Here is a 57,671-nt window from a genome sequence, read left to right as displayed (position 1 = left end):
TAAAATTAGAATCTTATACACCATTTTATGTCTATAATACAATGTTAAATTTGCGACTTACTAAAAATGATGAATGGATAGTAATATCATATATATCTGAAGATAATATAGTAAATAGTCAAAAAAGAAATTTAGCTAAAGCATTAGGAATTTTAACTGCAGTATCAATTGCTTTACTTGTTATTTTAAATAAGATAATAAAATTTATATTTTGCGATTTTAAAATTGTTAATAAGGCATAGCATAAAATGTGGAGGAATTTAATAAATGAAGAAAGTTATATATTTTATGTTGGGGATTATATTTGTATTATTAATAGAATTTTGTTTTGTTAATTGCAATTTTAAAAACAACTGTAAAAAAGTAAAAATATTATTATCTACATATGATGGTGAAGAAAGATTTCCTGCTTTAATAGTAGATGAAATTATTAAATATGCTAAGGAAAATAATATTGAAATTGACTATAAGGATGCTAAAAAATCTAGAAAGATTCAAATAAGTGATGTAGTGAATGCAAAGAAAGAAGGGTATGATGGGGTAATTTGTATGCCATTAGATGAGCTAGCTGTTTCAAAAATATCAAGTGAAATAGGTGATATACCCTTAGTCTTATTAAATAATAATCCAGGTAAGGAATATTTAAAATCTAATAAAATAATATATATAGGAAGTAATGAGGAAGAAGCTGCAAAAATTCAAGCTGAATATATTTGTTCTAAATATTACAACAAAGATTATTTAAATATTGTTATTTTAGAAGGTATAAAGGATCAGGATACTACAGAAAAAAGAACAAGGGCATTAAAAAATTATTTAAGAGATAGCAATATAAATGTTAAATATGTTTTTGAAGATAATGCAGATTGGAAAAGTGATAAAGCATATGAAAAATTTAATGTATTTTTAAAGACAAAACAGCCTTTTGATTGCATAGTATGTAACAATGATGCTATGGCCCTTGGAGTTTGTAAAAGTTATAAAGAAAACAATATAAATTTTAATGATCATCCTATAATTGGAATAGATGCTGCTGCTCAGGCAATAGAGTCTATAAAAAATAATGAAATTCAACTAACCGTATATCAGTCTGCTGCTTATGAAGGAAAATATTCTTTAGATTCCCTTTGCATGATGATAAATGGTGAAAGTATAGATAAATTATCTTATTCAGATGATGAATGTAAAAATATATGGATTCCTTTAATAAAGGTTACAAAAGAAAATGCAGATAATTTTAAATAAAGTTATCTGCTTTTTCTTTTCTACAAGACATTTTAAATTATATGTTGTATAATTATAAATATATTGCAAATAAGGTGGTATGGGAATGAAAACGAATAAATTAACTGAGGCTTCAATGCTTTCAGCTCTGTTTATTGTAATTAGTATTATAGCATTAGGTTCTGGAATTGGATATTCTATATATTTAGATGTTTTAGTACCTATAATTGCTGCTCTTATTTATTTTAAGTGTGATTTTAAATATTCAGTAATGTCTATTATTTCTTCTCTTGTAATAGTTTTTTTTGTTATAGGTGATGTGGCATCTGGAATTTTTATGATTCAGGGAATTGTAATTGGCATAGGCTGTGGCATTATTATAAATAGAGATGAATCTATTTATGATGATTTAGTTTTGTGTAGCATACTTGCATGTATTTTTATGATTTTTATTGATCTGTATTTTAGAGGTTTTACTGGAGTTAGTTTTCTTGAAGAATTTAAATCAATGGCAGAATCTATTAGTGATTTAGTAATAATACAAAATGTTATATATTATATGCTTACAATTGCTTTACCAATGGGTACTGTACTTTGTACAAATTTAGGGGCTATATTATTTGGGAAAAAATTAAATATTTTAAGTGAAAATGCTCAAAAAAAATTCTTGCTTATTTCAAATTTCAAAAAGTATGGAAGTTTTTTATGCTGTTCAAAGAAAGTAATATATATGGGAATCATTTATATATTTTTTGCAGAATTATTTAATTATTTTAATGTGTTTCCTAATTATTTATATTTAAATACTACAATTAACATATTAAAATATGTACTTCTTTATTTTATTTTAGAAGATTCGTATACATTTATGGCAAAATATATATATTCAACATTTCATTCAAGAATTATAGTAAATGTTACACAATTAGTTACTTTGGTTTTAATTGTTTTTAACTTTAAATTGGCATCAATACTTCTTATATCATTAAATATAGTAATAAATAAAAAATTTAACTTAAGAAATAAGCAATTTATTTACATAAGTAATAGCAAATTGGAAAGCAAAAATAAATATATCAAAGAAGCAGTATAAAATAATTTGCAGCCTTTAAACATTTTATTAATATAATGAAAACAAATTTGTAATTCGTTGATTATTATATTCAAATAAACGTATAATAAAATTAAGGTGGTGGTATATATGATGATAATAAAAAAAGATGGAAGATTACAAGATTTTGATGAAAACAAGATAAAAACAAGTATAGGAAATGCAGCTAAAAGTATTTCACAAGCCCCATTAAATGAAGCTGATATAAAAATTATTTCAGCTGATGTTGTTAATACAATAAGAAGTATAAGAAAAAATAATGATAATACATCAAGTTATGAAATTATAGGTGTTATTGTTGATACATTAAAAAAAGATGGTTTTAGAGAGGTTATTAAAGAATTTTTAAGTTTTGATTAATTAAACATTACTAAAAAAATAATTAAATTTAAAAAAATACTTTTTTCATACTATATTTATATTGTATAATGATTTTAATAATTCTACTTATAGTATAAAAAGTTGAGGTAATGTTTATGAATAAGAATAATCTTAAGGGACTAGTTATAACAATAGGCACTATTTTAGCTGTATTTTGTATATTAGGACTTTTCTTTTGGTTATTGCCATATATATTGTTAGGTGGAGTAATAATAGCAATTGTAGTATTGGTAATTAGAACAATAAAAAACATAAAAAACAATAGCAATTACAGTGAGTGTAATAATTATGGTGATGATTTACCTGAAGATGAATTTTATAGTGAAGATGATGTAAATTCTAATGAAGTAATTGACGTGGATTTTAAAGAAATAGATCCTAAATAATACATAAGGTAGTAAGGTTTTTATATCTTGCTATCTTTTTTTATACATGAGAAATTTAAAAAAGCAACAATGATAGTAAAATTATTGCTAACAAAGGCAATATATTGTATAATATTGCTAGAAAATTAATAAATGAGGGGGCTTATTTTTAATGAAAAAAATCAAAATGACAACACCACTTGTAGAAATGGATGGAGATGAAATGACTAGAATTCTTTGGAGTTCAATAAAGGAAGAATTATTAAATCCTTTTATAGAATTAAACACAGAATACTACGATTTAGGTTTAAAATATAGAGATGAAACAAGTGACCAAGTTACAATAGATGCTTCAAATGCTATAAAGAAGTACGGTGTTGGTGTTAAATGTGCTACAATTACTCCAAATGCTGCAAGAGTAAAAGAATATGATTTAAAAGAAATGTGGAAGAGTCCAAATGGTACCATAAGAGCTATACTTGATGGAACAGTTTTTAGAGCTCCAATTATTGTAGATTCAATAAAACCATATGTAGGTAATTGGAAGAAACCAATAACAATAGCAAGACATGCATATGGAGATATTTATAGAGATGTAGAAATGAAAATACCTGGAAAGGGTAAATGTGAACTTGTATTTACAGGTGAAGATGGAACTGTAATAAAAGAAACAGTTCATGAATTTGATGGACCAGGAGTTGCTCTTGGAATGCATAACTTAAGTAAATCTATTTCAAGTTTTGCAAGAAGCTGTTTTAATTATGCACTAGATAAGAAAGAAGATTTATGGTTTGCAACAAAAGATACTATATCTAAAAAGTATGACCATACATTTAAAGATATATTCCAAGAAATATATGATAATGAATATAAAGAAAAATTTGAAAATGCTGGTATAGAATATTTTTATACTTTAATTGATGACGTAGTGGCTAGAGTAGTTAAATCTGAAGGCGGAATGATTTGGGCTTGCAAAAACTATGATGGTGATGTAATGAGTGATATGATAGCTACAGCTTTTGGATCACTTGCAATGATGACATCTGTTTTAGTTTCTCCAGAAGGAAATTATGAATATGAAGCTGCACATGGAACTGTTCAAAGACATTATTATAAACATTTAAAAGGTGAAGAAACTTCAACTAATTCAATTGCAACAATATTTGCATGGAGTGGAGCTCTTAGAAAAAGAGGAGAATTAGATAATAATAAAGAATTAGTAGACTTTGCAAACAAGCTTGAAAAGGCATCAATGGATACAATTAATTCAGGGGTTATGACAAAGGATTTAGCTCTTCTAACATCTCTTAAAGATGTAAAAGTAGTTAACAGCTTTGATTTCATAAAGGCTATTAGAACTAATTTAGAAAAATTATTATAAGATAATTTAATATTTTAGACTGTTACATTACTGTGTAGCAGTCTTTTTTTTGTTATGATATAATGAAAATTAGATATTTTATAATTAGCTAAAAAGGATGATAACAATGGAAGATAATTATTTATTATTAATAGATGGATCAAGTTTGTTAAGTACTCAGTATTATGGAAACTTACCAAGGGAATTAATGTTTGCTAAAAGTCAGGAAGAAAGAGAAGCTTATTATGGAAAGATTATGCATACATCTACTGGAATTTATACAAATGCTATATATGGCTTTATGAGAACTCTTATAAAAATAATAAAAATGCAAAAGCCATCTCACATTGCAGTAGCATGGGATATATCTAGAAATACCTTTAGAAGAGAGATAGATAAGGATTATAAAGGAACAAGAAATGAAACTCCAGAACCACTTAAAGATCAATTTAAACTTTGTCAAGAAATTCTAAAAGAAATGAATATTATGCAATTTATGGATAGCAGATATGAAGCTGATGATTTTTGCGGTTCCCTTAGCACAAAATTTGAAAATGAAATACCAGTTAGAATACTTACAAAGGATAATGATTATCTTCAATTAGTAACTAAAAATACAAGATTATGGCTTATGTTTACAACAGAAGAAAAGGCTAATGGATTGTTTAAAAAGTATAAATTAAATAAAGATGATTATAATATTCCTGATAAGGCTTTTGAACTTACAGAAAAACTTGTAAAAGAAGAATTTGGAATAAAACCTTGTCAGGTACCTGATCTAAAAAGCTTAGTAGGAGATAAATCAGATAATATAAAAGGTGTAAGTGGAGTTGGAGAAGCTAGCGCCGTACCACTTATTTCATATTATGGATCTGTTGAAAAATTATATGAGGCTATAGAAAATTTAGATAAAGCAAAGGAAAAAGAAATAAAGGAACTTTGGAAAAGTGAACTTTCAATAAAAAGATCACCTCTTAACTACTTATTAAAAACTAGTGATACAGAAATAGTAGGAAAAGAATCTGCCTTTATAAGTAAAAAGCTTGCTATTATAAAGAAAGATATAGGTATATCTGAAACTTTAGATGATTTGAAAATTAATATAAATTTAGAGAAAGCTCAGGAAAATTTTGATAAATTAGAATTTAAGTCATTATCTATTTATGACATTACAAATGAACCTTTAAAAGAGTTAAATAGTAATTTACATGATGATATTTCTTGTATTTTAATTGATTCATTAGAAAAAATGAAAAATATCTTTAAGGATTTTAATAAAACTTCTGAAAATACAAATTATTATATAAATTATTCAACAGAAAATAATAATTTTTATACTAAAGCTTCTATAAAAAATCTGTATATTTTTGCCGATATAAATTGTCATGAGGAATTAAAAAAAGTATATAATGTAGACTTTCAAAAAATAAGTAATGAAGATAATGAAAAAGCTGTGTTAGAATTAAAAAACTTTTTTGAAGATGAAAATAAAATAAAAATTATCCATGATGGAAAATCATTACTCAATATATTACACAAAAATAACATTTTAATTAAGTCCTTTAATTATGATACTGCAATAGCTGCATATATATTAGACAGTTCTAAAAGTGAATATAACCTTGACCATATAATAAAAGAATATTTAAATGTAAATATTACTGAAGATTTACTTAATAAAACTGCTTATTTTATGAAACAAATATATGAAATAACAAAGTCTAAAATAAAAGAAGAAAAAATGGAAAAGTTATTTTATGAGGTGGAAATGCCACTAATATATGTTTTATCATCCATGGAGACTGAAGGATTTAGAGTAGATAGTGAAACATTAAAAGAACTTCAAAGTAAATTCACCATTGAAATACAAAAAACTCAAAATGAAATATATAGTATGGCAGAAGAAGAATTTAATATAAATTCGCCTAAACAGCTTGGAAAAATCCTTTTTGAAAAATTAGACCTTCCTGTAATTAAGAAAACAAAAACAGGATATTCAACAAATGCAGATGTTCTTGAAAAATTAAAAGGTAAGCATGAAATTATTGAAAAAATAATATATTATAGGCAAATAACAAAGCTTAATTCAACATATGTGGAAGGTTTGCAGTCAGTAATTGATGGTGATAACAAAATACATTCAACATTTAATCAGACAGTTACTACTACAGGAAGATTATCAAGTACTGATCCTAACCTTCAAAACATTCCTATAAAATATGAAATGGGAAGAGAAATAAGAAAAGTATTTATTCCAGAAGAAAAAGGTGATATGATATTATCTTGTGATTACTCTCAAATTGAACTTAGAGTTCTTGCTCATATTGCAAATGATAAAAATATGATAGATTCATTTAAACATCATAGTGATATTCATACAAAAACAGCTTCTGAAGTATTTAATGTAGATATAGATTCTGTTACAAAATTAATGAGAAGCAGAGCTAAGGCCGTAAATTTTGGAATTGTATATGGCATGGGTGCGTTTTCTTTGTCACAGGATTTAAAAATAACCAAAAAAGAAGCTGAAATGTATATAAATATTTATTTACAAAGATATCCAGAAATAAAAAAATATTTAGATGATGTTGTTAAATTTGCAGAACAAAATGGATATGTGGAAACAATTTTAAATAGAAGAAGGTTTATCCCAGAAATAAAATCATCAAATAAAATAGTTAAGGCTCTTGGAGAACGACTTGCAAAGAATGCTCCAATACAAGGTAGTGCTGCAGATATAATAAAAATAGCTATGATAAATGTTTATAATAGATTAAATAAAGAAAAATTAAAATCAAAGCTTATTTTGCAAGTTCATGATGAACTTATATTAAATGTAAAAAAAGATGAGATAGATAAAGTTAAAAATATAGTAGAAGAAGAAATGATGGATGCAGCAAAGCTTAAGGTAAAATTAGAAGTTGATATGAATATGGGTAGCACTTGGTATGAGGTGAAATAAAATGATAAAAATAGGACTTACAGGTGGTATTGGCAGTGGAAAAAGCACTGTGTCTAGTATACTTATTAGTAATGGATTTAAAGTTATTGATGCTGATTTAGTAGCAAAGCAAGTTTTAATAATATATCCTGAAATTCTTGAAAAGATAAAGGATGAATTTGGGCAAGGGTATTTTGATTGGAGAGGAGAATTTAAAAGAAAAGAATTTGGAAACCATATTTTTAGATTTCCTAAACTTAGGATAAAATATGAACAAATAATAATGCCATACATTATTAAGGAAATTGAAGAAGCATTTAAAAGATATGAAGAAAATGGAGAAAAATTAGTAGTTTTAGATGCACCTACACTTATTGAAAATAATATACATAAGAAAATGGATTATGTAGTACTTGTTACAGCTAAAAACAGTATTGTAATAAGCAGAGTAAGAGCAAGAGATAAACTTTCAAATAATGATATAATAAGTAGAATAAATGCTCAAATGCCTATGGAAGAAAAAAAGGAATTTGCAGATATTATTATTGACAATAATAGTGATTTGGAAAATGTAAAAAATCAAGTACAGGATATGATTAAATTTTTTAAAGCTATATAAAAGAAAGGATATATGATGAAGGTATTTAAATACTTGGCAGGTATTTTAGCAATAATTATAGTTATTGTTGCAGTAAATAGTAAATATATATTGAAGCAGTATGTGTTTCCATATAAACATGAAGCAATAATAGAAGAATATTCCAAGGAATATGATATTGATCCAAAATTTGTGTTATCTATAATTAAGGCTGAAAGTAAGTTTAATACATCAGCTAAATCTCATAAGGATGCTTATGGATTAATGCAGATTACAGATGAAACTGGAAAGTGGATTGCAAAACAAATGAATATTACAGATTACTCAAAAGAAAAATTGTATGACGAAGAATATAATATAAAAATGGGTTGTTGGTATATTAATGATTTACAAAAAGAATTTAATAATATTGATTTAGTTATAGTGGCTTACAATGCAGGAAGAGGCAATGTAAATGAATGGCTTTCAAATAAAGAATATTCTAGCGATGGAAAGAGTTTGCAGTATATTCCATACAAAGAAACTAGTGAATATTTAAATAGAGTTAATACTTATTACAAAATATACTGTAAGCTATATAATTAATTTGTTGAAAAAATTCCTTATATAAATAATTTAATTTGTAATTGTTTATTATAAGGAGTTTTTTTGGTAAAATTATAATATGTTTATTTTATGCAATTATGTAGTATGTTAGTAGTAACGTATAGGGGGACATATGGAAAAAGAAAGTAGCAAGCAAAATATAATGTATGTTAATGAAAAAATATACAAAATTGTAATTTTAATAAGTGTAATAAGTTTTATTTGTGCAACAATATTTTTTAGAGGGAACTATGGTTTTTCTTCTATATTTATAAGAACTATATTTATAATTGGAAGTTTTTCTATTTTGTTAATAACTAAATCCATATATACTGAAAATGGTGGAGAATTCTTTAAGTATATTATTATTATGTATACGTTTATAGCAGCAGAAAACATAAGAAGTATGATGTTTGCAGATAGAAATGTTTCAATACATAATATATTAAATTATAACAGAATTATAGGTGATAGTATTGTTAACTATGTATCAGCAATAGAATATTGTTCTTTAGCTAAATATTTTTCAGGTAGAAAAACTCATTTTAATATTGCTGTTATGCTAGGAATTGTGGCCTTTATTTTTGGAATTACAATAACTAGTTTTAATTATGACTATGAAGGAGCTGCGCTTATTGCACTTTCAACTATAATATTATGTATATATGGTTTTTATTTGTTTGACAAATTCCAAATAATAAAAAAAAGCAAAAATAGTAAGAATGAAATTAATTTTTTTAAGGCAGGTTTATTTAATATTTTTATTATTGCAGTTGATACAATAATATATTGTTTTAACCACAACAGCTCTTATAAAATTATTTTTATTTTTATTATTGGAATCTTCTTTTTTTCTAACTTTGTAATAAACTGCTATTGTATTTTACGTAAGGTTTTAAACAATCCTTATATGTTTATGTTTAATGAAATATATGAAAACACAAAGCTATTAACAAATTTAAATAAAAAAGTAGAAGAAAAAAATAATCAACTTGAGCAAAAGCAACTAATAATAAAAGAAAAGAATTCTTCATTTAAAAATCTTTTTATGTATATTCCAGTACCTGTTGCAATTTTAAATGGTAGTAATGGAAGAATACTATATTCTAACAAACATTTTAATTCTATGATAAATAAAAGTACAAAAGATATAGTTAATAAAAAAATAAGCAATTTAATTGATTTTGAAAATGATGAAGATCTTAGTATAAATGATCAAATAAAAAGAGGAATATTTTTTGTAGGAAAAGATAAAAAGTATGTTGATATTGAAATGATTACCAATATATATGATGAAACCATAATGCTCATTTTTACAGATGTTACATCTAAAGTTATTTCGGATAATTTACAGGAGAATCTTGACAATATGATTTTTGAAGAAAAAATGAAAAGTGATTTTTTATCTAATATTTCTCATGATTTAAAAACTCCTATTAATGTGATTTATTCTGCAATGCAACTTATAAATAGTGATGTAGCAAATAGTAATTTTCAAAGAATAAAAAAATATAATGATATATCAAAACATAATTGTGAAGTGCTTAATAATTTTACAAATGTATTAATTAATGATGGAAAATCAAATATAAAGTATTGTGATTTTGAAAAATCTTATGAAAATATAGCGAATATAATAAAAGATGTAGTATTTTCTTTAGAAGATTATGCAAGAATAAAAAATATAAATTTGAAATTTGCATGCACAAAAGATGAGGTTGAATATTATTGTAATAAAGAATCTATGCAAAGAATAGTTATGAATCTTATATCTAATTCAATAAAATATTGTAAGGTTCAGGGAAATATAGAAGTTGTTTTAAATGATTATGAAAATGAAATAGTAATTCTTGTAAAAGATGATGGAATAGGAATGGATCAAAAATTTTTGCAAAAAGCTTTTGAAAGATATTCTATGAAAGAAAATAATAAAAATAAACTAATTACCAGAAGTTCTGGTATAGGATTGTTTCTTGTTAAAAAGATGGTAGAAGAACAAAATGGTAGTATTAATATTTCTAGTAAGTTAAATGAAGGTACATGTATTGAGATTATTTTAAAAAGGGGTAAAGATTGTGATAAACATAAGTAATGCGAAGGATAAAGTATTAAAATATATTATAAATGAGAGTACATGGTTTGCACTAATTCTTGTAGTATCCATAAATTATATTATGTATGTGTTTTTTAATGATGGAAGTATTTATTGGAGCGTTACAGGTACTATATGTGCAGCTGTAACAGGAGGACTTTCAATAGTATCAATAATGAAAAATAATATTATTAATAAAAGCATAATAAGATTTATTGGACTAGGATGTATATTTATAGCATTAATGACCTTCTTTAGAATTGTATTAGTTGAACTTTTTAAGTTTAATGGAAGTAATGAAGTTGTAAAAAGTTTAAGATTTACAATGATATTTTATGATTATATTGTAGTATTTTATTCTTTTTATGGACAAAGAAATAATATAAATAAAAGAAAAGCATTTGTTGATTTATTTTTATTATTTATTATAGATATATTACTATCTTTATTTATTATAAAAGATGAAAGGGTTAAAATAATTTTTACTATTGTTATTTTAATTATTAGTTGGATTAGATTAAAGTATTGTGATACAAGTGAAATTATATCAGAGGAAGAAAAAGACAGATTTATTTTTTCTTTTATAATGGGTACATTATTTCATCTTTTTTTTATTGCTTCAGAAATTACAGGAGCAGATCTTGTTGTTGTTTATGGCACACTTCGTTGTATAGCATATGTTAATATTTATGTAATGGTAGAAAACATAGTTTTAAATAAATCATATAATAAGGTTAAGCGTGAATTAACAGATCTTGAAAAATCACAAGTTAATCTAAATAAAGTTCTTATGGAAAGAAATAAATCTCTTACAGAAGCAGAACTTTTAATAAAGAAAAGTGAAGATAGGTATAAGAATTTAATTAATTCTATAAAAGATGGTATTGTAATAATTAAAAATGGTAAAATTACCTTTACAAATGATTTTATTATTAAAATGTTAAGTGATAAATCAGTAAAAGAAAATATAGCTAATAAAATAACAAAGAAAATAAGAAAAATAAGGAAAAATCAATGTGAAAGTGGCTATATGGTAAATATAGGAAGAGAAAATGTAAATAATATTGTTGCTGAAGTATATTATGTAAAAATGAATGATAATGAAGAAGTTATTTATATAAAGGATGTTACTGAAATAAACATTGTGTATGATGTTAGAAAAAGATACTATGAATATGTAAAAATGGAAGAAAGTAAAAATGAATTTTATTCAAATATATCTCATGAACTTAGAACTCCTATAACGCTTATTTATTCAGCACTTCAATTAAATGATATATATATAAAAAATAAGAATATACAGGGAATAAAGAAAAACAATAAGGCTATAAGACAAAATTGTCTTAGGCTTATTAGAACTATAACTAATTTTATTGATGCTAACAAGGTAACAGAGGGATATTTAAAACTTAATTTAAAAGTTCATAATATAGTTTCTTTGGTGGAAAATATTGCTACTGCTTGTAATGAATATATTAGATTAATTAATGATAATTTAGTATTTGATTCAGAAGAAGAGGAGATTTATGTAAAGTGCGATAAGGATATTATGGAAAGAGTTATAATGAACATAATATCTAATATAGTTAAGTATGGGGAACCCAATGGGAATATATACATAAACGTTGAAATTGAAAATAAAAATGTTATTATAATTGTTAGAGTAGATAATTATACAATAAAAGAAGAATATAAAAAATATATGTTTGATAAATTTAGTAAATTAAATAAAGAATTTACTAGAACTAAGGAAGGTAGTGGGCTTGGCTTATTTTTAGTAAAAGAGTTTTTAGAACTTAATGGTGGAAGCATTAATGTTGAAACTAATAAAGATTTAGGAACAAGTTTTATTATTACAATGCCTATATTTTATGGTGATGAAATACCAGAAAATGAAGAAGAATTTGAAATAAAATCATTAAAGGATAAGGTAGATACTGAATTTTCAGATATATACCTTTAAAGAAAGGAAACTCACATTATGAAAAAAGTAATTATTGCAGAGAAACCTTCAGTAGCTAAAAATATTGCTGATGCATTCAAAATAAAAAAAAGAAATGATGGATATTTTGAAGGAGAAGATTATTTAGTTACATGGGCTTTTGGACATCTTTTTCAGTTATACGATGCAAAGGATTATGATGAAAATATGAAGGGATGGAGAATGGAAAAATTCCCATTTATCCCAAATGAGTTTAAATATAAAATAAAATGTGACAATATAAATAAAAATGAGCCAGATAAAGGTGTCTTAAAACAAATAAATATTATAAAAAATTTAATTGCAAGAAATGATGTAGAAGCTGTAATATCAGCTACAGACCAAGATAGAGAAGGAGAACTTATATCTCTTGAGGTATTTATGTATCTTAATCAGCCTAAGCCTATATTTAGATTACTTTTAAATGAATGGACTCCAGATGAAGTTAGAAAAGGAATGAATAATTTAAAAGAAAATATTCAAATGAAATGTCTGCAAGATGCAGGAATAAGCAGACAATGGGCAGATTGGATAATTGGTATTAACTTAACATCTGTAGCAACTCTTAGATATAACCCTGGTGATAAAAAAATTATTAATATAGGTAGGGTTTTATTACCTACATTAAAAATAATATATGATAGAGATAAAGAAATAGAAAATTTTAAAGCATCTACTTATTATAAGATTGTTTCAACTTTTAAAACAAGTAAAAATGAAGAATTTGAGGGGACATATTATATAAATGGAAATGAAAAATTCGAAGATAAGGAAAAGGCAAATGAAATTAAAAAGCTTCTAAAAGAAAAAAATGCAAAAATAGTAACAAAAAATATTGAAAAGAAAAAAGAATATGCTCCCCTTTTGTTTAATTTATCTAATTTACAAGGTTATGTAACAAGTAAGAATAAAGGTTTTACATCAGATAAGGTTCTTAAAGTTGCTCAGAGTCTTTATGAAAAGAAGTTTACTACATATCCAAGAACTGGAAGCGTTGCTTTAGATGAAAGCTTAAAGAATAAAGTTAGAAAGGTACTTGAATCTGTAAAAAAAGGGTTACCCTATGAAGATGAAGTTAAATTTAAAGATAATAAAAGGATTTTTGATAATTCTAAGGTTGAAAGTCATAGTGCCATTATTCCAACATATATTAAACCTTCAAATCTTTCAAAAGATGAACAAATTGTTTATGATGCCATAAGAAATAGGTTTATTATGCAATTTATGCCTATTGCAGAATTTGAGGAAACAAAGCTTACATTAAAGGTAAATGATTCTACATTAAAGGGAGATTTTATTGCTAAAGGAAAAGTTCAAATAGTAGAAGGCTGGAGAAAGGTTGAAAAGATAGAAAGTAAGGATACTATTTTGCCTTTTGTATCAGAAAATGAAATTGTAGATATAGTAGATAGTAAAGTGAATTCTGTAACTAAAAAACCACCTAAGCTTCACACAGAAAAAACTCTTTTAAGAGTTATGGAAACTTGTGGTAAAAGCTATAAAGATGAAGAAGATTCTGAAGAAATGATGAAGTCAATTTTAAGTGGCTTTAGTATAGGAACTCCTGCTACAAGGGCAGAAACTATAAAAAAACTTAAGGATACAGGATATATAAAGGCTAAGGGAAAGAGCCTTACATGTACAGAATTAGGAAGAGCTCTTGTGGAAGTATTTCCAGTTAGAGATCTTTTTAATCTTGATTATACAGGAAGACTTGAAAAGACTTTGTCAGATATAGAAAAAGGAAAATTTAAAAAAGATGATTTCTTAAAAATGATAAAATCTTTTACAGTTAATGCTGTAGATAGCATAAAAAAAGATGTTTCTATGCTTAAAAGTTTTAAGGTAGAACTTCCACAAGGTACTGAATCATTAGGAAAATGTCCTATATGTGGAAATGATGTTATAGAAACTGAAAGAGCTTTTGGATGCACAAATTGGAAAAATGGATGTAAATATACTATTTGGAAAGATGATAAATTTATAAATGCTATAGGAAAAAAGGTATCAAAAGAAATGGTACAATTGCTTCTTAAAAATGGGAAAGTAGGTTTTAGAAATATTAAAAGTAAAAAAGGAACTCTTTATTCTGCATATTTTAGATATGAATATGATAAGAAAAATGGACGTTACGTATGGAAAACAGAATTTATTAATTAAACTTTGTAATTAATATACATAATTTTTATGTTTTTTCAGAATACTATTTAGGTAATAAAAAACATGAAAAGAGGAATTAATTATGAAAAAAATGGCTACAATGGATGGAAATACGGCTGCAGCTACTATTTCTTATATGTTTACAGAAGTTGCAACAATTTATCCTATAACTCCCTCTTCACCAATGGCAGAAGTTGTTGATATATGGGTATCTCAAGGAAAAAAGAACATTTTTAATGAGCCAGTAAAGGTTGTTGAAATGCAGTCAGAGGCAGGGGCTGCAGGAGCAATGCATGGTTCACTTCAGGCAGGGGCATTAACAAGTACATACACAGCATCTCAAGGACTTCTTTTAATGATTCCTAATATGTATAAAATGGCTGGTGAAATGCTTCCTGGTGTAATACATGTGGCAGCAAGGGCACTAGCTACATCATCATTAAATATTTTTGGCGATCATCAGGATGTTATGGCAGCAAGACAAACGGGATTTTGCATTCTTATGGAAGGTTCAGTGCAGGAAGTAATGGACTTGTCAGCTGTAAGTCATTTGTCAGCTATAAAGGCTCATATGCCTTTTATGAATGTATTTGATGGCTTTAGAACTTCTCATGAAATTCAAAAAATTGAAGTTTTAGATAAGGAAGATTTAAAAAAATTAATTGATATGAATGCACTTGAAGCTTTTAAAAATAAAGCACTTAATCCTAATCATCCTGTAACAAGAGGAACTGCACAAAATTCAGATATTTATTTCCAAACAAGAGAAGCAGTAAATAAGTATTATGAAGATATTCCAAAGATAGTAGAAGATTATATGAATGAAATAAAAAATCTTACAGGAAGAGAATATCATGCTTTTGATTATTATGGAGCTAAAGATGCTGAAAAAATAATTATAGCTATGGGTTCTGTAATAGAAGTAATAGAGGAAACTGTAGATTACCTATTATCAAAGGGCGACAAGGTAGGTCTTGTAAAGGTTAGATTATATAGACCATTTAGAACTGACTATTTACTTAAGGTTATTCCCAAAACAGTTAAAAAAATAGCAGTACTTGATAGAACAAAGGAACCAGGTTCAGCTGGGGAACCATTATATTTAGATGTACTTAAAAGTTTTTATGATACTAATCTTAAACCTGTTATAGTTGGCGGTAGATTTGGACTTGGTTCAAAAGATCCTACTCCTTCAAATATTTTATCTGTGTATAAAAATTTAGATAGTGATAAACCTATAAATAGTTTTACTATTGGTATTAATGATGATGTTACTAATACATCATTAAAGGAAATAAAAAATGAGTATAAACCTAAATATGAATCAAAACAATGTAAATTTTGGGGCCTTGGATCAGATGGAACAGTTGGAGCTAACAAAAGTGCTATAAAAATAATAGGGGATAAGACTAATATGTTTGCTCAAGGATATTTTTATTATGATTCTAAAAAATCTGGAGGGCTTACTGTATCACATTTAAGATTTGGTAATGAACCTATAAAATCTCCATATCTTATTGAAAATTCAGACTTTATAGCTTGCCACAATATGTCATATGTTTATAATTATAATCTGTTAGAAGGATTGAAAAAAGGAGGCTCCTTTCTTTTAAATACTATTTGGAGTGAAGAAGAGTTAGATGAAAAGCTACCTATGTCAATGAAAAAATACATATATGATAACAATATAAATTTTTATACTATAAATGCTGTAAAAATAGCACAAGATATAGGACTTGGTGGCAGAATAAATATGATTATGCAATCAGCTTTCTTTAAAATTGCTAATATTATACCTATAGATGATGCTGTTAAATATTTAAAAGAAGCAGTTGTAAAAAGCTATAGTAAAAAAGGTGAAAAGGTTGTAAAAATGAATAATGATGCCATTGATATAGGTATAAAATCTATAACAAAGGTTAAAGTTTTAGAATCATGGAAAAATGTAAAAGAAGAAAGCACAATAGAAGATGCTTCTTTACCAGGATTCATTAAAGATATTGTATTGCCTATAAACAAAGAGCAGGGTAATTCAATACCAGTTTCAACTTTTATAAAATATGGAGTACAAGATGGTTCTTTTATGAGTGGTACAGCAGCTTATGAAAAAAGAGGTATTGCCTCCTTTGTACCAACATGGCTTGAAGAAAAATGTATTCAGTGTAATCAATGTTCTTATGTGTGTCCCCATGCTGTTATTAGGCCATTTTTATTAAATGAACAAGAAAAAAACAATGTACCAGAGGCTACTAAAATATTAGAAGGAAAGGCTCTAAAATCTCATGAAAAATTATATTACTCTATAGGAATAAGTCCTCTTGATTGTACAGGATGTAGCAATTGTGTTCAAGTATGTCCTGCACCTGGTAAAGCTCTTTTGATGAAACCTTTACATGAAGAACAGGATCAAAATAATGTGTGGAGTTATTTAACTAATAATGTGTCTAAAAAGAATAATCCAATGAACAAATATACAGTAAAGGGAAGTCAATTTGAAAGACCACTTCATGAATTTTCAGGTGCATGTGCAGGATGTGGTGAAACAGCTTATGCAAAACTTATTACTCAATTATTTGGCGATAGAATGATGATTGCAAATGCAACAGGATGCACATCAATATGGGGAGCTTCAGCACCATCAATGCCTTATACAAAAAATGAAAAAGGTTTTGGACCTGCTTTTGCTAATTCGTTATTTGAAGATAATGCTGAATTTGGATTTGGAATGTATATAGGCTCAAGAACTATAAGAGAAAAAATAAAAAATGACTTAATTAAGCTTACAAATATTACCGGCGACGAAAAATTTAAAGAAATTGCAAATGAGTGGATTGAAAATATGAATATTGGAGAAGGCACAAGAGAAAGAGCCTACAATTTAGAAAATGCACTTAAGTGTCTTAAAGAAAATGATTTATTAAAAGAACAAATATTAAAAAGTAAAGATTTCTTTGTGAAGCCATCACAATGGATTTTTGGAGGAGATGGATGGGCTTATGATATTGGTTATGGAGGATTAGATCATGTATTAGCCCTTAATGAAGATGTAAATATTTTTGTATTTGACACAGAAGTATATTCTAATACTGGTGGCCAATCTTCTAAATCTACACAAACAGGTGCCGTAGCAAAGTTTGCTGCGTCTGGTAAAAAAACTAAAAAGAAAGATCTTGGTATGATGGCTATGAGCTATGGAAATGTATACGTGGCACAAATTTCTATGGGAGCTGATAAGAATCAAACTATAAAGGCTATTAAAGAAGCAGAAAGTTACAATGGTCCGTCTATTATTATTGCTTATTCACCATGTATAAATCATGGAATAAAAAAAGGAATGGCATTTACTCAAGAGGTAGAAAAAAATGCTGTTGAATGTGGATATTGGAGCCTTTATAGATATAATCCGGAAATTAAAGAAAAACCATTCATGTTAGATTCAAAAGAACCTAGTGGTAAAATAGAAGACTTCTTAATGAATGAAGTAAGGTATAATTCTCTTGCAAAGATAATGCCAGAACATGCAAAGGAATTATTTGAAAAAAACAAAAATGAAGCTCTTGCAAGATACAATAGATATAAAAAAATGTCAGAAAACAATTTTTAAAATTCTTGCCTTTTCTTAAATAAGCAAATGTGATAAGATTATATTTATTAAGTTTAGACTTTTTGTAAAATTTCAATATTAGGTGGGAGGATATTTATGGAAGTCAAAATGAGTATGGGTATACTTGTTGCAGTATTTTTAGTATATATGGTAATTACTGCATTGGTAATATTTTTATCACTATTTAGAAAAGGTAAATTAATAAGTAATCCAATATTATTTGCATTAACTCAAAGTTATACTGTTATTCATACAGTTCTTAGATTTACAACAACAGGTATTCATGTAAATGAAATAATAGGAAAAGGTTTTGCTGTAATATTAGCTATAGGAGCATTTGTATGTGCATATTTAAACATTAAGAAAAATCCTTGGGCTGGTAGGATTTCTACTATATTAATTGTTTTATCTGTTATAAATGTTTGGATTTTATAAAAAAGCGTCACATTTTTGTGACGTTTTTTTATGCCTTATGGTAATTGTTTTTAATTGTTAATATTATGATTTCCTTTATTTTCAAATATATAAAAGAAACTACAATAGTTAAAATTACTACTTTAAATTCTGAAATTATTATATTTAAAGTACTATCATATTTTAAAAGTGAGAACTTTAATAATAATCTTGTAATTCCAGAATGAGACAAATAAAGTATTAATGAATTTTTTCCTAAGTAGGATAAGGGAGTTTTTTTATTAGTAGTAACAGCAAGTAAAGTTGAGCCAATAATAAATGCACTAAAATAATGAAATATTCTAAGAAACAACGAAATATTAGGATTATCATAATAAAATTCATAGTAAGTGTATTCAAAAAATGTTTCTACAAATAATAGGTTTCTATAGTGAAAAACTATTATTAAAATAATAAATAAACATGGAATTAAGTATTTTAGATATTTTTTTATAGTTTTTATATATTTTTCTTTAAAGGTCATTCCCAAAATAAAAATTGGAAGAAAGAAAAATGTTCTTGATAAGCTAATATGTGTACCTACACTAGTATCATATCCAATAATAAGTGCTATAACAAAAGATGAAATAAGCCATATTTTCTTATTGGAAATAAATGAACATATTACATATAAGCATGATAATGTAAGCAAATACCATAGTGTCCATTGAGGATAAAATAATTCTATGTCAATGCCTGGACTTTTAAATAGAAACTTTTCAAAAAAATAATAAAAAATTTGAAAGAATATATAAAGAAAAATTATTTTACTTATCATTTCTTTTATACTTCTACTGCTATGTTCATAAAAATAACCTGAAATAAATGCAAAAAGTGGCATATGAAATAAATATAAGATGAGTATGAGATAGTGCAGATTAATACTATGAGGTTCTGTATACTCAAGAGAATTACCAACAATAACACATAATATTAAGAAACCTTTTAGGTTGTCAAAAATTAAATTGCGATTTTTATTAATGTCTTTAATGTTTATCAGCCTTTCTTTAATAAATTTATATATATATATAACTTACAAATTGATTGTATCACATATAAATATAAATATTAATACACAATATGTGGAAAAGCTAAATGAGACTGCTCATTATAAGTTTTTAATGGCAGTCTTAAAATTTTACTATCTAAATCCATTTTGGTTTTGCATAAACATGTTTATTAGTTGTGATATATTAGGATTCATATTGTTTTGTCCATTAAATCCACCTAACATCATATTAAGTAGAGAATTTATATTTGGATTATTATAATTTAAATTGTTATAATTTGCATTGTTATCAAAGGAATTTTGACTATTAAAGCTTTCATTTTTATTATTATTTTTAGATGAGTTTTTATTCATTTGGTTTACCATGTTTGAAAAGTTATTTTGATTCATCATATTCATAAATGGATTATTCATAAAATTATTTTGTCCCATCATGTTATTCATAAATGGAAAAGAATTAAACATATTCATTAAAGGATTTCCCATAGAATTTTGCATTCCCATATTCATAGGATTTCTTCCCATTCCCATCATGCTACTAAGAAGCATATTTAATAAAGGATTCATAGTTTTACCTCTAATAGTGTTTTATATATAATATTTGTTTATAATGCAAAATGATACAATTTATAATTGTAAAATATATTCTTGCTTTTTTTATTCCATTTCATATGTTAAGATTTTACTATAATATTTAATTATAGAAAGAGGGAGGTAATTGTAGTGATTTTTTCAACTCTTAAGATCAATAATAATAAACCTATATATATTCAAATATATGAACATATTATGAGTTCTCTTAAAAAGGGAGTTTTAAAAAAGGATGATAAGTTACCTTCAACAAGAGAAGCAAGTAAAATTTTAAATATAAGCAGAAATTCTGTAATAGTAGCTTATGAAGAACTTGAAAGCAGAGGAGTTATAAAAACTTTAAGAGGAAAAGGCACATTTATAGCAATAGATAATAAAGATTGCAAAGATAATAAAGTAAAATTAAATATTAATTGGAAGGATAAATTTAATGAATATTCAAAAATTCTTAGAAAAGAAGATATAGTAAAAAGTGAGCCTATTTATAAAAAAGGAATGATATCCTTTAAGTCAATTTCTCCAGATGATAAGCTTTTTAATGTAGACGAATTTAAGAAGGCCCTTTGGGATGCTTGGAGCATGGAAGAAAGAAATTTATTGAATTATGGATATGCAAAAGGATATAGGAATCTTATTGAATACTTTATGGATTATATGAAAAGCAAAGGAGTATATACTTTTAATAAAGATATACTTATAACAAATGGATTTACTGAAGCTTTTGATATTATATTAAGTTCTATAACAGTAAAAGGTGATATTATTTTTACAGAGAAGCCTACTCACAATACTGCAATAAAAATAATGAAGGCTCATGGAATAAAAATTGTACAAATTCCTATGGATAAAGATGGAATAATAATTTCAGAACTTGAAAAGGAACTAGAAAAAAATATACCTAAAGCAGCATATTTAATTCCATCTTATAATAATCCTACAGGCATTGTAACAAAAGTTGAAAGGAGAAAGGAGATACTTTTGTTATTTGCAAAATACAAAGTGCCAGTTATAGAAGATGGTTTTAGTGAAGAATTATTTTATTCTAGCTCTCCTATTCAACCTATGGCAGCTCTTGAGGGGGATGGAAATGGAGTATTATATTTAGGAAGCTTATCAAAGGTACTTTTTCCAGGACTTAGAATAGGTTGGATTTTTGCAGACAAAAAAATTATAGACATTCTTGAAAGTGTAAAAAGAGGTAGAAATATTCATGTTTCCTTTTTAGATCAAAGCGCTTTTTATAATTATTTAAAAAATGGTGCCTTTGAAAGATATATAAAAAATATTAGAAAATATTATAAGGATAAATACAACATTGTAGTTAAAAATATAAAAAAATATTTAAAGTGTGAATATATTACTGGTGAAGGAGGTCTTCATGTATTTGTTAAATTAAAAGATAACATAGACACTAGGAAGCTTTTATATATGTGTTATGAAAAAGGTGTACTTTTTATGCCTGGTGATATTTTTTATGCAGATAGTAAGTATTATGAGGGAAAAAATAAAATTTGTAATTCCTTTAGAATAGGTTTTGGAAGAGTAAATGATGAGGATATAGAAAAAGGAATTAAAATTATAAGTGAATGTATAGAACAATTAAAAAAGGAAGATAATGATAAAAATGAATAAAATATATTATGAAAATCAATACATAAGAGAATTTAATACAGATATTATAAATATACAAAAAAGAGATGATAAATATTTAGTAGAACTTAAGGATACTGCTTTTTTTGAAGGTGGTGGTGGCCAAAGGAGAGATTTTGGTACAATTGATGGAATAAAGTTAGAAGATATATTAGCTGAAAATGAAAAAATATTATATGTTTTACCAGAGAAACCTCAAAATATAATTAATGTAAAGTGTGTAGTAGATTGGGATAATAGATTTGATTTTATGCAAAAACATTCTGCTCAACATGTGTTATCAGGATGTTTTTATAAATTATTTAATGCAAATACTGCTGGCATTCATTTAGGTAATGATATAAGTTATGTAGATATAGTTGGTATTATTACAAAAGAGCAAATCAAAAAAGCTGAAGAATATGCAAATAACATTATACATGAAGGAAGAAAATTTAAATTTACTATTACAACTAGAGAAAAAGCAGAAAATATGGGACTTAGAAGAAAACTTCAAACAGAAGATAATAATATTAGAGTAGTTGAAATAGAAGGTCTTGATATTAATGCTTGTTGTGGTGTTCATTGTCAAAATACAAGGGAGCTTCAGCTTATAAAAATAATTAATTTTGAAAAGCATAAGGGAAATACAAGAATATACTATAAGGCTGGAAAAGGAGCAGTAGATTATGTTCTTAATAGTAGCATGATTTTTGATGAAATATGTAATAAATTAAGTACTGGCATAAAAGACATTAGGGCAACAATTAACAATTTATTAATAGAGAATAGTAGGTTAAAAGATGAAAATTCAAAAATGCAGTTAGAAGCTATACAAAGTGAAACTGAGAAATTGATAAAAAATAGTGAAAAAATAAATGAAGTATCACTAGTATTTAAAATTTACAAAAATAAAGATAAAAAATTTCTTAATAAAATAGTAAATAAAATAATAAACGAAAATACAAGTATTATAATATTTTTTAATATTTTAGATAATAAGGTATCTGTTATATGTGCTTGTTCTAAAGATATAAAAATAAACATGAATGATATTTTAAATGAAATATTACTTATTATTGATGGAAAAGGCGGGGGAAGTAATATAATGGCACAGGGATCTGGCAGTGGAGTTGAAGATGTTAAAAAAGCTCTTAATATATCTTACCAAAAAGTAAAGAAGGAACTTTTAAAATAGTGTTTTTTCTTTAGAAAGTAAAAATATATATAAAATAATTTTTATAACTATAAGACTTTGACTTACTTTGACTTTAAGTGTATAATTATATTAATGTTTAAAAACATTTAATTAATTTTACGTAATTTAGGAGGAGATATTTAATGAGTAGTGAAAAAGGAAATATTTCAATTAATACTGAAAATATTTTTCCAATTATAAAAAAATGGTTATATTCTGATAAGGACATTTTTGTAAGAGAACTTATTAGTAATGGCTGTGATGCTGTAAGTAAATATAAAAGACTTATTTCTATGGGTGAAGTTGATGATAGAGAAGATCAACAATTTAAAATTCTTGTAACTGTAAATAAAGAAAAGAAGACCATGACATTTAGTGATAATGGAATAGGAATGACAGAAGATGAAGTTAAAAAATATATAAATGAAATAGCTTTTTCAGGAGCTGAAGATTTTGTAAATAAATATAAGGATAAAATTGGAGAAGGAAATGATATTATAGGTCATTTTGGACTTGGATTTTATTCTGCATTTATGGCAGCTTCTAAAGTTTCAATAGATACACTTTCATATAAAGAAGGAGCAGAAGCTGTAAAATGGGTATCAGATGGTGGTACTGAATTTGAAATTTCAAAATCAGATATTAGAACTACTCGTGGTACAACAATAACATTATTTATAAATGAGGAAAGTGAAGAATTCTTAGAAGAATATAAATTAAGAAATATAATATCTAAGTATTGTGCATTTATGCCAACTGAAATATATTTAGAAGATGAATGTGTAGAAAAGAAAGAGGATGACAAATCAGTAGTTAGTCCTATAAATGATACAAAACCATTATGGATAAAAAAACCTAGTGAATGTACAGATGAAGAATATAAAGAATTTTATAAAAAAACATTTAGAGAATTTGAAGAACCATTATTTTGGATACATTTAAATGTGGATTATCCATTTAATTTAAAGGGAATTTTATATTTTCCTAAATTAAAAAATGAATTTGAACTTGTAAAAGGAGAAGTAAAATTATATAACAATCAAGTTTTTGTAGCTGATAATATAAAAGAAGTTATTCCAGAATTTTTACTTTTATTAAAGGGTGCAATTGATTGCCCAGATTTACCACTTAATGTATCAAGAAGTTTCCTTCAAAATGATAAGGATGTTTCAAGAATTTCAAAACATATAATTAAAAAAGTAGCTGATAAACTTAATTATATATTTAAAAATGAAAGGGAAAAATATAATGAATTTTGGGAAAACATCCAAATATTTATTAAATATGGCTGCTTAAGGGAAGAAAGCTTCTATGAAAAAATTAAAGATTCATTAATTTTTAAGGATATAAATGATAAATATATTACTTTAAATGAATATCTTGAAAATGCAAAAGAAAAGCATGAAAATAAGGTGTTTTATGTAAGTGATACAGAAAAACAAGCACAATATATAAAATTATTTAAAGAATATGATTTAAATGCAGTTGTACTTAATACAACTATAGATAACAATTTTATTTCATTCCTTGAATATAAAGACTCAAAAGTTAAATTTGCAAGAGTTGATTCTGATCTTTCAGATGTTTTAAAGGACAAAGAAAGTGAAGAAAATAAAGAAGCAAATGATAAGCTTATTGAAATATTTAAATCTGTAATTGGTGATAAAGTTAAAGAGTATAAGATTCAAGGACTTAAAAAAGAAGAAACACCAGCTATGGTATTAACATCAGAGGATTCAAGAAGAATGAAAGAAATGCAGGCACAATTTGGTGGTGTTGGTATGCCAAATCTTAACTTTAATGAAGAAAAAACTTTAGTAATTAATAATAACAATGAATTAGTTAAGAAAGTAGTTGAATTAAATAATGATGAAGCTAATAAAGATAAAGTAGATATTTTATGTAAACAAATTTTTGATCTTGCTTTAATTAGCAATCAGGAATTAGACGCAGAAAGTATTAGTGAATTTATAAATAGAACAAACAAAATAATGATGATGGCTTTATAAATTAGAAAAAAATCTAGAACATATAATGTGCTCTAGATTTTTTCTTTTAAAAAAAACTTTTAAGATATGATATAACATATTTATCTAGATCTTCTTTTATATCTTTATTATTTCGTATAAGGTCTTTTTGTCTTGTTGTTATTCTTATGGAATAAACTTCCTTCCTTTTTTCTAAATTATCAGTAGAATTTTCTTTTTTTGTTACTATTTTGTTATCCATTATATGCACCTCCTAATATATGTATACTTAAGTAAATTAGAGATATGCATATAAATTTATATATTTCTTTATAGATTAAGAAAAATCTTTATGCTATAATAATTAATTATTGAAAGATAGGTGAAAAAGTTGAAAAAGATAAAAAAAATAATATCAATGTGTATTGCATTGGCTACTACTATTTGCATATTGCAAGGATGCACAGATAATAAAAAGAAAGAAACTTATTCAGAAGATACATTAAATATTTGGGCAAATATGATAAATGATGATTCAAAAACATATAATGAAATAGCTGAAAAGTGGTCTGAAAATCATAATGGAATGAAGGTTAATTTTATAGATAGTGATGTTTCTGCAACTGATTATATTGAAAATGAATTAAAACCAGATATTGTCCTTGGAATGGATACAAGAGAAGCTGAAAAGGTAGTTCTTGCAAAATGCGCAGATGAAATTCCAGGAGAATTATTTTCTGATGATGAATTTACATCAAAGGATTTAATTGATGTTATAACTATAAATGGGAAAAAATATGGAGTTCCATTTACTCAAGATACACCTATTTTATTTTATCGTAAGGACAAAGTAAATAATGTACCTGAAACTATGGAAGATTTAATTAAGGATGCTGAAGATGTTGGATTTACTACAACAATTGATGATAAATTTATTAATTATGGTTTTATGTCCGCTTATGGTGGATATTATTATAAGTATAATGAAGATGGAACTTTTGATGACCACAATATAGGTTGTGATACCAAAGAAGCCATTGAAGGATATGAATTTATTTATGATTTAGTAAATAAATATAAATTTTGTTTAGCTGGTACTACTGATATGATGGCAACTAATGGATTTGAATCTGGAAAATGTGGCTACTATATAGGTGAATATGGACGAGTAAGAACTTTTAATAATCATAATATAGATTTTGGAGTGTCAAAAATACCAACATTAAATGGTAATGAAGTAAAACCATTTAAAATAGTTACAATGTCTGTAGTAAATCCAAACAGTTCTAAAAAAGATCTTGCATGGGATTTTTTAAGATATTTTATGGATGAAGCTTCAGAATATGTTATGACAAGTAATCCTAAAGCACCAGTCCTTAAAAAAAGTCTAGATACAGATTCTTATAAAAATTCAGAATATTTAAGTGAATTTTACAAACAGTCACTTTCTGCTGAACCATATCCCAATATTATATCTGCTTCTATATATGGAAGTGCAATAGATAATAATATATCGGCTATGACATTAAAACAAATGACACCAGAAGAATGTGCTTCTCAAATAAAAAGTGACCTTATAGAGTCTAGAGAGCAAACAATAACAGGTTCTTCAGAAAAATAATAATATTTTATTTGGTGTTCTAAAATATTATTAAGGTCATACAATAGTTATATATTTATTTGACAATAAATACTGTTTTTGCTATTATAAAATAAATAATTTAAATGTAGTGATAGGGAGTGCCTTAAGCTTTTGGCTTAGGGCTTTTTTGTGTAGGAGGGGAAAAGATGCATATAAAAGGAACAGAACTTTTTGTTAAGTCATTAAAAGAAGAAGGAGTAGACACACTATTTGGATATCCAGGCGGTAAAGCAATTCATATATTTGATGCTTTGTATGATGAAGATAGTATAAATATAATATTACCAAGACATGAGCAGGCACTTATACATGAAGCAGAAGGTTATGCAAGGGCAACTGGAAAAGTTGGAGTATGCCTTGTTACTAGTGGACCTGGGGCAACTAATCTTGTTACAGGAATAGCAGATGCAAATTATGATAGTATACCACTTGTATGTTTTACTGCACAGGTACCAAGGAACCTTATTGGTAATGATTCATTTCAAGAAGTAGATATAGTAGGAGTTACAAGGAGTATATCAAAGTATAGTGTAACTGTTAGAAATAGAAAAGATCTTGGAAGAATAATAAAAGAAGCTTTTTATATAGCAAGGACAGGAAAGCCAGGTCCTGTTGTTGTGGATTTACCTGAAGATGTAATGCTTGAAATAGGCGATGATGTATATAAAGAAGACATAAATATAAGAGGATATAAGCCTAATACTGAAGTTCATGTGGGACAAGTAAAAAGAGCAGCAGAACTTTTACAAAAATCTAAAAAACCACTGTTTTTAATTGGTGGTGGTGTCAATATAGCAGGCTGCAAAGATGAATTTACAAAGCTTGTAGAAAAAACTAAAATACCAGTTGTAACTACTGTTATGGGAAAAGGAGCCATAGATACAGATAATAAATTTTATATAGGTAATATTGGTATGCATGGTTCCTTTGCAGGAAATAAGGCTATAAGTAATTGTGATGTATTATTTTCCATTGGAACAAGGTTTAATGATAGAATTACTGGTAAAATCGAAGAATTTGCAAAAAATGCAAAGATAATTCATGTGGATATAGATTCTGCTTCTATATCAAGAAATATAAAAGTAGATATACCAATAGTTGCAGATGCTAAAAAGTTTATGCCTGTTATGCTTCAATATGTGAAGAATTACAAAACTGAAGAATGGATAAAAGAAATAGAAGCTTGGGATAGTGAACATCCATTAAGTTTAAGTGCACCAGAGGGAATATCTCCAAGAAAGGTTATAGATACTGTAAATAAAGTTTATAATAATGAAATTGTTGTAACAGATGTAGGACAGCATCAAATGTGGACTTGCCAATTTATAGATCTTAAAGATAAAGCACAGCTTATTACCTCAGGGGGTCTTGGAACTATGGGGTTTGGACTTCCAGCGGCAATAGGAGCTAAAATAGGGGATAAAACAAGGGATGTAATATGTATATCAGGAGATGCAGGCATGCAGATGAATATACAGGAACTTGTAACAGCAGCATCAAATGAACTTCCTATTACAATATGTATTCTTAATAATAGTTATTTAGGAATGGTTAGACAATGGCAAAAACTTTTCTTTCATAAGAGATATTCAAGTACATGTACAAGAAGAATAAAAGAATGTGATAAAAGATGTAAGGGACCAAGTGATAAATGTCCACCATATTCTCCTGATTTTATAAAAATAGCAGATGCATATGGCATTAAAGGAATAAGAGTAACAGATGAAAATAATCTTTTAGAAGCCTTCAAAGAAGCAAAGGAAAACAAAAAAGGTCCAACACTAATTGAAATAATAATTGATGCTGAAGATATTGTACTTCCAATGGTTCAAGGTGGCAAAGCATTAGATAATATGATTCTTGAGTAAATAGGAGGAAATAATATGAAAAAGAGATGGATTTCATTATATGTAGAAAATGATGTTGGAGTTCTTGCAAAGATTTCAAGTTTATTTTCTGCAAAATCATACAATTTAGATAGTTTAACTGTAGGAACAACTGAAGATGAAAGTGTATCAAGAATGACTATAAGTGTTATAAGTGATGATGCAACTTTTGAACAAATAAAAAAGCAGCTTAATAGATGTGTAGAAGTAATAAAGGTTGTAGATTTTACCAATACGCCTATTCAACTTAAGGAAATATTGTTTATAAAAATTAAAAATTGCACTAAAAGTGATAAAGTAGAAATATTTCAAATTGCAAAAGTTTTTAATTTAGAAATAAAAGACTATGGAGTAGATAGTGTTTTATTAGAATCAGTAAAAACAGAAGAAAAAAATAATGATATTATAAAACTTATTAAAAAACAATTTAAATCTATTGAAGTAGTAAGAGGCGGTAGTGTTGCAATAGAATCCATAAGTACTGCAGATAAATAAATTTTATGTTTGGAGATATATTAATGAATAAGGATGAATTTCTTCAAAGAATGAGATTTAATTTAAAAGGTATGCCAAGTGAAAAGTTAGATAGCATAATTAATTATTACAATGGATATTTTAAGGATAAAGATATTAATAATAATGTAGATGTTATAAATTTATTAGGACATCCTGACAAATTATCAAGACAAATAATTGAGGATTACTCAAAAAGCGAAAATTCTGAAAATAACATTGTGCAGAATAATTCTACAAATAATATAAATAATCAGAATTATGAATTTTTTTATAATTCTGATTATAATAATTTTAATAAACCTTTAGTTAAGAAAAAAAATAATAAACTAAAAACTATTTTGATTGTTTTAGCAATTTTATTTTCTCCAGTTATACTTGGCATTTCTATTGGAATTTTTGGAGTTTTAGTAGGACTTTTTGCTGCTTTTATTTCAATAATAGTATCAACAGCAGCTGTTTCTTTAGTTGGAATTTTTGTGTCTGTAGTATCATTTTTCCTTATACCTGAAAGTTTGGCTTCATTTGCTTTTTATTTAGGATTAGGTCTTATATTATTTTCCATAGGAAGCACTTTACTATATTTGGAAATGATTTCAATAAAGAAGATAGTGGGTTTTATATTAAATAAAAAGAAGAAGGGAGCTTTAGATTATGAGTAAATTTATAAAAATTATGATGTTAATTCTTCTTTTAGGTTTAATATTAATTGTAACAGGCTATATAGAAGGTGGATTTAGAACATTTGAAATTTCAGACTTTAAAATAGCATTTAGTGATGATAAAACAATTATAAAAGAATCATATACTATTGATGATGTAAAGCAAATAAAAATAAATGTTGAAAGTGTAGAAGAAATAGATATTCATGTGGCTGATGAATTTAAACTAGAAATGGAAGCATGTGATTTAGGAAATGGTAAAAAATCAATATCCTATGATATAAATGATGGAATTTTAAATGTAAATCAAGAAAGTGATGATAGAAAAATTACTTTTGGATTTCTTAATAATTCTAAGGAAAAGATAAAAATAACAATACCTAAGGATTTTTCTTTAGAAAATTTTGAATTAGAAAGTGATTATTCTAACATTAACATATCTGATGTTTCTTTAAAAAAAGCATTAATTCAAAGTGATTATGGAAATATTAATTCTAACAATATTAGTATTAATGATGATTTATCAATAAAAGCAGACTATGGAGATATAAATATAGATAATATTTATTGCAATAATTTAAATGTAACTTGTGATTATGGAGATGTAAATATACAAACAGCAGAAAAGGAGAACTTGTTTGATTATACACTTGAAACTACATATGGTGACATAAAATTAAATGGTAATTCTTTTGAAGATAATTATTCTAGAAATAATAATGCTACAAAAAGAATGAATGTAATATGTAATTATGGAGATATAGAAATTGATACATTGAAAAATTAATAGCTATTGCATTATAAAAGGTGGGCATAAGCCTAAGCCCACCATAAAGTTTTATTTAAATTAAGTTTCCATTTTTTAAGGAAGCTTTTTTTATTTTTATGTTAAATATTTTTTCATACTTTTTAACATAAGTAATTTCTCTTGAAGTTACAATAGAAATACATTTGCCAAAAGCTTTTCCTCTTGCAGTTCTACCTGCTCTATGAAGGTATTCTTCACTATTTGAAGGAAAATCTAAATTTATTATGTGAGTAACATCATTTATATCAAGACCTCTTGCTGAAAGGTCTGAAGATACTAAAATGTTTATTTTACCTTTTCTAAAGCTTTCAAGAGCATTTTGTCTAGATTCTTTACTTACATTTTTAGAAAGAGTAAAGGTAGTTTTGTTATGAAAATTCAATTTTTCTGAAGTATTTTTAAGATCATAGGCGTTGTTTACAAAAACTATAGCTTTTGTAGGGTTTTCTGCTGCTATAAGTTTTCTTAAAGTTTCAAATTTGTCTCTCTTATCTACTTCAATAAAAAAATGATTAATATTTGGATTTATGGAAAGCTTTTTGGATGATTTATGTATTTTAGGATTTTTTAAAATATCCATGGCTGTTTTTAAGGCATTTTCATTTATACTAGCTGAAAACATTAAAATTTGTGTATCTCTCATAGATTTTTTTATTATGTCTTTTACCATATTTTTGCTTGTGTTATCTAAAAGATTATCAGCTTCATCAATTACTATTGTTTTTAAAGTATGGGCAGTTATTTTTTTCTTTTTTATAAGATCCATTACTCTTCCAGCTGTACCTACAATTATATGAGGTTTTGTATCTTTTATTTTTTTTATTTGCCTATCAATATTTACATCCCCCATAATTGGAAGTGAAGTTACATTTATACAGCTATTTTTACTTAAAAGCTTTATTTGATTTTCTGTCTGGATAACAAGCTCATGTGTAGGTGCAAGAATAAGGCATTGCATTTCTTTCTTTGATGTATCTATTTTTTGCAATATAGGAGCTACAAAAGCTAAGGTTTTTCCACTACCTGTAAAGGATTCTGCAAGAACATCAAATCCATTTAAAATATCTTCTATTACTAAATTTTGAATTTCAGTTGGAGTTTTTATGTTTTGCTTATTTAAGCCTTCTATTATTTCCTTATTTAAATTTAATTCTTTGAAAGTTTTCAAATTTGATCCTCCTAAATGTTTAAAAAATATAAATTAATTATATACTTTTTTCATAATGGTGTCATTAATGATAATAAGTTTTAATGCATTTTTTCTTTTTAGATAGTATAATATATATGAAAAGAAAGGGTGAGTATTATGGAAATAGGAAGAGTTAGAAGTTCTACAATTACAAAGACAGGAGAAGAAAAAAAAATAGTTTCAGGCAGAAAAAGTTTTTCAAGAAGCTTTGATCAAGCAAAGGAAAGGAAATCTCAAGAGCAGCTTGATAAAATGGCTGAAGATATTAAGAAAAAAGGAAATAGACTTGTAATTACAAAAACTTATGCAGATGTGAAAATCTATAAAAAATTAATTAAAGAATATTTACAATCAGTTCTTGATTATATGTATAATACAAAGAAAGACATAAGCTTCTGGCAAACTCAATATTTTATTACTGTAGATACAGTAGATGAAAAATTAGAAGAGCTTACTAAGGCTATAGTAGAAGACCAAATGGAAAATATAAACATAGCTTCTACCATTGATGAAATTCAAGGATTAATTGTAGATATATATAGGTAATAATATTTATATTTTTGTATATACTATTACCATTATATTATTTACATAATAGGAGGCATTGTATAATGAAAAAGAAAATATCCTTTTGCTTAAGCATTATAATGTTTGTATTTTGTTTTGTAGCTTGTGGCAATTCAAAATCTACTACATCTAATAATGAAACATCTAAAAATAGTGATCCAGTACAGGTAAAAATGATAATACCAGATGGCATTACAGCTATTGCTTGTGCAAAACTTGTAAAAGAAAATACAACAATTGATTCTAATTATAATATGGAATATTCCATAGAAAAATCTTCAGAAAATGTGGTGTCTGCTGTACTTAAAGGAGATGCTGATTTAGCTGTTGTTCCATCAAATGTTAGTGCTACACAATATAATAAAACTGGAAATTACAAAATTGCAGGAACAATTGGCTGGGGATCATTTTATTTAGTTTCTACTGGTGATGAAAGTACTATTGATGATTTAAAGGGTAAAGAAATATATAACATAGGTAAGAATTTAACTCCGGATATTGTCATGAAGTCAATTTTAAAAGATAAGGGATATAATCCAGATGCAGATTTTAATTTTTCTTATGTTAATGGTGTAACTGAGCTTGCACCTATGGTTATTTCAGGAAAAACTAAATACAGTGTTTTACCAGAACCAGCTTTATCACAAGTATCATCTAAAAATCAAAATGCAAAAGTTATTTTAAATTTAAATGATGAATGGAAAAAACTTAATAATAGTGAATATGGATATCCTCAATCAACACTTATAATTAGCAAGAATTTTTATGAAAATAACAAAGATTTTGCAAATAAGCTAATAAGTGAAGTTAAAGAAAGCTGCATATTTGCCAGTGAAAAAAATAGTGATTTACCTACATATTGTGAAGAAATAGGAGTATCAACAGATAAAAACATAGTAATTAAGGCAATGGACAAAGCCAATATTTCTTATACAGATATAAAAGATTGTTATAAGGAATATAAAACTTACTTTGAAAAATTAAGCAGTTTTGATGCAAGTACAATAGGAGGAAAGGTACCTGATGATGAAATTTTCCTTGAAAAATAGTTTATTAAAATCTAAAGTTTATGTGATTTTAGGATTAGTTTTTTTAATTATTTTATGGGAAATTTCGGCTATAATTATAAATAATAATATTTATCTTCCAAGAATTGAAGAAGTTTTTTCTTCAATTCTTTTAATAATTAAAGAAAAAAGCTTTGTTAAGGATTCTTTATCAAGCTTTTTAAGAAGTATAATAAGTTTTGTTAGTGCATTATTTATAGCAGTAATACTTGGAGTTATTTCAACTGTAAAAAAGCCTTTTAGGGAATTTTTAAAACCAATTAATGCTATTACAAAGACTATTCCTACTATGGTTTTAGTTGTTTTATCACTTGTTTGGTTTGATAAGGATAAGACTCCTTATTTAGTTGGTATACTTATAGTTTTTCCTATATTTTATGAAGGTATAATTGGTAATTTGCTTAATGTAGATTATAAAATTATTCAAATGTGTAAAATATATAATATAAAAATAAAAGAAATGATAAAGAAAATATATATACCAGTAATAATAAATTTTATAGAAAATAATTTTGTATCTTCTTTTTCTTTAGCATTTAAAGTGGTAATTGCAGGAGAAGTACATGGACAACCTAAATATGGAATTGGTTCATCAATTCAAAATGCAAAGGCAAATTTTGATGTTTCAAAAATATTTGGCTGGATAATAATAATAGCTTTTATTTCAATAATTTTTGATGCTATTAATATGTTAATACGAAGGAAAGCTAATAAATGGAGAATTAAAAATGAAAATTGAGCTTAAGGGTATAAATAAATCATTTGGAGATAAAACTATATACAAGGATTTTAATATATGTTTTACTAATAATATAAACTGTATATTAGGAAAGTCAGGGGGAGGAAAAAGTACACTGCTTAATATAATTTCAGGACTTGAAAAAGCTGATTCAGGAAATATTTCAGGTATAAATTTAAATGATATAAGCTATGTTTTTCAAGAACATAGGCTTATTCCCTGGCTTACTGTGAAAGAAAATATTGAACTTTTTATATATAATTATTATTCTAAAGAGGAAGCAGGAAAAAAATTTGAATTCTATTTAAATTTACTTGAATTAAGTAAATGTAAAGAAAATTATATTGAATCCTTAAGTGGTGGCATGAAACAGCGAATTAATATTTTAAGGGCACTTTTAAAGCCCTCTAAGGTGATTTTAATGGATGAGCCATTTAAGTCATTAGATTATAAGGTTAAATATAATATAATGAAAAAATTAAAAAGTATCTTAAAAGAAGAAAATAGAAGTTTAATATTTGTTACTCATGATGTGGATGAAGCTATATATATGGAAGGTGAAATATTTATTTTAGGAGGTGTACCTTTTAAAATAAAAGGTACATATTCTAATAATTTATATTCATACAAAGATGAAATACTTAATCTTATTTAATTTTAGGTGTAATAATAATGAATTTTTGAATAATATATATTATATAAATTATGTGTTGAAATAATTATATATTGTTATATAATATTAATAACAATTATCAATTAAAATTAAGCTTTTTAGCTATTTAGGAGGTTTTATATATGGCAAAACAAATAAATGATAATAATTTTGAGAGTGAAGTACTACAAAATGAAGGAGTAGTAGTTGTAGATTTTTATGCAGATTGGTGTATGCCATGCAAAATGCTTGCTCCAGTAATAGAAGAAATAGAAGGAGAATTAAAAGAAGCGAAGTTTGTAAAAATAAATGTAGATGATTCACCTGTAACAGCTAACACTTATAGAGTAGCAAGTATACCTACTATAAAAATCTTTAAAAATGGTGAACTTAAGGATAGTAAGGTAGGATTTAATCCTAAAGAAGTTATAAAAGAGGCTATTGAAGAGGTGCTATAAAAAATGAAAAGGTATGATATAGCCATTATAGGTACTGGTCCTGCAGGCATTTCAGCTGCTATTAATGCAAAGATACGTAATAAATCTTTTATACTTTTTGGAACTAATAATTTAAGTGCAAAACTTCAAAGGGCAACTGAAATAAATAATTATTTAGGTTTTCCTAAAATTTCAGGAAGTGACTTAAAAAAAACATTTCACAATCATTTAAAAGAATTAGAAATAGAAATAACAGAAAAAAGAATAAATAATATATATTCTATGGGCAATTATTTCGCATTAGCAGTTAACACAGAAATTTATGAAGCTAAATCTGTTATTATTGCAACAGGAGTAGAATTTACAAAGGCTATTGAAGGAGAAGAGGAGTTTTTAGGCAGGGGAGTAAGTTATTGCGCCACCTGTGATGCAATGCTTTATAAAAATAAAGAAGTAGCGGTAATATCTTCTACATTAGAAGGTGAAAAGGAAGCTGAATTTTTAAATGAAGTAGCATCAAAGGTTTATTATATTCCTTTATATAAAGGAGAATATAATTTAAATAAAGAAATTGTAGTTATACAGGATAAGCCAATAAAAATATCAAATAAAGATAAAGAAGGAATCATAAAAGAACTAAAACTCAAAAATTCCACAATAGAATGTAGTGGAGTATTTGTATTAAAAGATGCCATATCTCCAGCACAATTAGTGCCAGGATTAAATACAAAAGATGGGCATATTGAAGTTACAAGACAAATGGAAACTAATATAAAAGGTTGTTTTGCAGCAGGTGATTGTACTGGAAAACCATATCAGTATATTAAAGCTGCTGGAGAAGGAAATGTTGCAGCTTTAAGTGCTGTAAGGTATTTAGATAATATAAATGAAAAATAATATTCATTTAACAAAAGCAAATATAATTAGTTTCTTAAAGAAAGAATGTGTGTTAATAATTGCATCATTACTTGCAATTATTACATCATTTTTTTCTCCTTTTAAATTGTCTTATATTAATTTTAAAGTTCTTATTTTACTTTTTAATCTTATGATAGTTATAGGTGCATTTAGAAAGCTAAGGATACTAGATTCTTTAGCTCTATTTTTGCTTAAAAAATGTAAAAGTATGCGATCTGTAAACTTTGCATTAGTTTTTATTACATTTTTTGTTTCTATGATTGTAACAAATGATGTTTCCTTATTAACTTTTGTGCCTTTAACAATTATATTAGCAGATAAATCAAATGTAAATATGATGAATACAATAATACTTGAAACAATTGCTGCAAATATAGGAAGTAGTCTTACACCTGTAGGAAATCCCCAAAATCTTTATATTTACACAAAATACAATATAAATACTGTAGAATTTATTAATATTACAGGAAGGTTTGTTTTTCTTGGAGGTATTATTCTTATATTGCTTATATTATTTCAAAAAAATAAAAAAATAAATGTATCAATAAAAAGTATAGAAATATGCGGAAGATTTAAACCTGTGTTATATTTATTTTTACTTATGGCAGTTATTGGCTCTGTGTTTAATATTATAGATTATAAATTAGTTTTTGCACTAATAATCATTATAGTAATAATTTTGGATAGAGATTTATTTTTGCAAGTTGATTATTCTTTGATATTTACATTTATAACTTTTTTTATATTTGTTGGTAATATATCTAATATGGAATTTATAAAAGATTTTATGAAAAATATTTTAAGTACATCAAAATCTACATATATAGCTAGTATTTTTAGTAGTCAGATTATAAGTAATGTTCCAGCTACAATGCTTGTAACAGGTTTTAGTAATAAGTATAAAGAAATACTTTTGGGAGTAAATATAGGAGGGCTTGGAACAATAATTGCATCTCTTGCAAGTTTAATATCATATAAGTTTTATTGCAGCAGTAATATGGCAAGTAATTTTTCTAAAAGCAAAGATAAAAAGTCTTCTAAAGAATATTTAATAAAGTTTTCTATATATAATTTTATATTATTATTAATATTTACTGTGTTTTTTGTAACAATTATGTAACTTGCTTATTATTATTCATAATTTGGTTGACCTTGTAAATAATTTTATATATTATTATTATAAATATAATTTTGGGAGAATGATAAATGGATATAAAAAAAGAGACTAAAGACATAGCAAAGCATATAATTTCTTTGAGAAAACACTTTCATAAGCATCCAGAACTTGGACTTCAGGAATTTGAAACTTCAAAAAAGATAAAAGAGGAACTTGATAAATTAAGTATTGAATATATTGAAGTGGCTGAAACTGGAATTATTGCATCAATTGGAAAAGGTGAAGGCAGAACTATTGCACTTAGAGCTGATATGGATGCCCTTAAGATTACTGAAAAAACTGGAGTTTCTTATGCATCACAAAATCCAGGAATTATGCATGCTTGTGGTCATGATGCACATACAGCTTCTCTTATTGGAGCTGCAATGATTTTAAAAAAGCATGAAAATGAAATACCTGGTAAAGTTCTACTTATATTTCAACCATCTGAAGAAAATTGTAAGGGAGCAAAACTTATTATAGAAGAGGGATACTTGCAAAATGAAGATGTAGATGAAATTTTTGGACTTCATGTGTTTACTGATATTGAATGTGGCAAAATATCAATAGAAGAAGGGCCTAGAATGGCAGAATCAGATATATTTAAAATAAATATTGCTGGAAGATCTGGTCATGCTGGAAAACCACATTTATGTATAGATGCTGGTCTTGTTGCTTCTGCAATTGTGCTTAATTTGCAGTCAATTATAAGTAGGCGTGTTAATCCTATTGATTCAGCAGTTGTTACAGTAGGGCATATAGAGGCTGGGGCACAGCATAATATAATTCCTGGTAATGCATATATTGAAGGAACAGTAAGAACTTTTTCAATAAATACTGCAAAATTTATAGAAAATGAAATAAAAAGAGTGGTATATAATACAGCAGCTTCTTATGGAGCAACAGTAGATATAGATTATAACTTAGCAGCTCATCCTATTGTTTTTAATGATAAGGAAGCAACTGAAACAGCTCTTGAAGGTGCAAAAAAGATATTTAATGATGAAAATCTTGTGTCTATTCCTAAAATAATGCTTGGAGAAGATTTTTCAATGTATCAAAAAAATATTCCTGGAGTCTTTGCTTTTGTAGGTGCTGGTAATGAAGAAATGGGAAGGGCATATCCTAATCACCATGAAAAATTTAACATAGACGAAAAATCAGTACTTATATGTACTCAGCTTTATGTAGCATATGCAATGGAAGCGGTAGTTAAGGAAGCAAGAAAACATAGAGAATAGGAGATGGTATAATATGTTTGAAGATTTTTATTCATATATATCTGAAATTAATTCCTTTTCTATTGCATTAAGATTATTAATTGCTAGTATATGTGGTGGTGTAATAGGACTTGAAAGAGGTAGAAGAGGTCAAGCAGCAGGATGTAGAACTCATATGCTTGTATGTTTAGGTTCTGCTGCTGTTATGATGACTAATATATTCGTTTATAATAATTTTGGACAGGTGAGTGATCCTACTAGAATTGGAGCACAGGTAGTAAGTGGTATTGGTTTTTTAGGTGCTGGAACTATTCTTGTAACAAGTAAAAATCAAGTTAAAGGTTTAACTACAGCAGCAGGTCTTTGGGCATCAGCATGTATGGGACTTGCTATTGGAATAGGTTTTTATGAACTTGCTATTATTGGAACAATATTTATTTTACTTATTATAGGAATTTTAAATAAACTTGATAACAAAATATATGGAAAATCAAGAATAATGGAAGTATATGTAGAACTTAATGGTTCTCATGTATTAAAAAGCATAATAGAATATGCAAGGAAAAATTCATTTGAAGTTAAACATATTCAAGTTCTTAAAAATAAGGAAATTGATAAAGGGATAACAGGTACAGTATGTACCATAAAATCTAAAAATAAATATGACCATGCTCAAATAATAGCAGATATAAGTGCTATAGATGGAGTATCATACATAGAGGAATTATAAAAAGTTAGGGGATGAGAAGATGAAAAGGTTTAAGTTGAAAGGTAAAATAGTTTTTATTATGACAATAATGTTATCTTTTGAAAGTTCTTTTTATGCAGTATCATATGCTTCTGAAGGCAGCGACGAATTAAAAGTTCAAGATGTTAATTACAGTAAGGAATTTGAGGAATATTGTAATGATTTAAAAGATGGAGATGTATCAAAATATAATGGTTTGATACCTAATATATATGATGTTGAGCTTACAAAGTCTGGGGCTTTAGAAAGTTTTGATTCTAAATATGATCCTCGAGAATTAAACTTAACAACTTCTGTTAAAAATCAAGGTATAAATGAGGTATGTTGGGCATTTGCAGGTATGGGAACTTTAGAAGCATATTTTAAGCTTAAGGGACTTGGGACTTTTGATTTTTCAGAAGAACATGCAAGATGGTATAATACGTTAGATGAAAATGGATATGGATGGAATAGGACTGTTAGTGAGGGAGGCCCTACTCAAATTGTGCCTGGATATTTTACTTCAGGTGCAGGACCAAAGCTTGAAAAAGATATACCATATTCTTATTCTAATACAAATAGACCTTCTAATATGGATAGTGTAAAAACAGTAGTTGATGTTACGGATATTGAATACGTTGCAAATGATACTAATTCTGTAAAAAGAGCAATTAAAGAGAATGGTGCTGTTGAATCTTGTTATTATGATAATTCATCATACTATAGTGGAAATTCTTATTATTATAATGGAAGTTCAGATACAACAGTAAATCATGCAATAACTATTGTAGGTTGGGATGATAATTACTCAAAGGAAAATTTTAAAAATGCTTATAAACCTGAAAATAATGGAGCTTGGCTTATAAAAAACAGCTGGGGTCAGAATAAATATGATGGTGGTTATATGTGGATATCTTATGAAGATAAGATTCTCTTAAATGGCAAGAATGGAAATCTAAATTATTCCATTAAAAGTGCTCAGTTAGCTGATGATAATGATAAAAAGAAATATGAATGGGATAAATATGGAGCAATAACAAAGTGTGGCTTTACACTTAATAATAAAAAAGTTGATGAAGCTTATTATATGAATATTTTTGATTTTACAAATGATTATGATATATTAGATTCTGTAATGTTTATGTCCGAAAGCATAGGTGCAACTTATAGCGTTTATTATGATATTTTAGATGAACAAGGTATTCCTAATACAGATGTAAATAAAATGAAACTATTAGCAACTGGAACAATAGATTATTCTGGTTATAAGACTGTAAAAGTTAACAATTATCCATTAAAGAGTGGTAAAGGTGCTATAGTAGTTAAGGTAAGTGATCCAGGGAATGCTAATGGTATAAGTATTGGATGTGAAACTAAAGTTACATATGTTAATAATAATAAAGTTGCTTATTACCCAGAAGCTAATGAGGGGGAAAGCTTTATTATGGTAAATAATGATAAAAGTAATAATATTATCATTGAGGACATGAATGGTAATAATATGAAAAGTGCTTCCAATTATACACCTAAAAATTTTTCTATAAAGGCTATTACAGTAAAAGGAAACCATGATTATGCTACTCTCCAATTGCCACAGGATTATGAAAAATATGTTTCTTATTTGGAAGATTTAGAGAAAAACGGAAGTAGTGAATATGAGGAAAAGCTTGCATTTATGCTTAAGAAGTATAATAGTCTTGATTATGAAGATATTACAGAAATTTCACAAGATATTAGAAATAAAATAGAAACTTTAAGTGTAAAATTAGCAGATAAAAATCATAAATCTGGTGATATTGTATCATATAATTTACCTTGGAATATAAAAATTCAATCAGAAATTATTGATGCACAATCTAATGAGTGGAAGACTTTTGAAGATAAAATTACGAATAAAAAAATATTACAGGTATATAAAATTAATGCATATGATATACTAGATAAAAAAGCATATATAGAGAATATAGATATTGGCATAAATAATACATATAATAAAAAGCTTTATACATTTGTGTTAAAAAATAATGATCTAATAGAAAAAGAATCTTCAATAGAAGGTTCAAATATAAATTTAAATATAAGTGATGATTCCTATATAGCTCTAGCAGAGGATGCATCTACAACTCCAGGTTCAAGTACTGTAACCTTTGACAAAAATCAAGTGATTTTTACAATGATGTTGTTTATATTGTCAATCTTTACAATTTATTCATTAACTAAAAATAAAAAAGTGATATAATATTTATGAATTATATAACTATTGTTAAAAAGGAGAAAAGAAATGAGATTAGTTTACAAAAATCCAAAGGAATTAGGAACAGCAGTAAAGGATCTTGTAGATGAATATCAAGATGATTTAATTACTTATGAAAAATTCCAGGAAAAATTAAAAAAGGTATCCGAAACAAATAAGGAAAGATTATTTAAAAATGGAAAGGTTGAAAGCAAAATAGCTGTTATTCTTGGTGATGAAAGAATTGAACTTTTAAATAAAGCTTTAGCTTAGTAAATTTTAAATTAGTTGATATTTAGCTGTTGCATTATATGTAACAGCTATTTTTTAAAAATTAAATTGTAAGAATAAAAAGCAATTGAAATGATATATTATATTTATAAAGTATAATTTATGGAGGGATTTTTTGGGTAAAATAATTATAGTAGTAGTATTAGTAATAATAGTATTAGTTTTTTTTACATTATATTTTATGAATAAAGAAGCTTTTAAACAGACAGAATTTAAAAAGCGTAAGGATAAAAACATGGCATTTGTTGCTCTTGAAAAGATTAATATGCTTGATAAAAAAATATATAATTACGAAAAGATAGAAGAAGTTACTGTAAAATCAAAAGACAATTATAATTTAAAGGGATATTTTATTGAAAAATATAAACAATCAAATAAATATGTTATTTTGATTCATGGATACAGCTGCAATCACTATTCATCAATGGCTTTTGCTAGAATGTTTTTAAATAAGGGGTTTAATGTTTTAGCAGTTGATTCAAGAAGTCATGGAGAAAGTGAAGGAATTTATGCTACTTATGGTTATTATGAAAAGGATGATATAAATTTATGGATAGAAGAGATTAAAAAAAGAATTAATAAAGATGAGCTTTTTTTAGGACTTCATGGACAATCTATGGGGGCTTCTACTTCATTGATAGTTGGAGGAAATAATAAAGATGTTAAATTTGTAATAGATGATTGTGGATTTTCTAGAGCTAAGGATTGTATCAAATTCACAATAGGAAATCATAAATATGTTCCAATTAATATTATTTATAAATGTCTTAATAAAAAACTCATAAGGCTTGCTAAATTTAATTTAGAAGAATCTAACCCTATTGATGAAATAGTAAAAAGAAAAGATTTGCCTGTGCTTTTTGTCCATGGAATGAAGGATGAAAAAGTTCCATATAAAATGGCTGAGGAAATGTATAATAAAAAACAAGGGAAAAATGACATTTTATTCTTAGTTAAAGATGCAGTTCATATGAATTGTTATGGTGTAGCTAAAAAAGAGTATGAAGAAAAAGTATATAAAATTATAGAACTAGCAGAAGAAATTTATAAAAAAAGGGTTAGCATTTAAAAAAAATACTAACCCGGTGGCTATCAACCTTTCGTAATTGAAAGGCTATTTATATTATATCCATGATTTTAGAATTTTATTCAATAATATAATTGCAATGAAACAAGTAATTATTAATATTCTTTTAATTTTTTTGCTTGACCTTTCATTTCCTTTATGATATAGTAATAACTGTTCTTGGTCCATTGGTCAAGTGGTTAAGACGTCACCCTCTCACGGTGAAATCAGGGGTTCGACTCCCCTATGGACTACCATGTAATTGTCGTAAGGCTTGCTAATAAGCTTGTCTTGCGGCTTTTTTTATTTGCTTTTAATAATGTGAAGAGGTGATTTTTTGGAAAAAGCAAGAAAGTTATTGAAGGAATATTTTGGGTATGATGCCTTTAGAAAATCACAGGAAGAAATAATAAATGAGATAGTAAATGGAAATGATGTTTTAGCAGTAATGCCAACAGGAGGAGGAAAATCTATATGTTATCAAATTCCAGCTCTTATATTTGAAGGAATAACTATAGTAATATCACCACTTATATCTCTTATGAAGGACCAGGTAGATAATATAAAAGAAAGTGGGATTAAAGCTGCATATATAAATAGTTCTGTAGATAGTTTGTCTATAAAAAACATATTATTAAGAGCAAAAAATGGAGATATAAAAATACTTTATGTAGCTCCAGAAAGACTAAAATCTATGGACTTTTTAAATGAAATTTCAAAGGTTAAGGTTTCACAAGTAGCAGTAGATGAAGCTCATTGCATATCTGCATGGGGCCATGATTTTAGAACTAGCTATAGGAATATAAAAGGTTTTATAGAATCATTAAAAGAAAGACCAATCGTTACTGCTTTTACTGCAACAGCTACTAAAGAAGTGCGAGAAGATATTTTAAAGCTTCTAAATTTAAATAATCCTAAGGTGTTTGTATCAGGCTTTGATCGAGAAAATCTTTATATAAATGTAATTAAAGGTGGTAATAAAGATAAATTTGTCCTTGATTTTGTAGAAAAAAATAAAGATGTTTCTGGGATAATATATGCACTTACAAGAAAAGAAGTAGAAAGTATTTATATTAAATTATCAAAGAAAGGCTATAAGGTAGCAAGGTATCATGGAGGTATGCCTTCAGAAGAAAGAAATAAAAACCAGGAAGATTTTGTTTATGATAGAGTTAATATTATAATTGCAACAAATGCCTTTGGAATGGGTATAGATAAATCAGATATAAGATACATCATTCATTATAATATGCCTCAAAATATAGAAGGTTACTATCAGGAAATAGGAAGGGCAGGAAGGGATAATGAAAAAAGTGAATGTATACTTTTGTTTAGTTCCCAAGATTTAATTACTATTAGATATTTAATAGAAAATTCTACTGAAAATGTTCAAAGAAAAAATAATCAATATAAGAAGATGCAAGATATGGTTGATTTTGTTTATACAAATAGCTGTTATAGAAAATATCTTCTAAATTATTTTGGTGAGACTTTAGATGAAAATTGTAATAATTGTAGTAATTGCAATACTTCAGGAGAAGTTAAAGATAAAACAATTGATGCACAAAAGGTAATATCATGTATTTATAGAATGAAAAGACCCTTTGGCACTAATATGATTGTAGATGTTTTAAGGGGTTCTAAAAATGCTAAGATAATGAAATTAAGATTTAATGAACTTAGCACATATGGAATTATGAAGGAATATACAAAAACTGGATTGAGAGATTTTATAAATACATTAGTAGCAGAAGGTTTTTTATCATTAGTTGAAGGAGAATTTCCAGTTGTCACCTTAAACAATAGAAGTATCAAAATAGTTAAGGGGCAAGAAAAAGTATTACTTAAGGAAGATATAAAAATTGAAAAGGTATTTAAGGCTAATGAACTGTTTGTAATATTAAAGGATTTAAGGCTAAATATTTCAAGAGAAGAAGATATAGCACCATATATTATTTTTTCTGATAAGACTCTTCTTGAAATGTCTAATAGGTATCCTAAGAATAAAGAAGAATTTTGCGATATTTCTGGAGTTGGTGAATTAAAAGCACAAAAATATGGTGAAAAGTTTATAAGAGTTATTTTAGAGTATATGAGAGATAATAATATAAATAAAGAATTTGTATTTAATGAAAAAGAAGAAAATAGTAAAAACTATGATTACAGCTATTTAGGTGAACTTCAAGTTACAACAGACAAAAAACTTTTAAAAAAATTATTTGAAATTAGAGAAGAAGTTGCAAAAGAAAAAAATATTTTTCCTTCTTCCCTTATTCCATTACGAAGTTTAAAGGAAATTAGCGCAAGATATCCTAAAACAATAGAAGAACTTAAAGATATTTCTATGATTGGTCCTGCAAAAATAAAGTCAGTTGGTGAGATTATACTTAATGAAGTAAATACTTATTTAAAAGAAAATAATATTGAAAGTGAATTTGTATTTAGGGGAAAAGAATTAGTTATAGTAGATGGAGAAAGAAGAAATAATAATGAAATAGCTATAGATGAATTAAAAAAAGGTAAATCATTAGAAGAAATTTCTAAAGAAATAGAGATTTCAGTATCTACAATAATGGGTTATGTTTATGAGTACATTAAAGATGGTAATACAGTTGATTTTAATTTTGATTACAGCATGTATTATAATCCAGAATATGATGAAGAAATTAAAAAAGCTATAAGTGATGTAGGATATGATAAGGTATCATTAATTATAAAAAAGGTTAGTGATAACATAAAATTTGAAAATATAAGGGCTTATATATTAAAATATATAGTCAAAGTCTAGTAAGCTTAATTATATTAAGATTTATATAAAAAAGTCGATAATAAGATAAAGAAAAGGAGGTGATAATATGGCATATTCATATTTAAATTCTTTAACATCTTATGAGTCAAGGTACAATAATATATCAAGTTACACAAACAAAACAAATGAAAAAGAAACAGAAAAATCAACTTCTGCTTCAGAAAGTACCAAAAAAGAAGAAACATCAGATACTAAAAAAACTGAAGAAAAATCTAATACATCAAGTACTAGTGCTAAAAAGTCTAGTGAAACATTGGAAGACTTAATGGAAAGATTAAATAATACTACTCAACGAGTATCTAATATTTTTAGCTCATTAAATAATTCTTCAGGTAGTAAGAAAAACTCTAATTCTAATAATGATGCTTTTAGCAATTTTGCAACTCTTGCAACTAACTTTAATGCAATGAAAAGTGTTGCTTATGCAAGAACTGTCAAGAATTATTACAAAAACTTAAAAACACCAAATTCATCAGATGCTTCATCAAGCACTAGCAGTACAGAAACAGATAAAAAACTTCAAAGTGCCACACTTATTGACTTTAAGGATTCATTAAAATCAATTGAAAAATCAGAAAATTCTATTAAGTTAAATATAAATAGTGCAATAACTAATAAAAATTTAAATTTAATAGAAAAAGGCAATGACAATGATAAAAGTTATATGAATGATCTTGTAAATTCAATATCAGATTTTGCCAATAATTATAATAGCATGATAGAGAAAACATCAAATGTTGAATCATCAAGTGTATTAAGTAATGTTCTTTCAATAACTAAAATGACAAGATATAATGCTACATCACTTAGTGAAATAGGAATTTCTTTAGGAAACGATAATAAGCTTACAGTAAATAAGGAACAACTTAAAAATGCTGATTTAGATAAGATTAATTCATTATTCGGACAAAATGGTTCCTTTGGTGATTACACAGCTAATAGAGTTTCATCATTAAATTCTTTATGTGTAAGTCAAATAAAAAGTGAACTTAACTCAGAAAAGTATAATACTATTTCTTCATATCTAAATACTTCATATTAAAAATTATATAAGTATTTTTTATGATTTAGTAAGTAGGCTTTTTGCCTGCTTACTTTATATGTTTAAGAGGGGGAGTTTGATGAAACAAGTGCATAATGGTACTATGATGCAGTATTTTGAATGGTATTTAAAGCCTAATTCAGCTTTATGGAAAAAAGCAATGAAGCAAGCAAGAGAATTAAGTAAAATAGGAATAACAGCTTTATGGCTTCCACCTGCATATAAGGGAGCGCAAGGAGCCTATGATGTAGGATACACAGTATATGATTTGTATGATTTGGGAGAATTTAATCAAAAAGGATCAATTGCCACAAAATATGGTACAAAAGATGAATATTTAAAAGCTATTAAAACATTAAAAAAATATAATATTAATGTTTATGCAGATGTATCCCTAGATCATAAAATAGGAGCAGATGAAACAGAAGAAGTTGAAGCTATAGAAGAAGACTATTACAATAGGGAAAGAGATATATCAGGTACAGAAAAAATAATGGCATGGACAAAGTTTAATTTTCCAGGAAGAAATAATAAGTATTCAGATTTTAAATGGAATGCATCTCATTTTGATGGAGTTGATTATGATGATAGAACGAAAAGGAATTCTATTTTTAGATTTAAAGATAAAAAATGGGATGATTATGTAGATACTGAAAATGGAAATTTTGATTTTCTTATGGGTGCAGATATTGAACTTTGTAATGAAGAAGTAGTAAAGGAATTAAAAAACTGGGGAAAATGGTATATAGATTTTGCTGATATAGATGGTTTTAGAATTGATGCAGCAAAACATATAAGTTATGTATTTATAAGGGACTGGATTGAAACCTTGAGAAAAGAAACTGGAAAAGAACTATTTACAGTAGGTGAATATTGGAATCCTAATATTGATGTTTTAGTAAATTATATAAACTATACAGAGGGATTTTTATCACTTTTTGATGTACCTCTTCATTATAATTTTTTTACTGCTGCAAATAGTAATGGAAATTATGATATGAGAAATATAATAAAAGGAACTTTGATGGAGAGGATGCCAGTTAAGGCAGTAACTTTTGTAGAAAATCATGATACTCAAAGTGGTCAAGCTCTATCGTCTCCAGTTCAAACATGGTTTAAGCCTCTTGCATATGCAATAATCCTTTTAAGGAGAGAAGGATATCCATGTGTATTTTATGGTGATTATTATGGAAGTATTCAAACAGATGTGCAACCTATGATGTATACTTTAAATAAACTTATTACAGCAAGAAAAGAACTGGCTTACGGTGACCAAACAGATTATTTTGATCATCCAGACATAATAGGATGGACACGATCTGGTGATGAAGATCATAAAAATTCAGGGTTGGCAGTTATACTTACTAATAGATGTGCAGGAAGCAAGAGAATGTATATTGGCAAGAAATTTGCAGGAAAAAATTTTTATGATTTGCTTGAAAATAGAAATGAAATTATAAAAATTGATAATGATGGTTGTGCTAATTTTACTGTAAATGGTGGCAGTGTTTCTGTTTGGGTGTTAAAAGAAGAACATGTAAATAAGAAAGGTGAAATTATAGAAGAAAATAATAAAAAAAGTAAAGAAGATAAAGTTGTAAAGAATAAAGATGAATACATAAAAGAATTGTTATGTAAAATAAAAGTTCTTGAAAAAGAAAATGAAGAACTTAAAAAACAAATTAATAAGTAGTATATATTTAAATACCCCTTTTATATAAGTAATTAAATGTTTGTTTATATAGAAGGGGTATTTTTTAGTTTTTATTTATCAAATTAAGAAATCTTATCTTTTTCTTTTCTTAAAATTGGTGCAAGTACAGGATAAAGTACTATATAAAATGCAATATTTCCAATTGCATGTAAAAAGTCAAAACTTAATCCCTGACCATAATATACTAAAAAAGCGTAAGGACCAGCTATGAATAATTTATCTAATGAAACAAAAAAACCATATAAAAATCCCATAAAGCCACATAAAAGAGCCATTATAATTAAGTTAGGTTTTTTAAAAAGTTTACCTATAGAGGCACCAATAAGTGCAATAATACAAAAAGCAAGTATTTGAAAAGGTATATATGTACCAAGGCCTAAAAAGAAGCCAGATACTATTGTAGTAACAATAGATATAGGAATACCATATTCTGCTCCCATAATCATTGAAGTTATAAAGATAATAGGTGTAACTGGTTTTATATTTGGAAGTACCTTTAAAATTATACGTGAAGCAATATTAAGGGCTGATAAAAGCCCTATTATTGCTATTTTTCTTGTTTTCATCTTGAACCTACATCCTTTCCGCCATCATGAGTATATACCCACTCAATAGTATCTCCTGAATTTAAAGTATAATTACCTGCTGCAACACTTGGAAAATTACCATTAACTTTATACATCCAGCCAGAAGAAGGTCCCTTATCTTTTTCTTTAAGTCCTCCTATAGAAGTAACATATATAAGAGAACCAGAACCACTTTTTTTAACCTCAATACTTGACTCATTAGCAAAAAGTTCTAAGGCTTTATAGGCTGTTAATGTATTGTTGGTTTTTACTGTGCCAGACCAAAGTATATTATCTACATCACCTATTTGTATATTTACTATAAAATTGTAATCTTCTTTGGGAGGCTCTTTTATAGTGCTATTTTCATTGCTTTTATTTACATTAGGAGTCTGAACTAAGGTATTATTATTTGTTTGTGTTTGATAGTTTTCATTAGGTGTATTTTGTACTATGTTATTTGATGCATTACTTTCTATAGTATTTTTATCTTTATTTTCAGCATTAGCATTAGTATTAGGAGTACCATTTTCATTTAAGTTACTATTTGTCTGTTCATTATTTTGGATATTACTATTTGTAGCAGTTTCTAGTCTTTTAGAATCATCATTATCATCTTTCTTAGAATTCTCTATGGCAGATGTAGTTGATTCGGCTATTTTATAATCATTAGATTTTTTATTAAAATTACTATTACTAGTTGCAAAAAAATATGAAAATCCAATAAATATTACAAATAAAACAATAAATGAACTAATACCAACAATAAAAGTTTTTTGCTTTTTACTAAAATTAGTCATTTATATTCCTTCTTAAAGATTTTTTACTAATTAGTGTACTTCCAAGTAAAAGTGAAAGTAAAAATGCAACCCTTGCACCATCACTAGTTGGTGTAGATGTTCCTGGAGTACTAGTTGAAGTAGTAGCAGTTGGTGTAGTAGTTGTTGGTGTAGATGTTGCTGGATCTTCTGAAGGTGTTGGAGTTGCAGGATCTTCTCCAGGGTTTAAATTATTTAATAATTCAGAGTATGTCCATTTATCTCTAAAATCGAAAATATTTTTATTTAATTTTGAAGCAGAATATTGAATAAGTGAATATAATGCTTGTTCTGTAGAAAGGTCATTTGATTCAGCATCAGTTTTTTGCCAAACAAATGATCCATCTTCAAGTTCATAAGTTAATAAATTTGAAGCTAAATCAGCGCAATCATATCCAACAGATGAAAGACCTAAAATAGCCATGGCAGTAGTATTTGAATTATCAAATTTTCCACCAGCTTTTTCAAGTTCTGATAATATGTAATTTTTAGCATTTTCAATTGCATTTGTAATTTCAGGAGTCTTATTTTCATATGAAGATAAAGCAAAAATAGCCATACCAGTCATATCTACATCAATCCATTGTTTGTCAACAGAATAACCAAAACCTCCATTATCACTTTGACAATTTAATATATCCTCTACCATATTATTAAGTAGCACTTTATTTTCATCTGAAATAGAATAATTATTAAGTTCAGTAGCTATTAATATCCATACTTCATAGTTACTAGAACCTATATAATCTTTTTTGCTTATCATTTCATTTATTAAATCAAAATTTCTATAAGTTTGAGGATTTTCATTTAAAGCTGTTAACATAAAAATATCTTTTGCCATTTGGCTTGAATAGCTGTTTTCATATTTTGCATCAATTCTAGCATTTATAGAATTGAAAATATTTTGCTTTTGAGAATTAGTGATTTTTTCAAGTCTAACCATAGATGGAACTTGCCATTCGCCTAAAGAATCTCTAAGTGATAATAAAGAAGAAGTTTTAGAAATTTCCTTAGATATTTCTGAATCTATTGAATTAGAAGCTGAAGATACTTCATCTGCATAAGCTAAAGTACTATTTGATGTTACAACTGAAGTAAATGGAACAATAGCAATAATAGAAGATAGTAATAGTGAAATTAATTTTTTATTCATAAAAGAATCCCTCCAAAATGTTTTTAGGCATAAAATATTACTTAAACAATTAAAAAAGCTAAAGAGATACATTGTCTTTAGCTAAAAATAAGGTTAACTATTTTGCCTCGAAATAGTTAAAACAAAAATAATAATTGGAAGATCTGACTTGTCACAAAATGTGCATTACAGTTGCGGGACAGTATTGGAATCTAACCAAATTTCCACCAAAGACCTAAATTATTATATCACAATATTCTATTAAGTTATTTATTATGATTTGAGATTAATAAAATATTAATAAAAAATTTAAATAATTTATAGTAAAATATGTAAAAATATTATATAATTTAAAAAAAGGTGTATAATATATTTGTAAAATTATTTATTAAAAAGGGGATGAATTTATGCATATTGAATTTTGTAGTATAGAAGATGGTGAAGTTATATTTACTAAAGAATCTGAAGAAATGAAAGACGTAATTAGTGTAATAACTAAAGTTGGTACTGAAATAAAATTATCCTTTAGTAAAAACGATTTTATTCACGGGTATGTAAGAAGGGTGATGTATTTTGTCGATGCAGAAAAATCTTCTGAAAGTTTAAGGATATTTATATCTGATGATTATATAAATAATGAACATATAGATAAACTGCCACCAGAAAAGTTAGAAACAGAAAAATTAGAAAGTGTAAAAATATCTAAAACAATTAAAGAATAAATTATATTAATTGAAATATAATGTATAAATAAAATAATTTTCTGTTATTTATAAAAGTAAATATAATTTTATAAAAATGTTAATTTATTGTTAATATCTAATGCTTTTAAAAAAATAATGGTATAATCATTTTATTAGAAATATTTTGTTAAAGGGGAGAATATGTAATGAAAACAAACGAAAGAAATAAAGGGACAAGTGCAACAAGAACTACAAAAAATGTTGGAACAACATGTAAGAAAAAAGCAAAGGTAGCTGCAAAACCACCAGTTGAAGAAGTAAGATCTTCAAAGAAAGCAAATAAGAAGGTTGCAGTTGTGAAACCTAAAGAAGTTGTTGCAAATATTATTGATATTTCAAATATTAATTTACAAGAAGCACTTGGGGGAGCTGAGATAAAAGTATTACATGGCGTTGCTAAAAAAAGTGTAGATAATTATCCAATTAATACAGTTTTATTAAATCTTGGGCTAGTTAAAGTTGTTAAAGTAAGATATACTGATGATGATTGGAAGAGTGTTAAGGAAGCTGATTTGAAATATGAAAAAACTGTAGAGAATGACTTAGAAATATGGGGTACTAATATTTCATTAGATAATAAATCTACAGATAAATTCCATTATGCAGTATCATATGAAGTTAATGGAGTAACATATTGGGATAATAATTTAGGTGAAAATCACAATTTTTAGTATATAAAATTTAATTGTTTATGTTATAGTTATAAAGGATTGATTTAAAAGTCAATCCTTTTTTTGTGAAAATATTATTTAAATTTAATAATTAATATTTATTATTAAAATAAATTGAGGCAGAGATTCTAGGAAGCTTAAATGAATATATACAGTATAATTTCAAAAGCACATGATTTAGTTGAAAAAATATTGTAGTTATAGTATCACTTTAAGATTAAAAAAAGACCACCGTAAAGGTGGCCCCAATTAATAGTGATGAAAACCATAAATATTTAGGACATTTATTATTATTTACATTTAAAAAAAAATTATACATATGATTGAAAAAGAATTTATATTATGATATATTAATTAAGAAGTATAATTAAATATGACAGTTCATTTAGACCATCCTGTCAATAAAAAAAACTAGGCTAGAAAAATTTATTTATAATATTTTAATTTATTTTACGATTATATACTGGCTTGTTTTAAGCCAGTTTTTTTATGCAAAATTTTCTTAGGCCTATATTTTTAAGAGGTGAAAATATAAGTGTTTTTTATTAAAAGTGAAGTAGAATTTGATATGGCTCATTTTTTAAGTGGATATAAAGGAAAATGTTCTAATATTCATGGACATAGATATAAAGTAATTGCTAGTTTTATGAGTGAAAAATTAAAAAAACAAGGTAATAATAGGGGTATGGTAGAAGACTTTGATGTAATAAAAGGTGATTTGAAAGAAATAGCAAAAAGGTTTGATCATAAACTTGTTATTGAAAAAAACGATGAAGGGGAAAAGCTTGCAAAAAAAATACAAAGTGTAGGAAATTTTGATATATATTTTGTTAATTATAGACCTACAGCAGAGGAAATGGCTAGAGATATTTTTTTTAGTTTAAAGAAAAAAGAACTTCCAATATATTCTGTGGAATTATTTGAGACACCTAAAAACAGTTGCATATATATGGAGGATTAAAATGTTTAATATTATAGAAAAGTTTATTTCCATAGATGGAGAAGGCTATACGCAAGGAGAGTTATCTACATTTATAAGATTTTGCAAATGTAATTTAAAATGTTCTTGGTGTGATACTAAGTATTCATTTTATGAAAGTGAAATAAAAGAAGTTTTATCAGCAGAAGAAATTTATAAATATATAAAAGAAAATAATACTGTAAATGTTACATTAACTGGTGGCGAACCATTAATACAAAAAGATATAGTAGATCTTTTATTGTTACTAGATAGAGATAAAGATTTAAAAACATCAATAGAAACAAATGGATCTATATGCATAAAAGAATTTAAGGATAATATTATTAGCAATAATATTTCTTTTGTACTTGATTTTAAGCTTCCAAGCAGTAATATGACTAAAAAAATGGATTTAAATAACTTTAATTATGTAACAATGAATGATGTATATAAATTTGTAATAGCAGATGAAAAAGATCTTTTATATGCATATGAAATTATAAAAAAGTATGATCTTTGTAATAAATGCAGAGTAATTTTTAGCCCTGTATTTGGCAGTATTAAGCTAGAAAAAATAGTTGATTTTATGAAGAATAATAATTTAAACAAAGTTAAACTTCAAATTCAGCTTCATAAAATTATATGGGGCAATAAAAAAGGTGTGTAAAGTGAGGAATAGTTATGAATAATAAAGCTGTAGTTGTATTTAGTGGTGGGCAGGATTCTACCACATGTCTTTTATGGGCTTTGAAAAAATTTGATGAAGTAGTTGCAGTTACTTTTGATTATAATCAGAGGCATAAATTAGAAATAGAGTGTGCAAAGAAAATAGTAAAGGATTTTAATGTGGAACATCATATATTAAATATGGATTTATTAAATCAACTTGCTCCTAATGCATTAACAAGAAATGATATTGATGTAAAAAAGGGAGAAGAAGGAGAACTTCCATCAACATATGTAGAAGGTAGAAATATGTTATTTTTAACTTTTGCAGCAGTTTTGGCTAAGGTTAAGGGGATAAGTAATATTGTTACAGGAGTTTGTGAAACTGACTTTAGTGGTTATCCAGATTGTAGAGATGTATTTATAAAATCTTTAAATACTACTCTAGATTTAGCAATGGATTATAATTTCATAATACATACTCCTCTTATGTGGCTTGATAAAGCAGAAACATGGAAAATGGCAGAGGAATTTGGAAAGTTTGACTATGTTAGAAATAACACATTAACATGCTATAACGGAATAATTGGAGATGGATGTGGCAAATGTCCATCATGTATATTAAGAAAAAAAGGTCTTGAAAAATACTTAAAATCTAAGGAGAAAGCTAATGAGAAATAAAGAAATAGAAGGATTGAGTCTTTTAGGTAACAAAAATAACAATTATGTATTTGATTATGATAAAAGTATATTAGAAGCATTTGATAATAAACATCTAGATAATGATTATTTTGTAAAGTTAAACTGCCCAGAATTTACAAGTCTTTGTCCTATAACTAGCCAGCCAGATTTTGCAAGTATATATATAAGTTATATACCTGACAAGAAATTAGTTGAAAGCAAGTCACTAAAATTATATCTTTTTAGTTTTAGAAATCATGGAGATTTTCATGAAGATTGTATTAATATAATAATGAAGGATTTAATTGAACTTATGGATCCTAAATATATTGAGGTGTTAGGAAAATTCACACCAAGAGGTGGCATAAGTATTGATCCCTTTGCTAATTATGGCAAGAAAGGAACATGCTATGAAGAAATGGCAAGAAAGAGACTTTTTTATCATGATATGAATCCTGAAAAAATTGATAATAGATAGTTTTTATAAAAATCTAGAGGTGTTTCTAGATTTTTATTTTTAATTATGTATAAAAAAAATTAAACTTAAAATAATAAAAGAATATTATAATTTAAACAATATAATTAATTTGTTAAAAATACTATAAATTATTAAAAATAAATTATTAAATAAAATGGTTTGGTATTTACAAGTTAATCACAAATTAGTATGATATAAAAGGCTAGAAAAAGATTATTTAAACGTTACAATTATTAGATAAAAGAATTAAATTAAAGGTGGCGAATAGTAAGTGGAAAATGTTAAACAAAAAATAATTCAAAGCTCTTTAGGATCTGTTTTTACTACTTTTGCAAAGAGTGAATTAGAAAAAACTAAAGACAATTCAAAAAAAATAGTGGCTGTATCTGGTAAGGTTGTTAATCCAGGAATTTATGAATTAAGTGATGATGCAACTCTTAAGGATATAATTGATATGGCTGGTGGTATTATTAATAAAAAGACCTTTAAGGCAGCGCAACTTGGATTCCCTTTTGGAGCTTTTCTTATTTCAGAAAACTTACATGATAAGCTTGACTTTAACTTATTTGAGGATAATACTTACAAAAATATAATTATCTTATCAGATGAAGATTGTATTGTTCAATTCTGTATATATTATGTTGAATATTTACTTGGTAATATTGAAGATGGAGAATTTGAACATATTTCTAAGTATAAAAGTGAAATAGAAAGAATAGGAAGAATTTTTGATAGAATAAGTAAAGGTAAATCTAATTTAAGAGATTTATATTTATTAAGACAATTAGCAGGAACAATTAAAGATGAACTGCATGAAAAGAGAAATATAATTCTTGAAGTATTAGAAAATTTCTATGATGAATTAGAAACTCATATAGAAGAACATGAATGTTCTACAGGACAATGTCCACAACTTGCTCAACTAAGAATAACAAATAAATGCGTTGGATGTGGAGCATGTAGAAGAGTCTGTCCAGTTGATTGTATAGAAGGTTCATTAAAGGTAAGACATAGAATCGATTATGATAAATGTACTCATTGTGGTCAATGTATTCAAGCATGTCCTGTAAATGCTATAACAGAAGGGGATAACACATTTAGATTTTTAAGAGATTTAGCAACTCCAAATAAAATTGTAATAACTCAAATGGCACCTGCTGTAAGAGTTGCAATTGGTGAAGCTTTTGGCTTTGAACCAGGAGAAAATGTAGAAAAGAAAGTTAATGCTGCTCTTAAAATGCTTGGAGTAGAGTATGTTTTTGATACATCATGGGCTGCTGATTTAACTATAATGGAAGAAGCTGCAGAACTTCAAGAAAGATTAGAAGCACATATGAAGGGCGATGATAGTGTTAAATTCCCATTACTTACATCATGTTGTCCTGCTTGGGTTAAATTTATAGAACAAAGTTATCCTGATATGCTTGATGTTCCTTCATCAGCTAAATCACCTATGCAGATGTTTGCAACTATTGCAAAGGATATATGGGCAAAAGAAAAAGGATTTAAGAGAAATAAAGTTACATCAGTAGCAATTATGCCTTGTGTAGCAAAAAAATACGAAGCAGCAAGAGAAGAATTCTCAAGAGGTGATAATTATGATACAGATTATGTTATTACTACAAAGGAATTAATAAGAATTTTAAAAGAAACTAACATAGATTTAAAAGAATTAAAAGATCAAGATTTTGATAATCCTCTTGGGGAATATACTGGCGCTGGAATTATATTTGGTAGAACAGGAGGAGTTATTGAAGCTGCCACTAGAACTGCCCTTGAAAAAATTACTGGAAAGAGAATTGATAATATAGAATTTGAAGAATTAAGAGGTTGGGAAGGCTTTAGATCTTGTACTTTAAATGTTGAAGGTATGGAATTAAAAATAGGTGTTGCCTATGGATTAAAGGAAGCTAGAAAAATGCTTGATAAAATAAGAAGTGGTGAAGAATTCTATCATGCTATAGAAATTATGGCTTGTGAAGGTGGATGCATAGGCGGAGGCGGTCAGCCAAAGGTTATGAGAAATAAGAAGGAAGTTATAATCAAAAGAGGTGAAGGACTTAATAACATTGATAGAAATCTTCCACTTAGAAGATCGCATGAAAATCCTTCAGTTTTAGCTGTTTATGATAAATATTTAGATAAACCTTTAAGCAGAAAGGCTCATGAGTTAATTCATACTAAGTATTTCCCTAAATTTAATAAAAAATAGTATTATTAAAAAAGTGTGATAATATTAAGATTTATGTTATCACACTTTTTTTATTGAAATTAATAAGATTTATGTTTACTCCTTTAGAAACTGATAAGTTTTATTAGTTTCTAATATTAAAATAGTAAAATTTTTGTTAACTTAATGGTTATTGTT

General features: G+C 26.3%; 51 protein-coding genes, 1 tRNA gene and 1 riboswitch (1 of these 53 only partly in view). Of the genes, 45 read left to right on the top strand and 7 right to left on the bottom strand.

Going from position 1 to position 57,671, the window contains the following annotated elements; translation table 11 throughout:
• The 14 genes from ACTNAO_RS02825 to ACTNAO_RS02760 all read left to right on the top strand — a co-directional run.
• Positions 1 to 242 carry the final stretch of a hypothetical protein gene (locus tag ACTNAO_RS02825; RefSeq protein WP_441026153.1) on the top strand. Its footprint begins 715 nt before the window's first position, so 242 of the gene's 957 nt are visible here — the last part of the coding sequence; its start codon lies beyond the left edge, outside the window; it ends in the stop codon at positions 240 to 242.
• 25 nt (positions 243 to 267) lie between these two features.
• A complete protein-coding gene (locus tag ACTNAO_RS02820; RefSeq protein WP_441026151.1) occupies positions 268 to 1,245 on the top strand; it encodes a sugar ABC transporter substrate-binding protein in 978 nt (325 codons plus the stop codon).
• A gap of 85 nt (positions 1,246 to 1,330) precedes the next feature.
• Positions 1,331 to 2,317: a hypothetical protein gene (locus ACTNAO_RS02815; protein WP_441026149.1), complete on the top strand. Its 987-nt coding sequence runs from the start codon at positions 1,331 to 1,333 to the stop codon at positions 2,315 to 2,317.
• Positions 2,318 to 2,425: 108 nt separating this feature from the next.
• Positions 2,426 to 2,695 carry an ATP cone domain-containing protein gene (locus ACTNAO_RS02810; protein WP_441026147.1) on the top strand — a complete coding sequence of 90 codons (270 nt, stop codon included), beginning with the start codon at positions 2,426 to 2,428 and terminating at the stop codon, positions 2,693 to 2,695.
• Positions 2,696 to 2,811: 116 nt separating this feature from the next.
• Entirely contained in the window at positions 2,812 to 3,102 is a 291-nt protein-coding gene (locus ACTNAO_RS02805) for a hypothetical protein (RefSeq protein ID WP_441026145.1), read from the top strand.
• A gap of 151 nt (positions 3,103 to 3,253) precedes the next feature.
• Entirely contained in the window at positions 3,254 to 4,462 is a 1,209-nt protein-coding gene (locus ACTNAO_RS02800) for an NADP-dependent isocitrate dehydrogenase (RefSeq protein WP_441026143.1), read from the top strand.
• Positions 4,463 to 4,568: 106 nt separating this feature from the next.
• Positions 4,569 to 7,403 (top strand): DNA polymerase I, encoded by a 2,835-nt coding sequence (gene polA, locus ACTNAO_RS02795; protein WP_441026141.1) that lies wholly within the window; start codon positions 4,569 to 4,571, stop codon positions 7,401 to 7,403.
• Position 7,404: 1 nt separating this feature from the next.
• Positions 7,405 to 8,001: a dephospho-CoA kinase gene (gene coaE, locus ACTNAO_RS02790; RefSeq protein ID WP_441026139.1), complete on the top strand. Its 597-nt coding sequence runs from the start codon at positions 7,405 to 7,407 to the stop codon at positions 7,999 to 8,001.
• A 12-nt stretch (positions 8,002 to 8,013) separates the two neighbouring features.
• On the top strand, positions 8,014 to 8,565 hold the full coding sequence (locus ACTNAO_RS02785) for a lytic transglycosylase domain-containing protein (RefSeq protein WP_441026137.1): 552 nt from the start codon (positions 8,014 to 8,016) through the stop codon (positions 8,563 to 8,565).
• Between the two features lie 133 nt (positions 8,566 to 8,698).
• The gene (locus tag ACTNAO_RS02780; protein WP_441026135.1) at positions 8,699 to 10,657 is read left to right on the top strand and encodes a sensor histidine kinase; all 1,959 of its coding nucleotides are present in this window, start codon (positions 8,699 to 8,701) and stop codon (positions 10,655 to 10,657) included.
• Positions 10,641 to 12,620: an ATP-binding protein gene (locus ACTNAO_RS02775; RefSeq protein ID WP_441026133.1), complete on the top strand. Its 1,980-nt coding sequence runs from the start codon at positions 10,641 to 10,643 to the stop codon at positions 12,618 to 12,620. Before ACTNAO_RS02780 ends, ACTNAO_RS02775 begins: the two co-directional genes overlap by 17 nt.
• An 18-nt stretch (positions 12,621 to 12,638) precedes the next feature.
• Positions 12,639 to 14,798, top strand: coding sequence for a DNA topoisomerase (locus ACTNAO_RS02770; protein ID WP_441026131.1), 2,160 nt, complete (start codon positions 12,639 to 12,641; stop codon positions 14,796 to 14,798).
• Positions 14,799 to 14,880: 82 nt separating this feature from the next.
• On the top strand, positions 14,881 to 18,402 hold the full coding sequence (gene nifJ / locus ACTNAO_RS02765) for a pyruvate:ferredoxin (flavodoxin) oxidoreductase (RefSeq protein WP_441026129.1): 3,522 nt from the start codon (positions 14,881 to 14,883) through the stop codon (positions 18,400 to 18,402).
• Between the two features lie 96 nt (positions 18,403 to 18,498).
• Positions 18,499 to 18,837: a hypothetical protein gene (locus ACTNAO_RS02760; RefSeq protein WP_441026127.1), complete on the top strand. Its 339-nt coding sequence runs from the start codon at positions 18,499 to 18,501 to the stop codon at positions 18,835 to 18,837.
• 28 nt (positions 18,838 to 18,865) lie between these two features.
• On the opposite strand, the gene ACTNAO_RS02755 is transcribed toward ACTNAO_RS02760, so the two are convergent.
• Together ACTNAO_RS02755 and ACTNAO_RS02750 are read right to left on the bottom strand one after the other, a co-directional pair.
• A complete protein-coding gene (locus ACTNAO_RS02755) occupies positions 18,866 to 19,816 on the bottom strand; it encodes an acyltransferase family protein (RefSeq protein WP_441026169.1) in 951 nt (316 codons plus the stop codon).
• A 180-nt stretch (positions 19,817 to 19,996) separates the two neighbouring features.
• A complete protein-coding gene (locus ACTNAO_RS02750) occupies positions 19,997 to 20,431 on the bottom strand; it encodes an RNA-binding protein (RefSeq protein WP_441026126.1) in 435 nt (144 codons plus the stop codon).
• Between the two features lie 156 nt (positions 20,432 to 20,587).
• Here ACTNAO_RS02750 and pdxR point away from each other — a divergent pair, with 156 nt between their 5' ends.
• The 3 genes from pdxR (at position 20,588) to htpG (ending at position 25,291) form a co-directional block, all read left to right on the top strand.
• A complete protein-coding gene (gene pdxR, locus ACTNAO_RS02745) occupies positions 20,588 to 22,087 on the top strand; it encodes a MocR-like pyridoxine biosynthesis transcription factor PdxR (RefSeq protein ID WP_441026124.1) in 1,500 nt (499 codons plus the stop codon).
• On the top strand, positions 22,080 to 23,282 hold the full coding sequence (locus tag ACTNAO_RS02740) for a DHHA1 domain-containing protein (RefSeq protein ID WP_441026122.1): 1,203 nt from the start codon (positions 22,080 to 22,082) through the stop codon (positions 23,280 to 23,282). The genes pdxR and ACTNAO_RS02740 overlap by 8 nt, the downstream gene beginning before the upstream one ends.
• 143 nt (positions 23,283 to 23,425) lie before the next feature.
• A complete protein-coding gene (gene htpG, locus ACTNAO_RS02735; RefSeq protein ID WP_441026120.1) occupies positions 23,426 to 25,291 on the top strand; it encodes a molecular chaperone HtpG in 1,866 nt (621 codons plus the stop codon).
• A gap of 46 nt (positions 25,292 to 25,337) precedes the next feature.
• On the opposite strand, the gene ACTNAO_RS02730 is transcribed toward htpG, so the two are convergent.
• On the bottom strand, positions 25,338 to 25,511 hold the full coding sequence (locus tag ACTNAO_RS02730) for a hypothetical protein (RefSeq protein ID WP_441026118.1): 174 nt from the start codon (positions 25,509 to 25,511) through the stop codon (positions 25,338 to 25,340).
• A 129-nt stretch (positions 25,512 to 25,640) separates the two neighbouring features.
• Here ACTNAO_RS02730 and ACTNAO_RS02725 point away from each other — a divergent pair, with 129 nt between their 5' ends.
• The 5 genes from ACTNAO_RS02725 to ACTNAO_RS02705 all read left to right on the top strand — a co-directional run bounded on the left by ACTNAO_RS02725 (position 25,641) and on the right by ACTNAO_RS02705 (position 30,739).
• Entirely contained in the window at positions 25,641 to 26,870 is a 1,230-nt protein-coding gene (locus ACTNAO_RS02725; RefSeq protein WP_441026116.1) for a sugar ABC transporter substrate-binding protein, read from the top strand.
• 167 nt (positions 26,871 to 27,037) lie between these two features.
• Positions 27,038 to 28,759, top strand: a complete 1,722-nt coding sequence (gene ilvB / locus ACTNAO_RS02720; protein ID WP_441026114.1) for a biosynthetic-type acetolactate synthase large subunit — start codon at positions 27,038 to 27,040, stop codon at positions 28,757 to 28,759.
• 15 nt (positions 28,760 to 28,774) lie between these two features.
• Complete coding sequence (ilvN, locus tag ACTNAO_RS02715) at positions 28,775 to 29,272, top strand: acetolactate synthase small subunit (RefSeq protein WP_441026112.1); 498 nt, start codon at positions 28,775 to 28,777, stop codon at positions 29,270 to 29,272.
• 23 nt (positions 29,273 to 29,295) lie between these two features.
• Entirely contained in the window at positions 29,296 to 29,952 is a 657-nt protein-coding gene (locus ACTNAO_RS02710) for a DUF1700 domain-containing protein (RefSeq protein WP_441026110.1), read from the top strand.
• Positions 29,945 to 30,739 (top strand): DUF4097 family beta strand repeat-containing protein, encoded by a 795-nt coding sequence (locus ACTNAO_RS02705; RefSeq protein ID WP_441026108.1) that lies wholly within the window; start codon positions 29,945 to 29,947, stop codon positions 30,737 to 30,739. The genes ACTNAO_RS02710 and ACTNAO_RS02705 overlap by 8 nt, the downstream gene beginning before the upstream one ends.
• A gap of 55 nt (positions 30,740 to 30,794) precedes the next feature.
• On the opposite strand, the gene ACTNAO_RS02700 is transcribed toward ACTNAO_RS02705, so the two are convergent.
• Positions 30,795 to 31,928: a DEAD/DEAH box helicase gene (locus ACTNAO_RS02700; protein WP_441026106.1), complete on the bottom strand. Its 1,134-nt coding sequence runs from the start codon at positions 31,926 to 31,928 to the stop codon at positions 30,795 to 30,797.
• A 138-nt stretch (positions 31,929 to 32,066) separates the two neighbouring features.
• Here ACTNAO_RS02700 and ACTNAO_RS02695 point away from each other — a divergent pair, with 138 nt between their 5' ends.
• The 16 genes from ACTNAO_RS02695 to ACTNAO_RS02620 all read left to right on the top strand — a co-directional run bounded on the left by ACTNAO_RS02695 (position 32,067) and on the right by ACTNAO_RS02620 (position 48,566).
• On the top strand, positions 32,067 to 32,495 hold the full coding sequence (locus ACTNAO_RS02695) for a YaaR family protein (RefSeq protein WP_441026104.1): 429 nt from the start codon (positions 32,067 to 32,069) through the stop codon (positions 32,493 to 32,495).
• A gap of 65 nt (positions 32,496 to 32,560) precedes the next feature.
• The gene (locus ACTNAO_RS02690) at positions 32,561 to 33,565 is read left to right on the top strand and encodes an ABC transporter substrate-binding protein (protein ID WP_441026102.1); all 1,005 of its coding nucleotides are present in this window, start codon (positions 32,561 to 32,563) and stop codon (positions 33,563 to 33,565) included.
• A complete protein-coding gene (locus ACTNAO_RS02685) occupies positions 33,540 to 34,322 on the top strand; it encodes an ABC transporter permease (RefSeq protein WP_441026100.1) in 783 nt (260 codons plus the stop codon). The genes ACTNAO_RS02690 and ACTNAO_RS02685 overlap by 26 nt, the downstream gene beginning before the upstream one ends.
• A complete protein-coding gene (locus tag ACTNAO_RS02680; RefSeq protein ID WP_441026098.1) occupies positions 34,312 to 34,977 on the top strand; it encodes an ABC transporter ATP-binding protein in 666 nt (221 codons plus the stop codon). Before ACTNAO_RS02685 ends, ACTNAO_RS02680 begins: the two co-directional genes overlap by 11 nt.
• Before the next feature lie 140 nt (positions 34,978 to 35,117).
• Positions 35,118 to 35,432, top strand: coding sequence for a thioredoxin (gene trxA / locus ACTNAO_RS02675; protein WP_441026096.1), 315 nt, complete (start codon positions 35,118 to 35,120; stop codon positions 35,430 to 35,432).
• Between the two features lie 3 nt (positions 35,433 to 35,435).
• The gene (locus ACTNAO_RS02670) at positions 35,436 to 36,308 is read left to right on the top strand and encodes an NAD(P)/FAD-dependent oxidoreductase (RefSeq protein WP_441026094.1); all 873 of its coding nucleotides are present in this window, start codon (positions 35,436 to 35,438) and stop codon (positions 36,306 to 36,308) included.
• A complete protein-coding gene (locus ACTNAO_RS02665) occupies positions 36,298 to 37,449 on the top strand; it encodes an SLC13 family permease (RefSeq protein ID WP_441026092.1) in 1,152 nt (383 codons plus the stop codon). Before ACTNAO_RS02670 ends, ACTNAO_RS02665 begins: the two co-directional genes overlap by 11 nt.
• 86 nt (positions 37,450 to 37,535) lie before the next feature.
• On the top strand, positions 37,536 to 38,726 hold the full coding sequence (locus ACTNAO_RS02660) for a M20 metallopeptidase family protein (protein WP_441026090.1): 1,191 nt from the start codon (positions 37,536 to 37,538) through the stop codon (positions 38,724 to 38,726).
• 13 nt (positions 38,727 to 38,739) lie between these two features.
• Positions 38,740 to 39,435: an MgtC/SapB family protein gene (locus ACTNAO_RS02655; protein ID WP_441026088.1), complete on the top strand. Its 696-nt coding sequence runs from the start codon at positions 38,740 to 38,742 to the stop codon at positions 39,433 to 39,435.
• Positions 39,436 to 39,454: 19 nt separating this feature from the next.
• Positions 39,455 to 41,671: a C1 family peptidase gene (locus ACTNAO_RS02650; RefSeq protein ID WP_441026086.1), complete on the top strand. Its 2,217-nt coding sequence runs from the start codon at positions 39,455 to 39,457 to the stop codon at positions 41,669 to 41,671.
• A gap of 42 nt (positions 41,672 to 41,713) precedes the next feature.
• On the top strand, positions 41,714 to 41,938 hold the full coding sequence (locus ACTNAO_RS02645) for a TIGR04540 family protein (RefSeq protein WP_441026084.1): 225 nt from the start codon (positions 41,714 to 41,716) through the stop codon (positions 41,936 to 41,938).
• A 133-nt stretch (positions 41,939 to 42,071) separates the two neighbouring features.
• Positions 42,072 to 43,025, top strand: a complete 954-nt coding sequence (locus ACTNAO_RS02640) for an alpha/beta hydrolase (protein WP_441026082.1) — start codon at positions 42,072 to 42,074, stop codon at positions 43,023 to 43,025.
• A 179-nt stretch (positions 43,026 to 43,204) separates the two neighbouring features.
• Positions 43,205 to 43,279, top strand: a tRNA-Glu gene (locus tag ACTNAO_RS02635).
• A gap of 80 nt (positions 43,280 to 43,359) precedes the next feature.
• On the top strand, positions 43,360 to 45,810 hold the full coding sequence (gene recQ / locus ACTNAO_RS02630) for a DNA helicase RecQ (protein ID WP_441026080.1): 2,451 nt from the start codon (positions 43,360 to 43,362) through the stop codon (positions 45,808 to 45,810).
• A 67-nt stretch (positions 45,811 to 45,877) separates the two neighbouring features.
• Positions 45,878 to 46,873, top strand: coding sequence for a hypothetical protein (locus tag ACTNAO_RS02625; protein WP_441026078.1), 996 nt, complete (start codon positions 45,878 to 45,880; stop codon positions 46,871 to 46,873).
• Positions 46,874 to 46,952: 79 nt separating this feature from the next.
• Positions 46,953 to 48,566, top strand: coding sequence for an alpha-amylase (locus ACTNAO_RS02620; RefSeq protein ID WP_441026076.1), 1,614 nt, complete (start codon positions 46,953 to 46,955; stop codon positions 48,564 to 48,566).
• Positions 48,567 to 48,649: 83 nt separating this feature from the next.
• On the opposite strand, the gene ACTNAO_RS02615 is transcribed toward ACTNAO_RS02620, so the two are convergent.
• From ACTNAO_RS02615 to ACTNAO_RS02605, 3 genes are read right to left on the bottom strand one after another with little or no spacing between them, the layout of a single operon-like run.
• A complete protein-coding gene (locus tag ACTNAO_RS02615) occupies positions 48,650 to 49,153 on the bottom strand; it encodes a hypothetical protein (RefSeq protein WP_441026074.1) in 504 nt (167 codons plus the stop codon).
• Entirely contained in the window at positions 49,150 to 49,953 is an 804-nt protein-coding gene (locus ACTNAO_RS02610) for a DUF4430 domain-containing protein (RefSeq protein ID WP_441026072.1), read from the bottom strand. The genes ACTNAO_RS02615 and ACTNAO_RS02610 overlap by 4 nt, the downstream gene beginning before the upstream one ends.
• Entirely contained in the window at positions 49,946 to 51,124 is a 1,179-nt protein-coding gene (locus ACTNAO_RS02605) for a prenyltransferase/squalene oxidase repeat-containing protein (RefSeq protein ID WP_441026070.1), read from the bottom strand. The genes ACTNAO_RS02610 and ACTNAO_RS02605 overlap by 8 nt, the downstream gene beginning before the upstream one ends.
• A gap of 89 nt (positions 51,125 to 51,213) precedes the next feature.
• Positions 51,214 to 51,352: riboswitch (adenosylcobalamin (AdoCbl) riboswitch) on the bottom strand.
• 158 nt (positions 51,353 to 51,510) lie between these two features.
• Between ACTNAO_RS02605 and ACTNAO_RS02600 the strand changes: the two genes are divergently transcribed.
• The 7 genes from ACTNAO_RS02600 (at position 51,511) to ACTNAO_RS02570 (ending at position 57,515) form a co-directional block, all read left to right on the top strand.
• Positions 51,511 to 51,825, top strand: coding sequence for a hypothetical protein (locus ACTNAO_RS02600; protein ID WP_441026068.1), 315 nt, complete (start codon positions 51,511 to 51,513; stop codon positions 51,823 to 51,825).
• A gap of 167 nt (positions 51,826 to 51,992) precedes the next feature.
• Positions 51,993 to 52,517 carry a hypothetical protein gene (locus ACTNAO_RS02595; RefSeq protein ID WP_441026066.1) on the top strand — a complete coding sequence of 175 codons (525 nt, stop codon included), beginning with the start codon at positions 51,993 to 51,995 and terminating at the stop codon, positions 52,515 to 52,517.
• A 535-nt stretch (positions 52,518 to 53,052) separates the two neighbouring features.
• Positions 53,053 to 53,478 carry a 6-pyruvoyl trahydropterin synthase family protein gene (locus ACTNAO_RS02590; protein ID WP_441026064.1) on the top strand — a complete coding sequence of 142 codons (426 nt, stop codon included), beginning with the start codon at positions 53,053 to 53,055 and terminating at the stop codon, positions 53,476 to 53,478.
• Between the two features lies 1 nt (position 53,479).
• The gene (queE, locus tag ACTNAO_RS02585; protein WP_441026062.1) at positions 53,480 to 54,145 is read left to right on the top strand and encodes a putative 7-carboxy-7-deazaguanine synthase QueE; all 666 of its coding nucleotides are present in this window, start codon (positions 53,480 to 53,482) and stop codon (positions 54,143 to 54,145) included.
• Between the two features lie 14 nt (positions 54,146 to 54,159).
• Entirely contained in the window at positions 54,160 to 54,825 is a 666-nt protein-coding gene (gene queC, locus ACTNAO_RS02580; RefSeq protein ID WP_441026060.1) for a 7-cyano-7-deazaguanine synthase QueC, read from the top strand.
• The gene (gene queF / locus ACTNAO_RS02575; protein WP_441026058.1) at positions 54,815 to 55,303 is read left to right on the top strand and encodes a preQ(1) synthase; all 489 of its coding nucleotides are present in this window, start codon (positions 54,815 to 54,817) and stop codon (positions 55,301 to 55,303) included. The genes queC and queF overlap by 11 nt, the downstream gene beginning before the upstream one ends.
• A gap of 271 nt (positions 55,304 to 55,574) precedes the next feature.
• Complete coding sequence (locus ACTNAO_RS02570) at positions 55,575 to 57,515, top strand: [FeFe] hydrogenase, group A (RefSeq protein WP_441026056.1); 1,941 nt, start codon at positions 55,575 to 55,577, stop codon at positions 57,513 to 57,515.
• The last annotated feature ends 156 nt before the right edge of the window (positions 57,516 to 57,671 follow it).

Origin of the sequence: Clostridium sp. HCP1S3_C6 (assembly GCF_052066735.1) — a bacterium.
Lineage (GTDB): Bacteria > Bacillota > Clostridia > Clostridiales > Clostridiaceae > Clostridium.
The sequence above is the reverse complement of the archived record's forward strand: the minus strand, read 5'-3'. Positions and strand labels throughout refer to the sequence as shown.

Excerpts from the sequence above, each read along its gene's own strand:
- ACTNAO_RS02625 (WP_441026078.1), top strand. The coding sequence starts at position 45,878 with ATGGCATATTCATATTTAAATTCTTTAACATCTTATGAGTCAAGGTAC.
- ACTNAO_RS02600 (WP_441026068.1), top strand. The coding sequence starts at position 51,511 with ATGCATATTGAATTTTGTAGTATAGAAGATGGTGAAGTTATATTTACT.
- polA (WP_441026141.1), top strand. The coding sequence starts at position 4,569 with ATGGAAGATAATTATTTATTATTAATAGATGGATCAAGTTTGTTAAGT.
- ACTNAO_RS02650 (WP_441026086.1), top strand. The coding sequence starts at position 39,455 with ATGAAAAGGTTTAAGTTGAAAGGTAAAATAGTTTTTATTATGACAATA.
- ACTNAO_RS02670 (WP_441026094.1), top strand. The coding sequence starts at position 35,436 with ATGAAAAGGTATGATATAGCCATTATAGGTACTGGTCCTGCAGGCATT.
- ACTNAO_RS02595 (WP_441026066.1), top strand. The coding sequence starts at position 51,993 with ATGAAAACAAACGAAAGAAATAAAGGGACAAGTGCAACAAGAACTACA.
- ACTNAO_RS02690 (WP_441026102.1), top strand. The coding sequence starts at position 32,561 with ATGAAAAAGAAAATATCCTTTTGCTTAAGCATTATAATGTTTGTATTT.
- ACTNAO_RS02750 (WP_441026126.1), bottom strand. The coding sequence starts at position 20,431 with ATGAATCCTTTATTAAATATGCTTCTTAGTAGCATGATGGGAATGGGA.
- queE (WP_441026062.1), top strand. The coding sequence starts at position 53,480 with ATGTTTAATATTATAGAAAAGTTTATTTCCATAGATGGAGAAGGCTAT.
- ACTNAO_RS02615 (WP_441026074.1), bottom strand. The coding sequence starts at position 49,153 with ATGAAAACAAGAAAAATAGCAATAATAGGGCTTTTATCAGCCCTTAAT.
- ACTNAO_RS02785 (WP_441026137.1), top strand. The coding sequence starts at position 8,014 with ATGATGAAGGTATTTAAATACTTGGCAGGTATTTTAGCAATAATTATA.
- ACTNAO_RS02760 (WP_441026127.1), top strand. The coding sequence starts at position 18,499 with ATGGAAGTCAAAATGAGTATGGGTATACTTGTTGCAGTATTTTTAGTA.
- ACTNAO_RS02610 (WP_441026072.1), bottom strand. The coding sequence starts at position 49,953 with ATGACTAATTTTAGTAAAAAGCAAAAAACTTTTATTGTTGGTATTAGT.
- ACTNAO_RS02780 (WP_441026135.1), top strand. The coding sequence starts at position 8,699 with ATGGAAAAAGAAAGTAGCAAGCAAAATATAATGTATGTTAATGAAAAA.
- ACTNAO_RS02655 (WP_441026088.1), top strand. The coding sequence starts at position 38,740 with ATGTTTGAAGATTTTTATTCATATATATCTGAAATTAATTCCTTTTCT.
- queF (WP_441026058.1), top strand. The coding sequence starts at position 54,815 with ATGAGAAATAAAGAAATAGAAGGATTGAGTCTTTTAGGTAACAAAAAT.
- ACTNAO_RS02820 (WP_441026151.1), top strand. The coding sequence starts at position 268 with ATGAAGAAAGTTATATATTTTATGTTGGGGATTATATTTGTATTATTA.
- ACTNAO_RS02645 (WP_441026084.1), top strand. The coding sequence starts at position 41,714 with ATGAGATTAGTTTACAAAAATCCAAAGGAATTAGGAACAGCAGTAAAG.
- ACTNAO_RS02605 (WP_441026070.1), bottom strand. The coding sequence starts at position 51,124 with ATGAATAAAAAATTAATTTCACTATTACTATCTTCTATTATTGCTATT.
- ACTNAO_RS02660 (WP_441026090.1), top strand. The coding sequence starts at position 37,536 with ATGGATATAAAAAAAGAGACTAAAGACATAGCAAAGCATATAATTTCT.
- nifJ (WP_441026129.1), top strand. The coding sequence starts at position 14,881 with ATGAAAAAAATGGCTACAATGGATGGAAATACGGCTGCAGCTACTATT.
- ACTNAO_RS02805 (WP_441026145.1), top strand. The coding sequence starts at position 2,812 with ATGAATAAGAATAATCTTAAGGGACTAGTTATAACAATAGGCACTATT.
- coaE (WP_441026139.1), top strand. The coding sequence starts at position 7,405 with ATGATAAAAATAGGACTTACAGGTGGTATTGGCAGTGGAAAAAGCACT.
- ACTNAO_RS02705 (WP_441026108.1), top strand. The coding sequence starts at position 29,945 with ATGAGTAAATTTATAAAAATTATGATGTTAATTCTTCTTTTAGGTTTA.
- ACTNAO_RS02740 (WP_441026122.1), top strand. The coding sequence starts at position 22,080 with ATGAATAAAATATATTATGAAAATCAATACATAAGAGAATTTAATACA.
- ACTNAO_RS02665 (WP_441026092.1), top strand. The coding sequence starts at position 36,298 with ATGAAAAATAATATTCATTTAACAAAAGCAAATATAATTAGTTTCTTA.
- ACTNAO_RS02620 (WP_441026076.1), top strand. The coding sequence starts at position 46,953 with ATGAAACAAGTGCATAATGGTACTATGATGCAGTATTTTGAATGGTAT.
- queC (WP_441026060.1), top strand. The coding sequence starts at position 54,160 with ATGAATAATAAAGCTGTAGTTGTATTTAGTGGTGGGCAGGATTCTACC.
- ilvN (WP_441026112.1), top strand. The coding sequence starts at position 28,775 with ATGAAAAAGAGATGGATTTCATTATATGTAGAAAATGATGTTGGAGTT.
- ACTNAO_RS02770 (WP_441026131.1), top strand. The coding sequence starts at position 12,639 with ATGAAAAAAGTAATTATTGCAGAGAAACCTTCAGTAGCTAAAAATATT.
- ilvB (WP_441026114.1), top strand. The coding sequence starts at position 27,038 with ATGCATATAAAAGGAACAGAACTTTTTGTTAAGTCATTAAAAGAAGAA.
- htpG (WP_441026120.1), top strand. The coding sequence starts at position 23,426 with ATGAGTAGTGAAAAAGGAAATATTTCAATTAATACTGAAAATATTTTT.
- ACTNAO_RS02800 (WP_441026143.1), top strand. The coding sequence starts at position 3,254 with ATGAAAAAAATCAAAATGACAACACCACTTGTAGAAATGGATGGAGAT.
- ACTNAO_RS02685 (WP_441026100.1), top strand. The coding sequence starts at position 33,540 with ATGATGAAATTTTCCTTGAAAAATAGTTTATTAAAATCTAAAGTTTAT.
- ACTNAO_RS02810 (WP_441026147.1), top strand. The coding sequence starts at position 2,426 with ATGATGATAATAAAAAAAGATGGAAGATTACAAGATTTTGATGAAAAC.
- ACTNAO_RS02695 (WP_441026104.1), top strand. The coding sequence starts at position 32,067 with ATGGAAATAGGAAGAGTTAGAAGTTCTACAATTACAAAGACAGGAGAA.
- ACTNAO_RS02730 (WP_441026118.1), bottom strand. The coding sequence starts at position 25,511 with ATGGATAACAAAATAGTAACAAAAAAAGAAAATTCTACTGATAATTTA.
- trxA (WP_441026096.1), top strand. The coding sequence starts at position 35,118 with ATGGCAAAACAAATAAATGATAATAATTTTGAGAGTGAAGTACTACAA.
- ACTNAO_RS02815 (WP_441026149.1), top strand. The coding sequence starts at position 1,331 with ATGAAAACGAATAAATTAACTGAGGCTTCAATGCTTTCAGCTCTGTTT.
- ACTNAO_RS02680 (WP_441026098.1), top strand. The coding sequence starts at position 34,312 with ATGAAAATTGAGCTTAAGGGTATAAATAAATCATTTGGAGATAAAACT.
- ACTNAO_RS02710 (WP_441026110.1), top strand. The coding sequence starts at position 29,296 with ATGAATAAGGATGAATTTCTTCAAAGAATGAGATTTAATTTAAAAGGT.